Annotated in this window: 51 protein-coding genes and 5 pseudogenes (1 of these 56 running past the window's edge); 33 read left to right on the forward strand and 23 right to left on the reverse strand. The window is 65.7% G+C overall.

Annotation, left to right across the window (positions count from 1 at the left end; genetic code table 11):
• The 3 genes and pseudogenes from ACP7AB_RS15205 to ACP7AB_RS15215 form a co-directional block, all read left to right on the forward strand.
• Positions 1 to 757, forward strand: a pseudogene (locus ACP7AB_RS15205) (IS3 family transposase); the annotation flags it as partial.
• Between the two features lie 200 nt (positions 758 to 957).
• Entirely contained in the window at positions 958 to 1437 is a 480-nt protein-coding gene (locus tag ACP7AB_RS15210; protein ID WP_425992940.1) for a hypothetical protein, read from the forward strand.
• 185 nt (positions 1438 to 1622) lie between these two features.
• Positions 1623 to 2315, forward strand: a pseudogene (locus tag ACP7AB_RS15215) (IS6 family transposase).
• 63 nt (positions 2316 to 2378) lie between these two features.
• Here ACP7AB_RS15215 and upp read toward each other — a convergent pair.
• From upp to ACP7AB_RS15235, 4 genes are all read right to left on the reverse strand, one after another.
• Positions 2379 to 3008: a uracil phosphoribosyltransferase gene (upp, locus tag ACP7AB_RS15220; protein WP_425992968.1), complete on the reverse strand. Its 630-nt coding sequence runs from the start codon at positions 3006 to 3008 to the stop codon at positions 2379 to 2381.
• A 20-nt stretch (positions 3009 to 3028) separates the two neighbouring features.
• Positions 3029 to 4270 (reverse strand): URC4/urg3 family protein, encoded by a 1242-nt coding sequence (locus ACP7AB_RS15225; protein ID WP_425992942.1) that lies wholly within the window; start codon positions 4268 to 4270, stop codon positions 3029 to 3031.
• Positions 4257 to 5510: a GTP cyclohydrolase II gene (locus ACP7AB_RS15230; RefSeq protein WP_425992944.1), complete on the reverse strand. Its 1254-nt coding sequence runs from the start codon at positions 5508 to 5510 to the stop codon at positions 4257 to 4259. Before ACP7AB_RS15230 ends, ACP7AB_RS15225 begins: the two co-directional genes overlap by 14 nt.
• Before the next feature lie 275 nt (positions 5511 to 5785).
• Positions 5786 to 7438: a S9 family peptidase gene (locus ACP7AB_RS15235; RefSeq protein WP_425992945.1), complete on the reverse strand. Its 1653-nt coding sequence runs from the start codon at positions 7436 to 7438 to the stop codon at positions 5786 to 5788.
• A 489-nt stretch (positions 7439 to 7927) separates the two neighbouring features.
• On the opposite strand from ACP7AB_RS15235, the gene ACP7AB_RS15240 reads away from it, so the two are divergent.
• Positions 7928 to 8317, forward strand: a complete 390-nt coding sequence (locus ACP7AB_RS15240) for a hypothetical protein (RefSeq protein ID WP_425992947.1) — start codon at positions 7928 to 7930, stop codon at positions 8315 to 8317.
• 374 nt (positions 8318 to 8691) lie between these two features.
• Here the strand turns inward: ACP7AB_RS15240 and ACP7AB_RS15245 are convergent, their stop codons facing one another.
• Entirely contained in the window at positions 8692 to 9333 is a 642-nt protein-coding gene (locus tag ACP7AB_RS15245; protein ID WP_425992949.1) for a YkgJ family cysteine cluster protein, read from the reverse strand.
• Between ACP7AB_RS15245 and ACP7AB_RS15250 the strand changes: the two are divergent.
• Positions 9280 to 9654, forward strand: a pseudogene (locus tag ACP7AB_RS15250) (DDE-type integrase/transposase/recombinase); the annotation flags it as partial. The gene ACP7AB_RS15245 and the pseudogene ACP7AB_RS15250 sit on opposite strands and share 54 nt — an antisense overlap.
• Before the next feature lie 63 nt (positions 9655 to 9717).
• On the opposite strand, the gene ACP7AB_RS15255 reads toward ACP7AB_RS15250, so the two are convergent.
• The 3 genes from ACP7AB_RS15255 to ACP7AB_RS15265 are packed head-to-tail and all read right to left on the reverse strand — an operon-like array spanning position 9718 to position 15588.
• Positions 9718 to 10857 (reverse strand): alginate lyase family protein, encoded by a 1140-nt coding sequence (locus tag ACP7AB_RS15255; RefSeq protein WP_425992950.1) that lies wholly within the window; start codon positions 10855 to 10857, stop codon positions 9718 to 9720.
• A 44-nt stretch (positions 10858 to 10901) separates the two neighbouring features.
• Positions 10902 to 11801 carry a glycoside hydrolase family 88 protein gene (locus tag ACP7AB_RS15260; RefSeq protein ID WP_425992952.1) on the reverse strand — a complete coding sequence of 300 codons (900 nt, stop codon included), beginning with the start codon at positions 11799 to 11801 and terminating at the stop codon, positions 10902 to 10904.
• Entirely contained in the window at positions 11791 to 15588 is a 3798-nt protein-coding gene (locus tag ACP7AB_RS15265) for a LamG-like jellyroll fold domain-containing protein (protein WP_425992954.1), read from the reverse strand. The genes ACP7AB_RS15260 and ACP7AB_RS15265 overlap by 11 nt, the downstream gene beginning before the upstream one ends.
• A 416-nt stretch (positions 15589 to 16004) precedes the next feature.
• On the opposite strand from ACP7AB_RS15265, the gene ACP7AB_RS15270 reads away from it, so the two are divergent.
• Positions 16005 to 16697 carry an IS6 family transposase gene (locus tag ACP7AB_RS15270; protein WP_425992955.1) on the forward strand — a complete coding sequence of 231 codons (693 nt, stop codon included), beginning with the start codon at positions 16005 to 16007 and terminating at the stop codon, positions 16695 to 16697.
• Here ACP7AB_RS15270 and ACP7AB_RS15275 read toward each other — a convergent pair.
• From ACP7AB_RS15275 to ACP7AB_RS15290, 4 genes are all read right to left on the reverse strand, one after another.
• Entirely contained in the window at positions 16598 to 16954 is a 357-nt protein-coding gene (locus ACP7AB_RS15275; RefSeq protein WP_426046181.1) for a hypothetical protein, read from the reverse strand. The genes ACP7AB_RS15270 and ACP7AB_RS15275 overlap by 100 nt on opposite strands.
• 185 nt (positions 16955 to 17139) lie before the next feature.
• Positions 17140 to 18750 (reverse strand): sodium:solute symporter, encoded by a 1611-nt coding sequence (locus ACP7AB_RS15280; RefSeq protein WP_425992798.1) that lies wholly within the window; start codon positions 18748 to 18750, stop codon positions 17140 to 17142.
• Complete coding sequence (locus ACP7AB_RS15285) at positions 18747 to 19724, reverse strand: ester cyclase (RefSeq protein ID WP_425992800.1); 978 nt, start codon at positions 19722 to 19724, stop codon at positions 18747 to 18749. Before ACP7AB_RS15285 ends, ACP7AB_RS15280 begins: the two co-directional genes overlap by 4 nt.
• Positions 19725 to 19737: 13 nt before the next feature.
• Complete coding sequence (locus tag ACP7AB_RS15290; RefSeq protein WP_425992802.1) at positions 19738 to 20466, reverse strand: SDR family NAD(P)-dependent oxidoreductase; 729 nt, start codon at positions 20464 to 20466, stop codon at positions 19738 to 19740.
• Between the two features lie 214 nt (positions 20467 to 20680).
• Between ACP7AB_RS15290 and hisD the strand changes: the two genes are divergently transcribed.
• Genes hisD through ACP7AB_RS15315 form a run of 5 tightly spaced genes read left to right on the forward strand, consistent with a single transcriptional unit; the run spans position 20681 to position 25630 of the window.
• Positions 20681 to 21985 carry a histidinol dehydrogenase gene (hisD, locus tag ACP7AB_RS15295; protein WP_425992804.1) on the forward strand — a complete coding sequence of 435 codons (1305 nt, stop codon included), beginning with the start codon at positions 20681 to 20683 and terminating at the stop codon, positions 21983 to 21985.
• 3 nt (positions 21986 to 21988) lie between these two features.
• A complete protein-coding gene (locus ACP7AB_RS15300) occupies positions 21989 to 23026 on the forward strand; it encodes a LacI family DNA-binding transcriptional regulator (RefSeq protein WP_425992806.1) in 1038 nt (345 codons plus the stop codon).
• Positions 23023 to 23721, forward strand: a complete 699-nt coding sequence (locus ACP7AB_RS15305) for an alpha/beta fold hydrolase (RefSeq protein WP_425992808.1) — start codon at positions 23023 to 23025, stop codon at positions 23719 to 23721. The genes ACP7AB_RS15300 and ACP7AB_RS15305 overlap by 4 nt, the downstream gene beginning before the upstream one ends.
• Positions 23718 to 24872, forward strand: coding sequence for a cobalamin-independent methionine synthase II family protein (locus tag ACP7AB_RS15310; protein WP_425992810.1), 1155 nt, complete (start codon positions 23718 to 23720; stop codon positions 24870 to 24872). The genes ACP7AB_RS15305 and ACP7AB_RS15310 overlap by 4 nt, the downstream gene beginning before the upstream one ends.
• Positions 24869 to 25630, forward strand: a complete 762-nt coding sequence (locus tag ACP7AB_RS15315; RefSeq protein ID WP_425992812.1) for an HpcH/HpaI aldolase family protein — start codon at positions 24869 to 24871, stop codon at positions 25628 to 25630. Before ACP7AB_RS15310 ends, ACP7AB_RS15315 begins: the two co-directional genes overlap by 4 nt.
• A 60-nt stretch (positions 25631 to 25690) precedes the next feature.
• On the opposite strand, the gene ACP7AB_RS15320 is transcribed toward ACP7AB_RS15315, so the two are convergent.
• The 4 genes from ACP7AB_RS15320 to ACP7AB_RS15335 form a co-directional block, all read right to left on the reverse strand.
• On the reverse strand, positions 25691 to 27973 hold the full coding sequence (locus ACP7AB_RS15320; protein WP_425992814.1) for a TonB-dependent receptor: 2283 nt from the start codon (positions 27971 to 27973) through the stop codon (positions 25691 to 25693).
• Between the two features lie 140 nt (positions 27974 to 28113).
• Positions 28114 to 28740 carry a hypothetical protein gene (locus ACP7AB_RS15325; RefSeq protein ID WP_425992816.1) on the reverse strand — a complete coding sequence of 209 codons (627 nt, stop codon included), beginning with the start codon at positions 28738 to 28740 and terminating at the stop codon, positions 28114 to 28116.
• Positions 28737 to 29810 (reverse strand): ester cyclase, encoded by a 1074-nt coding sequence (locus ACP7AB_RS15330; RefSeq protein WP_425992818.1) that lies wholly within the window; start codon positions 29808 to 29810, stop codon positions 28737 to 28739. Before ACP7AB_RS15330 ends, ACP7AB_RS15325 begins: the two co-directional genes overlap by 4 nt.
• A gap of 12 nt (positions 29811 to 29822) precedes the next feature.
• A complete protein-coding gene (locus ACP7AB_RS15335) occupies positions 29823 to 30839 on the reverse strand; it encodes a cupin domain-containing protein (RefSeq protein ID WP_426046182.1) in 1017 nt (338 codons plus the stop codon).
• A gap of 292 nt (positions 30840 to 31131) precedes the next feature.
• Here ACP7AB_RS15335 and ACP7AB_RS15340 point away from each other — a divergent pair.
• Positions 31132 to 31404, forward strand: a pseudogene (locus tag ACP7AB_RS15340) (IS6 family transposase); the annotation flags it as partial.
• A 145-nt stretch (positions 31405 to 31549) separates the two neighbouring features.
• On the opposite strand, the pseudogene ACP7AB_RS15345 reads toward ACP7AB_RS15340, so the two are convergent.
• A pseudogene (locus tag ACP7AB_RS15345) lies at positions 31550 to 31706 on the reverse strand (integrase core domain-containing protein); the annotation flags it as partial.
• Positions 31707 to 31729: 23 nt separating this feature from the next.
• Between ACP7AB_RS15345 and ACP7AB_RS15350 the strand changes: the two are divergent.
• The 3 genes from ACP7AB_RS15350 (at position 31730) to ACP7AB_RS15360 (ending at position 33946) form a co-directional block, all read left to right on the forward strand.
• Positions 31730 to 32059 carry a DUF4344 domain-containing metallopeptidase gene (locus ACP7AB_RS15350; RefSeq protein ID WP_425992875.1) on the forward strand — a complete coding sequence of 110 codons (330 nt, stop codon included), beginning with the start codon at positions 31730 to 31732 and terminating at the stop codon, positions 32057 to 32059.
• A gap of 121 nt (positions 32060 to 32180) precedes the next feature.
• Complete coding sequence (locus tag ACP7AB_RS15355) at positions 32181 to 33197, forward strand: hypothetical protein (protein WP_425992821.1); 1017 nt, start codon at positions 32181 to 32183, stop codon at positions 33195 to 33197.
• A complete protein-coding gene (locus ACP7AB_RS15360; RefSeq protein ID WP_425992823.1) occupies positions 33191 to 33946 on the forward strand; it encodes a hypothetical protein in 756 nt (251 codons plus the stop codon). The genes ACP7AB_RS15355 and ACP7AB_RS15360 overlap by 7 nt, the downstream gene beginning before the upstream one ends.
• Positions 33947 to 33962: 16 nt before the next feature.
• Here the strand turns inward: ACP7AB_RS15360 and ACP7AB_RS15365 are convergent.
• The 5 genes from ACP7AB_RS15365 to ACP7AB_RS15385 all read right to left on the reverse strand — a co-directional run bounded on the left by ACP7AB_RS15365 (position 33963) and on the right by ACP7AB_RS15385 (position 37921).
• A protein-coding gene (locus ACP7AB_RS15365) for an IS5 family transposase (protein WP_425992824.1) occupies positions 33963 to 34717 on the reverse strand; the annotation gives its coding sequence in 2 pieces (ribosomal slippage) (positions 33963 to 34384 and positions 34384 to 34717; 756 coding nt in all).
• Positions 34718 to 34895: 178 nt separating this feature from the next.
• A complete protein-coding gene (locus ACP7AB_RS15370) occupies positions 34896 to 35705 on the reverse strand; it encodes a metallophosphoesterase family protein (protein WP_425992826.1) in 810 nt (269 codons plus the stop codon).
• A 165-nt stretch (positions 35706 to 35870) separates the two neighbouring features.
• Positions 35871 to 36290 (reverse strand): hypothetical protein, encoded by a 420-nt coding sequence (locus tag ACP7AB_RS15375; protein WP_425992828.1) that lies wholly within the window; start codon positions 36288 to 36290, stop codon positions 35871 to 35873.
• A 1-nt stretch (position 36291) separates the two neighbouring features.
• A complete protein-coding gene (locus tag ACP7AB_RS15380; protein WP_425992830.1) occupies positions 36292 to 36780 on the reverse strand; it encodes a hypothetical protein in 489 nt (162 codons plus the stop codon).
• A 457-nt stretch (positions 36781 to 37237) separates the two neighbouring features.
• On the reverse strand, positions 37238 to 37921 hold the full coding sequence (locus ACP7AB_RS15385) for a sugar transferase (RefSeq protein WP_425992832.1): 684 nt from the start codon (positions 37919 to 37921) through the stop codon (positions 37238 to 37240).
• Between the two features lie 220 nt (positions 37922 to 38141).
• Here ACP7AB_RS15385 and ACP7AB_RS15390 point away from each other — a divergent pair, with 220 nt between their 5' ends.
• A complete protein-coding gene (locus tag ACP7AB_RS15390; protein WP_425992834.1) occupies positions 38142 to 38312 on the forward strand; it encodes a hypothetical protein in 171 nt (56 codons plus the stop codon).
• An 18-nt stretch (positions 38313 to 38330) separates the two neighbouring features.
• On the opposite strand, the gene ACP7AB_RS15395 is transcribed toward ACP7AB_RS15390, so the two are convergent.
• Positions 38331 to 38927: a polysaccharide biosynthesis/export family protein gene (locus ACP7AB_RS15395; RefSeq protein WP_425992836.1), complete on the reverse strand. Its 597-nt coding sequence runs from the start codon at positions 38925 to 38927 to the stop codon at positions 38331 to 38333.
• Positions 38928 to 39147: 220 nt separating this feature from the next.
• Here ACP7AB_RS15395 and ACP7AB_RS15400 point away from each other — a divergent pair, with 220 nt between their 5' ends.
• From ACP7AB_RS15400 to ACP7AB_RS15480, 17 genes are all read left to right on the forward strand, one after another.
• The gene (locus tag ACP7AB_RS15400) at positions 39148 to 40407 is read left to right on the forward strand and encodes a transglutaminase-like cysteine peptidase (protein ID WP_425992838.1); all 1260 of its coding nucleotides are present in this window, start codon (positions 39148 to 39150) and stop codon (positions 40405 to 40407) included.
• A gap of 30 nt (positions 40408 to 40437) precedes the next feature.
• Entirely contained in the window at positions 40438 to 40998 is a 561-nt protein-coding gene (locus ACP7AB_RS15405; RefSeq protein WP_425992840.1) for a hypothetical protein, read from the forward strand.
• A gap of 150 nt (positions 40999 to 41148) precedes the next feature.
• Complete coding sequence (locus ACP7AB_RS15410) at positions 41149 to 41637, forward strand: hypothetical protein (RefSeq protein WP_425992842.1); 489 nt, start codon at positions 41149 to 41151, stop codon at positions 41635 to 41637.
• Between the two features lie 62 nt (positions 41638 to 41699).
• On the forward strand, positions 41700 to 43010 hold the full coding sequence (locus ACP7AB_RS15415; RefSeq protein ID WP_426046183.1) for an outer membrane beta-barrel protein: 1311 nt from the start codon (positions 41700 to 41702) through the stop codon (positions 43008 to 43010).
• Positions 43011 to 43054: 44 nt separating this feature from the next.
• Positions 43055 to 45295, forward strand: a complete 2241-nt coding sequence (locus ACP7AB_RS15420) for a GumC family protein (RefSeq protein WP_425992877.1) — start codon at positions 43055 to 43057, stop codon at positions 45293 to 45295.
• Positions 45296 to 45409: 114 nt separating this feature from the next.
• Complete coding sequence (locus ACP7AB_RS15425) at positions 45410 to 46669, forward strand: O-antigen ligase family protein (protein ID WP_425992845.1); 1260 nt, start codon at positions 45410 to 45412, stop codon at positions 46667 to 46669.
• Positions 46670 to 46922: 253 nt separating this feature from the next.
• Complete coding sequence (locus ACP7AB_RS15430) at positions 46923 to 48038, forward strand: cell wall hydrolase (protein WP_425992847.1); 1116 nt, start codon at positions 46923 to 46925, stop codon at positions 48036 to 48038.
• A 500-nt stretch (positions 48039 to 48538) separates the two neighbouring features.
• Positions 48539 to 49144, forward strand: coding sequence for a dTDP-4-dehydrorhamnose 3,5-epimerase (rfbC, locus tag ACP7AB_RS15435; RefSeq protein ID WP_425992849.1), 606 nt, complete (start codon positions 48539 to 48541; stop codon positions 49142 to 49144).
• A complete protein-coding gene (gene rfbB, locus ACP7AB_RS15440; RefSeq protein ID WP_425992851.1) occupies positions 49141 to 50199 on the forward strand; it encodes a dTDP-glucose 4,6-dehydratase in 1059 nt (352 codons plus the stop codon). Before rfbC ends, rfbB begins: the two co-directional genes overlap by 4 nt.
• A complete protein-coding gene (rfbD, locus tag ACP7AB_RS15445) occupies positions 50192 to 51106 on the forward strand; it encodes a dTDP-4-dehydrorhamnose reductase (RefSeq protein ID WP_425992853.1) in 915 nt (304 codons plus the stop codon). The genes rfbB and rfbD overlap by 8 nt, the downstream gene beginning before the upstream one ends.
• Complete coding sequence (rfbA, locus tag ACP7AB_RS15450; RefSeq protein WP_425992855.1) at positions 51103 to 51972, forward strand: glucose-1-phosphate thymidylyltransferase RfbA; 870 nt, start codon at positions 51103 to 51105, stop codon at positions 51970 to 51972. Before rfbD ends, rfbA begins: the two co-directional genes overlap by 4 nt.
• The gene (locus ACP7AB_RS15455) at positions 51965 to 53125 is read left to right on the forward strand and encodes a DUF1972 domain-containing protein (protein ID WP_425992857.1); all 1161 of its coding nucleotides are present in this window, start codon (positions 51965 to 51967) and stop codon (positions 53123 to 53125) included. The genes rfbA and ACP7AB_RS15455 overlap by 8 nt, the downstream gene beginning before the upstream one ends.
• Positions 53125 to 54207: a Gfo/Idh/MocA family protein gene (locus ACP7AB_RS15460; protein WP_425992859.1), complete on the forward strand. Its 1083-nt coding sequence runs from the start codon at positions 53125 to 53127 to the stop codon at positions 54205 to 54207. Before ACP7AB_RS15455 ends, ACP7AB_RS15460 begins: the two co-directional genes overlap by 1 nt.
• 9 nt (positions 54208 to 54216) lie before the next feature.
• Positions 54217 to 55089, forward strand: a complete 873-nt coding sequence (locus ACP7AB_RS15465) for a hypothetical protein (RefSeq protein ID WP_425992861.1) — start codon at positions 54217 to 54219, stop codon at positions 55087 to 55089.
• Complete coding sequence (locus ACP7AB_RS15470) at positions 55065 to 56216, forward strand: glycosyltransferase family 4 protein (RefSeq protein ID WP_425992862.1); 1152 nt, start codon at positions 55065 to 55067, stop codon at positions 56214 to 56216. Before ACP7AB_RS15465 ends, ACP7AB_RS15470 begins: the two co-directional genes overlap by 25 nt.
• Positions 56217 to 56260: 44 nt before the next feature.
• The gene (locus tag ACP7AB_RS15475) at positions 56261 to 57478 is read left to right on the forward strand and encodes a glycosyltransferase (RefSeq protein ID WP_425992864.1); all 1218 of its coding nucleotides are present in this window, start codon (positions 56261 to 56263) and stop codon (positions 57476 to 57478) included.
• On the forward strand, positions 57475 to 57503 hold the 5' portion of the coding sequence (locus ACP7AB_RS15480; protein ID WP_425992866.1) for a glycosyltransferase family 2 protein. It continues 1030 nt past the right edge of the window; the window shows 29 of its 1059 coding nt (coding positions 1–29); it begins with the start codon at positions 57475 to 57477; its stop codon lies off the right edge, out of view. Before ACP7AB_RS15475 ends, ACP7AB_RS15480 begins: the two co-directional genes overlap by 4 nt.

Consider the following 57503-nt stretch of genomic DNA (forward strand, 5'->3'; position numbering starts at 1 on the left):
CTGCACGTGATGCTTCGGCGCGAGGGCCATGCGGTCAACAGGAAGCGGGTCCAGCGGATTTACCGCGAGGAGAAGCTGATGGTGCGCCGGCGCGGTGGACGCAAACGCGCCATGGGCACGCGGCGTCCGCTGGAGGTTCCCCTGGTGGCCAACCAGCGCTGGTCGCTGGAATTGGCTGCTACGCGCCGCCCTTCGGGTCGTGTCCGACCAGATGACCGACGGGCGGCGGTTCCGGATCCTGACGGTGATCGACAACTGCACCCGCGAGTGCCTTGGGCTCGTCGCAGACACCTCGCTGTCGGGCCGGCGGGTGGCGCGAGAGCTGGACGCAATCATGCTCCGGCGCGGACGACCGGACACGATCATCAGTGACAACGGGACGGAATACACGTCCAACGCCATCCTGGCCTGGGCCGACGAGACCGGCGTGGGCTGGCATTACATCGCGCCGGGCAAGCCCCAGCAGAACGGCTTCAACGAGAGCTTCAACGGCCGTTTGCGCGACGAGCTGTTGAACGAGACGCTGTTCCGCTCCCTGCCGCACGCCCGCGTCGTGCTGGACGCCTGGCGGCGCGACTACAACGAAACCCGGCCGCACTCGAAGCTGGGATGGCTGACGCCCGAGGCCTATGCCAAGGCGCTCACCGGACACATCGGCCGGCCTGCTGCGCTGGTTGATGGCTGCTCAGACCGGCCTATTGCCAACCCCACCAACACCAGTTCAGATCACCCAAGGACTCTCGTTATGGCTGGATGAGAAACGGGGGTCACGTCAGACGATGGCCTGCCTGTTGCCTCTGAGGGAAGAGGCACACTTTGGGGTTTGACGCCGAACCGCGTTCAAGCGACCTTTGTTTTACGAGGGGCGACCTCATGGCGGCCTTCGTCAGACAAAATGCTTTGCGGCCCGGCGCCGCATGGCGTTCATGGACCTCCGATCCGCGAGGGAAGAAAGCCATGAACCGCGTCCTGACGACCATTACAGCCTCCGCGACCCTGTTCGCCGCCGCCCCCGCTTGGGCCTGCATGCCCATGCCGCCGCATGGTGCCTCCGAGATCGAGCGGGCCAGAGCGGTCTTTGTGGCGCGTGTCACCGAAACGGAGCGGCTGCCGTCAGCGCCCTGCGAGCGCGACTTGCGTCGCGCCGGTATCCAGGACGGCATGCCGGGCAGCCGGAGCTGCGAGGCGTTCGGCAAGGCGACCCTGGAATCCATCTTGGTCGCCAAGGGCGAGGCGTTCGTCGAGACGCCGGTCGTGGTCGACTGGAACACCCAGCAGTTTTGCGACGTAGGCTGGACCCCGATCGTCGGCGATGTCGTGGTCGTCCTGATCGGCGACGGCGTCACCCAGCGCCCCACCGCCGAGGTTCGCGCCAGCCTGCAGTCCACGCCCGAATTCCAGGCCCTGATCGCTCAAGCGACTACGGCCCAACACTGACCTCAAACGTCCAAGGCCGCATGACGCAGACCCTGAGAACCAAAGTCCTGATCATCGGTGCCGGCACCTGCGGCTATGTCGCCGGCATCCGCTGCGGCCCGCTGGGTCTGGAGACGGTGCTGTCAGTCCAACGCTAAAACGTCTCCACTTATGACGGTCGAAGCCGCTGTTGGAGATGATATTTCGTGAAGCCGATTTCGTTCAAGCGCCACCGTTTTCCGGCAGATGTGATCCGCCATGCCGTCTGGCTGTACTTCCGCTTCAGCCTCAGCTTTCGTGACGTCGAGGAGCTCCTGGCGCAACGCGGGATCGACGTCAGCTAAGAGACGATCCGCTGCTGGACGATCAAGTTTGGACCGCTGATCGCGAGGCGGCTCAAGCGCCGTCGGCCAGCTCCATCGCCTCGCTGGCATCTGGACGAGATGGTCTGTTCGATCGGCGGAAGGCGGATGTATCTGTGGCGCGCCGTCGACGACGAAGGCGAGGTCCTCGACCTCTTGGTCCAGCGCCGGCGGGACACGGACGCTGCGTTGAAGCTGCTCAGGCGGCTCCTTCACAACCAGCCGGTCGAGCCCCAGACGATCACGACCGACGGCCTGGCCTCATACGGCGCGGCTCTGGATCAAATAGATTTGAGGCATCTCCATCGACCGGGCCGGCTTCGCGAGAACAATCGGATCGAGAACTCCCACCTGCCGATCCGACGACGGGAGCGGCAGCATCAGCGGTTCAAATCCCAAGCCTCAGCCCAGAGATTCCTCACCACCCACGCGGCGATCTACAACGCCTTCAACATCCAACGCCATCTGATCAGCAGACCCACACTTCGCCGCTTCCGCGCCGAAGCGGCGACCGCTTGGGCGGCGGCGGCTGCCTGAATCGAGACGGGTAGGGCGCTTTTCGACTTCGCCCGGTTAACCTGTCAACGCCGTCAAAGCCGTTCACCTCGTCCCGAACAACCGATCGCCTGCGTCGCCGAGGCCCGGGACGATGTAGCCGTGGTCGTTCAGGCGCTCATCGACCGCCGCGGTCCAGACGGGGACGTCGGGGTGCCAGCCGCGCAGCCGCTCCAGTCCCTCGGGTGAGGCAACGAGGCAGACGAAGCGGATGTTGGTGACGCCGCGCTCCTTCAGCCGTTCGATGGCGGCGACGGCGGTGTTGCCGGTGGCCAGCATGGGATCGATGACCACGCAAAGCCGCTCGGCCACGTCCTCGGGCGCGCGGAAATAGTACTCGACTGCGTCCAGCGTCACGGGCTCGCGGTACAGGCCGATGTGGCCGACGCGGGCCGAGGGAACCAGTTCCAGCATGCCGTCCACGAGGCCGAGGCCGGCGCGGAGGATGGGGACGAAGACCATTTTCTTGCCCGCGATGCGCTGGCCGGTGGTCGGGCCGACCGGGGTCTCGACCGGATAGTCCTCCAGCGGAAGGTCGCGGGTGACCTCGTAGCAGAGCAGGGTCGAGATCTCGCGCAACAGCTGACGGAACCGGGCCGTCGAGGTGTCCTTCGACCGCATGATGCTGAGTTTGTGAGCCACCAGCGGGTGGCCGACGACGGTGACGCCGTTCATCTTGAAGGCGGTGTTCGACATCAGAATACGGTCCCGTCGGAGAGGATGGTCAGGGGCGGCCCACCGCCCTCACGTCGTTCGCCGGCCGCGCGACGGCCGGCGGCCCAGGTGCCGCCCTCCAGCACGCTTGCCAGGGGCATGGCTTCGGCGCTGACGCCCAGCTCGGCCCTGACCAGTGGCGCCAGCTGGTCCAGCAGGGCTACGGTCATGGCGCGCCAGCCGACCACCAGCGGATCGGACACCGGCCAGGGTTTGGCGGCGTCGCCCGGGTCTTTCAACGTCAGCACGCCGAGGTCCATGAACAGCCCGCCGTTGCGGTATTCGGCGAGGCCGGTCAGGCCGTCGAGATCGGTCACCTGCACGCCTGCGGTCTGCAGCGGCTCGACCAGAGAATAGCTGAGCCACTGCGACAGTTTGTGGATCGGCACGAGGCCGTCGGTGGCGTCGTCGCGCTTCATCGCCGGGTGTCGCCAGCAGTCGCCGAGATCGACGCCGCCGAGGTTCAGGCGGTCGCGCCAGACCGGACCTAGGGCCTCAAGCAGGACCTCGAGGATGACCGGAGCGGGCAGGCGGTCGTGTTCGTCGGCGCGGTCGACCATGGCGTCGAACAGGCCGCCGGGCCGGGGCTCTTCCTCGACGGCGAACAGGTCGGGCTCGGCGAGGCAGGCCTGACCCAGACGGCGCAGCAGGGCGGCGCGGCCCTCAAGCCCGACCAGCGGATTCTTGTCGGTGACCTGGAAACCCCGGGCCAGGTCGGCGGCGGTCAGGAAGGTGAGAGCCACGGCATCGACCCGCCAGGGGTCGTCCTCGGTGACGGAGAAGGCTCCGGCCTCGAACATGCGCAGGGAGGCGATGGCGAGACCCTCTGACCGGGTCAGGGTGCGGCCGGTGCGGGCGTCCTGATAGGACCAGTCCGGACCAGAGCCGGCGTCCAGCAGGACGGAGACGATGGCGAGGTCGAACTCGGTGCGGGCGCGAGAGGCCGGATCGAGCCAGTCGCGGACTTCGGCGACCGGGCCCCACAGATCGACGCCGTCGACCGCGAAATGCCGCCATCGCGCGTGGAAGGGCACGGCCAGGGTCGGATACTGGTCGCGGATCACCGCGGCGACATAGCGCGCGGTCTCCGGCAGACGGTCGAGGTCGACGGTCCAGTGATCGAGGCCGTCCGCGACGCCGATCGCGAGCATCTCATGCGCGCGATCGCGGATGGCGGCGGCGTTCAGCAGGCCGTGCGCCTGCTCCGTCTCAGAACTGCTCAAGGTCGCGGCCCACCACGCGGGTCAGATCCTCGGCCGACGGCGGCGCGTCGGGCGTGAAATAGCCGGCGGCCTTCTTGGCCTCCATCTCCACCGAGGCGTCGGGCGGTACCAGATAGTCGGGGATCGGCACCCGTTCGCCGATCTCGATGCCCGAGGCGGTCAGGGCGTCGTGTTTCATGTTCGACATGGAGACGAAGCGGTCGATTTTCGTGATCCCCAACCAATGCAGGATGTCCGGCATCAGTTGCTGGAAGCGGGCGTCCTGGACTCCGGCGACGCATTCCGTGCGCTCGAAATAGGTGGCCGCCTGGTCGCCGCCCGGCTGGCGCTTGCGGGCGTTGTAGACGAGGAACTTTGTCACTTCCCCGAGGGCCCGGCCCTCCTTGCGGTTATAGGCGATCAGGCCGGCCCCGCCGTTCTGGGCCTCGCGGATGCATTCCTCGATGCCGTGGGTCAGATAGGGGCGGCAGGTGCAGATGTCCGAGCCGAACACGTCCGAGCCGTTGCACTCGTCATGGACGCGGCAGGTCAAACGGCGCTTCGGGTCTGTGATCGCGGCCGGATCGCCGAAGATGTAGAGGGTGATCCCCCCGATCGGCGGCAGGAAAACCTTGATATCAGGGCGGGTCACCAGGTCCGCGTACATGCCGCCGGTCTGTTCAAACAGGGTGCGACGCAGGGCGGTCTCGGTGACGCCGAAGCGTTCGGCGATGCCGGGTAGATACCAGACCGGATCGATGGCGGCTTTGGTCACGGCGACGTCGCCGCTCTCATGCACGATCTGGCCGTCGACCTTGAGCCGCCCGGAGGTGATGGCCTCGCCGATCTCGGCCAGTTGCAGCCGGGCGCGGGTGACGGCGATGGTGGGGCGGATGTCGACGCCGTCGCGCAGCTCGTCAGCGAAATCCTCGGCCACGCGAGCGCCCCACGGATCGAGCGAGACGATCTTCGAGGCGTCGGTCCACTGCGGGAACGGCCCCATGGGCGTCGTCGGCGAGGTGTTGGTCAGGTCGGGCCGGTTGTTCGCACTCATGGCACCCGACGACACGGCCAGGGCGCGATAGACCGAATAGGCCCCGCCGTGCGCCCCGATGGCGTTGCGGTCGCTGCCCGAGTTGAAGGTGCCGATGACGGGCCCACGTTCCCTGGCGGTGGCTGCGCCCCAGTCGATGGGAAAGCGGCTGACGGTGCCCGCGCCGGGGTGGGAGTTTAGCCGGATATGGCTCGGTCGGTTGGACATGCTTCCTCACTCGAACCGGCTTGTTGTTTTTGTTGCGCCGGACTCTTCAGGACATACCCAGTCGCGCATTCTGTCCAGTGGTTATGGGGTTGTTGTCAGGATAAGATTCGCAGATCTCTAGCCACGGTCCGATCTACAACAATTTCAATCTGCAATCCCATCTGATCGCCCGAGCCGGCCTTCGCACCCTGCGGGGGCAGGCAAACGACGCCTGGGCAGCGGCGACCCGAGCCGACGGAAGCGGGAAGGGGACGAGCGTTTTCGGCTCGGCCAACTTAACGTGTCAGTGTCCGCTCGAAGAAGCTCACGATCGCGGTCGTGGAGCGGATGCGGTTTGGCAGTTTCCTCCAGCCGTGCCCCTCGTCCGGGAACAGGACATATTCTACCGGCACGTTACGCGCGCGCAGGCTGTTGACGATCTGCTCGGCCTCGACCACCGGCACGTTGGTGTCGTTGGCACCGTGCAGCACGATCAGCGGGGTTGTGACGATGTCGATCTTGTGGATCGGCGACAGGGTCCTGAGCATGTTGCCCTCGGTGACCGGATCGCCGTATTCGACGGTTGAGATGGCGGCCATCCAGGGCTCGGTCTGAGCGAAGAAAGTTTCGAAATTCACCACGCCGAACAGATTGGCACCGCCCGCGAACATGTCCGGATATTCCGTCACGCCGGCCATGACCATGTAGCCGCCGTACGACCCGCCCATGATGCCGAGCCGTGCCGGGTCGGCGATCCCGGCCTCGACCAGATGATCGGTGGTGGCCTTGATGTCGCGGACGCCATCGACGCGCAGCGGGCCGTTGTCGAGGTTCATGAACCGCTTGCCGAAGCCGGTCGAGCCCCGGACGTTGGGCGCGAACACGGTGATGCCCCGAGCGACCAGTGCCTGGGTCACATCGCTGACCGAGGGTCGCGACTGCCCCTCGGGTCCGCCGTGGTAGTTGAACACCACCGGGCCCGGGCCGGTGACGCCGCGCGGCCGGTATAGCCAGCCAGAAAGCTCCAGCCCGTCATGGGCGGGATAGGCCACCAGCGTCGGTCGCACGAAGCTGGCAAGATCGACGCCCTCGTGGGGGCTGAAAGTCAGCTGGGTGATGGCGCCGCTGGCGATGTCCAGGCGATGGATATCGCCCGGCCGGTTCGCACCCGAGCCCGACAGAGCCAGAACTGTACCGTCGCGTGACATGGCCGCGCCCGAGACGATATCGACGGGCAGCGTCGGGCCGGCCGTCGCCGCTCCCGTCGCGGTGTCCAGCCACGCCATCTCGCTGCGGCCCGCCGCATTCCAGATCAGAGCGGCGCGAGATCCGTCCTCGGACAGCACGGCGTTCTCGGCTTCGGCGTCGGCGCGCTCCGTCATGATGCGGATGGGTCCGGGCGCGCCGTTTTCGGCCAGGTCGATGACGCCGAAGGCCGAGCGGTCGCGGCCCCCGTTGGAGATCACGTGGATGCGGCGGCCATCCGGCGAGAACTCCCCCCAGCCGAACGAACCCGTCCCGGTGTGAGGAGTCAGCAGTGTCTCGGTCCCGCTGGCCAGTCCGACCAGATACAGGTTGTTGTCGCCTCGGCTGATCAGCCGCGACAAGACAGCGAACCGGCCGTCAGGGCTCAGGTCCGTCAGCTGGGCGCGTCCGGGTCCTGCACCGACGAATGTCGTCTCCCCCGTCTCCGGATCAATCAGCATAGGCTCGAACCGGGCCGCATCGCGCCGGTTCGAGGCGCCGATCACCCAGCGGCCGTCGTCGCTCCATCCGCCCAGCGCGTTGTTCTCGCGCCCCCCCGGCGTCAGCCGGCGCACCTCGGAGCCGTCCGGCCGGCTGACATAAAGCTGCACGTTCAAACCACCGCCCGGCGCGACGTCATAGGCCAGCCAGTCGCCGGTCGGGGACCAGTCGACCGACTGGACGGGGTCGCTCAGGTTGGTCACCCGGGTTTGGCGACTCCCGTCCGAATTCATGACCCACAGCTGGGGGATCCCGCTCGCGTTTGAGATGTAGGCTATGCGCGACCCATCAGGGGAAAACCGTGGGCCGCCGGCCGATCGTATGCTGGCGATGGCCTCGACTGCCCTCGCCACTGCCGGGTCCGGCGCGGCGGTCGTTTGCCCGCCGACTGGCGTCGCTGCGAGGGTGAGGGCGGCGAGCAGTAGTGGAGCGAGGCTGCGCATGAATCCGACCTTTGCAAATGCGGTCGGTTACCGTCGCATGGGCCAGGATCGCCGACAATCGGCCTTGGGCAGCGAGGCCCTGGACCGCTGCCGACCCCGAACAGTCCTTCGGCGGGTCCGGTTTGCGGCGCTAGCCCCAATGTCTGGTTTGGGGCCGACAGCCAACCGCTGAGTCCGACCCATTGCGGACATTTCTGCTGCCGGTGTTGGGCATTGGCCCGTCACTTCACGTCAAGACTGAGACTTTCCATGATTGCCACTGCGTCCCAATGGCTTGTCGTCGTAGCCGGCCTTTGGCTCATAGGTTTGGGCGTCTTTTTGCTGACCCAACCGCGTCAGGCGCTTGCGGCGCTTGGGCAGATGGGCGGCTCCCCCACCGTCCACAGTGGCGAGATGGCGGTGCGTATCCTCGCTGGTATTGCCATGGTTTTCGCTGCGGCTGCGTCCCTATTTCCGGTCGCCATCGTTGTTATCGGCAGCTTCCTGATTGTCTCGGCTCTGGTGCTACTATTGCTCCCCCGACGCTGGCATGCCGCCTATTCGACCTGGTGGTCACGCCGCATCCCAGTCGCCGCCGTCCGCCTGATCGCTCCGATGTCTTGTGCCATGGGTGGGGCGCTGATCTGGATCGTGGTCTAGGTCGCCAGGACCGCACCAATGTCTGCTCACCACCGATGCTGTTGAAAAAGTCCGACAGCCTGCCGTGATCGGCCTTTTTTTCCCGATCTGGCACCGCTGCGAAAAACTAAGCGATTGATTTCGTTGGGGCGAGATTTCGTGACCAGCACGCGGTTTGCGCGGCTTCAGCGGTCGCCGGACTTTTTCAACAGTATCCACCCCGAACCGACCTTGGCGAAGTCCGCTTCCGGCGTGCTGCTCTAATGTCCGGTATTCGGTGGGGTGCCAATGACGGGACCCGACCCCTCGCACACCTTGAGCAAGTCCGCTTTGCGGGTCTGCAATCGAGCGCCGTCTACACCCGACGATTTACCGATGGCATTCGTCCCGTGATCTCACAGGCTGCCGATCACCTGTTTCAGGATGTCGGCAGCCGATCGGTCACGCGGCGAAGGCGGGGCCTGAGCGTCTTGCACAAGCGACAGCACCAGCGGCAGCCAGCCGTCCCGCAGATCAGCCTTCAGGAGCGCCAGCGACGGGCGAGCCTCGAGAGTCACCTTCTCGATGCCCGGAGACAGGGCGGCGCACAGGTCCGGCGGCGCTATGACCAGATATTCGCGGCAAGACAGCGGGCGGTCGGCGTGGATCGAGCAGGCCTCGTCCTCCAGGAAGGGACAGGCGACGCCGGCGGCGAAATACTCCCGCGCGATCACCTGGCGATCGTCGCCGTCCGGGTCCAGCCGTTCCATCAGGCCCATCGGTTCCAGGACGTCGAGGGCCGCGTCGAAGCGGCGGCGCACCCGCTCGCGACGGGGCTCGGGCATCGCCTCGACCAGCGGGGCCAAGGCGCGGGCCTCGGCGGGGGCGACCGGCGCCATCTGGCGGCAGCAGGCGCCGCAGCCGGCGCGGCAGGAAATCTCCCGCCCCTCGGCCTCGACCCGGTGCGGGGGCGTCCCGCGTCGTGCGCCGGCGCGCCCGGGTTTCGCCGCCGGCGGGACACAGAGGCTGCACTGAAGCTGCTCAGGCGTCTCCTTCACAACCAGCCGGTCGAGCCTCAGACGATCGCGACCGACGGCCTGGCCTCATATGGCGCAGCGCTCGATCTGCTGGATTTGCGCCACGTGCATCGGCCCGGCCGGCTTCGCGAGAACAATCGGATCGAGAACTCTCACCTGCGGATCCGACGACGAGAGCGACAGCAGCAGCGGTTCAAATCCCAAGCTTCAGCCTAGAAATTCCTCGCCACCCACGCGGCGATCTACAACACCTTCGTCATCCAGCGTCATCTGATCAACAGACCCACCCTTCGCCGCTTCCGCGCCGATGCGGCGACCGCTTGGGCGGCCGCCGTTGACTGAACCGCGACGGGCAGGGGGCTTTTTCGACTTGGCGAAGTTGCCCTGACAAAACCTGGCGCGCCTTCACGCCGGGCAGGAGGCGACCTCAGCGGACGTTCGCCGTACCCACTCGATCCAGACCGCGACGGGTCGATCCGTCGCCTCGGCCAGCGTCGCTGACGGCCGACAGAAGCGGGGATCCATCAGGCTGGCGATCCCGAGCGTATTCACCGCGCCGACCCGGTCCCACATTCCCGCGTAGCCCGGCTGGCCGACCCGCGCTCGATCGGCATCGAACTTGATCCGGGAGTTGACGAACTCCTCGTGAGTCAATCGACCTTCGGCATAGGGCAGGAGCCAGGTGGTGGCGTCGCGGGGGCTTGCCCCGGCGGCGTTGCGCCATCCGAACCAGTCCTCGCCGTGGACCTCCGCGGCCAGGGCGGCCGTCAGCAGGGGATCCAGGTTGTAAGTGACATAGTGGATAGCGTCGCGCTCGTGGAAGTCGTGGACTGAACCGTCCGCCAGGATGTTGGAGCTGACGTGGCGACGGTAGGCCGCGCGCGCCCGCGCGATCAGGGTGGGTTCGCCGATGCGGTAGGCGGCCAGGGTCGCGAGTTTGATCCGGTGGCTCTGCCAGTTGGTTTCGGCGTTGATCGGGGCACCGTCCATGGCGTCGAGGTAGCCGACCGCCAGATCCCGCCAGAAGTCGTCGATACGGGCCCGTCCCCCCGGGCTCAGGGCGTCGTCGACGAGGTCGGTCGTCATGATCAGGGTGTCGAAACCGGTCTCGTCGATCGGGTTGAACGACCAGCGATAGGTCGTCGCCCACGCCGTCAGATAGGTCTCGGCTCGCTCGGCATAGCGGGCCTCTCCCGTCAGACGGTAGGCGAGGGCGAGGGACAGGGCGACGGGGAAATCCTCGCGCGCGCGGCCGCTGATTTCGCGGATTCCCCGTCCCGGCAGGGTGCCTTCGGTGTGAAGGACAGGGATCGCGCCGGGCGGGCGGGTCAGACCGATCGCGGCAAGCTGCAGTGCGGTTGCCGCCGCCGGAGTCTCGGCTTGGGCGCGCCAAGTCTCTGCCGGGCCGAGGTCGAACAGGGCAAAGGCTGCATCGGCGGGTGCGGTGAGGCTGGACGAGGCGGCGTCGGCCTGTGCCCAGGCCTCGACAGGCCCGGCGGCGACGAGCGCGATCGTGACGCCGGCAACGAGAAGCGCCTGACCCAACCCGGCCCGAAGCCACGAGCGCGTCCTGCGGGATGCGGCGGGCCCTACCACCGGCGTTCCGCCAACTGGGCCGAGGCCAGAAGCAGGGCTCCCATGCTTTCGTCGTCGGCCTGCAGGGCGGCGAGACCCTCTGTCGAACGAAGGGCGTCCCAGCCCCTTAGCGCGGCGGCCTCGCCTTCGTTGAAGCTGAGCATCCCCGTGTTCAATCCCCACGTCAGACCATACACGTAGAGAGCCGAGGCCGATCGGTCGACCGGCGCGGTCTCGTCGCCCAGGGTTTCGCGCCACCATCCTTCTGCGCCCTGCGAGCGGACGATCGGACGGGCCATCTCGCGGTACAAGGCCACGTATTCGAGCCGTGCCGGGTCTTCGGCCGGCAGGGTGTCGATCATCCGGGTCAGGGCGGCGAAGGCAGTAGCGTTCAGGTGGGCGTCGAGGGGGCTCCGGGTGACCGTGCCGGTGTCGGAGTGGAACATCAGGACTTCCCGGTCGAACAGGACCTGGGCCATGCGGCGGAACGGCGGATCCAGGGCGAGGATGCCCGTGCGCGCCGCCTCGCTGTCCCCCGGGCCGGCCCAGAGAGTGGGGGCGTCGAGCAGATCGTCGGCGCGGCAGGCGTCGCCCGCGCACAAGGCGTCCCAGTCGATTCGGGCGGGGGCCTGGACTGCGCGTCCGGCGACGGTGGCGGCGGTTTCGTATCGGGCGTCGCCGGTTGCCCGGGCCAGCGCGTCCAGCCCGAGTGCCAGGAAGGGGCTTGCCGGCGCGTCGTTCGCCGACAGCCGACGATCGGCGAGGGGACGAACGACGGCGAGGATCTGATCCCTCCAGGGGAGGTCGGCCGTGGCCTGCGCGACCGGTGCGCCGACCGCGCTTGTCGCGCCGCACGCTGCGAGGGCAGCGGCCAGTGCGCACCCGACAAGGCGGATCGAAATCCTAGCGCCCATAGGGGACCTCGTTGTTCTGTCGGCTGATCTCCGGAGGCTGGCCGTCGAGGATCAGCCGGACCCGGCTGCCGTCCGGCACGACGGCGGGCAGGGACAGGTTCACGGCCTGGACCTTGGGTCGAAGATCGTCGGGGGCGGGCAGGGCGGGCATCCCCGCCTCGGCCAGCACGGCGCCCCGCGCGCTTTCGAGGATCACGCGACCCGGCGGCGAGGCGACGGCACCCAGGCCGTGGACGGTGACGGTCAGGCTCTGGCCGTCTGTGGTCAGGTCGGACGGCCCGATCCCCACATCCGGCCGCGTGGACATGGCGGGACCGGCCTCTGTCAGTGCGAACTCCAGAACGGTCGCCCCGGGTGCGAGGACGACCGGCAGGGCGTCTCCCGGACCGAAGGACACGCTCTGGGCTTCGCCACCATCCGGGCGGTCGTCGCCATCGGCGTCGCGACCCTGACGGACGCTCCACTGGCCGGGTCGGATTTCTCCGCCGGAGATCGCGGCTTGGACGGGTCGGTTCGACAGGTTCCAGACGACCACGCGGAAGCCGTCCGACGCCGGCTCGCGCACCAGAATGGCGGTTCGAAGCGCGTCTTCGGGATCGTCAAAGCGCCAGATGATCCTGTGGCCGGGGACGATCCGGTTGCGGGCATGGGCGACGCCGCCCAAGCGGGCGCGCTGCAGCTGGACGCTGGGCACGTCCACGCGGTCTGTCCACCAGTGGTCCTCGGTCTGCATGCTCATCCGCACGGCGCTCGAATGGATCTCTCGGGCATAGAGCCGCTCCAACGGTTCGCGGTCTCCGGTCTCGGCGGCGGCGAATGTCAGGGCGTCGGCTGGCGCGTCCGGAGCCGCGGCGAGGCTGATATACCGCTGGTGCAGGTCGGGCCGGCCAATGTCGCGGCCGATGTCGCTGTTGACGTTGCCGTATTCGTTCACGCCCGCCGGATCGCCCAGGGGGTCGAGGTAGCGCGAGGCCCCCGTCCAGCGCCAGGCGGACCAGAGCAGCATGGCCGTCGGGCCCATACCCGATCCGCGCTGGCCGTCCGTGGTCCAGTTGATGTCGGCGGGCCAGGACACCGTGCCGTCGGCCGCTGTCTGGCCGTGCGCAACATAGCCGTCGGCCAGCTCCAGCAACAGCGATCTCAGCCGGGGCGAGCCGTTGTAGTCGACCAGCAGCATGCCGGAATGCAGCACCAGGTGGGACTGGCCCTTGGACCAGTCCCAAGGGGTCTCTCGCGCGAAGATTGAGCCGCCGAAATTGTTCGAGATGATGTGGCGATGGCCCGCCGCATTGATCGCCGTGATGTCCGCATAGCGCCGCGCGGTCGCCATCAGCCGCTCCACGGCGATGGGATCTCCGCGATTCAGCAGCGCCGCCTGGCTGATGGCATTGATGCCTTCCTCGTAGGTGTGGAGTTCGTCGGTCTGGATGCGGTTCAGGCCGTCGTCCCACATGTCGTTGCGATAGCTCGCCTCGATCAGGGCGTTCAGCGAGGCGGTGAACTTTTCCGGATCAACGCCCATCAGCGCCGGGCCGACCCACTGGTTGGTCATGTCGGTATCGTCCGAAATGCCGCCGCCGAACTCGCCGTCGACCTGACGGTTGTCGATCCACCAGTTCACGAAATGGCGAACGGCCTTCAAGGCCTCCACCTGGCGGAAGGCCCACAGCGGCACGCCGGCGGGCGGGGTGGGCTGGACGAATGCGGGCAGGGGCTGTGACGCGTTCCATTCGCTCCAGTAGGCACGGCCCTCCACATTGTCCGGATCGACCCGCAACAGGTCGGTCAGGTCCCGGTAGAACCGGTCGAACAGGGCCAGATCGCGCGTGATCTGGCGCTCCTCCACCAGGAAGCCATAGCTGTCCTGGATCTGGATCAGCCGGTCGGCGACGTGCTGGGGGCGGGCCGCGTCGCGGGTCTTGAAGATCAGTCGGACCCCCATGCCGTCCAGACTTTCGGCACCAAAGTCGGGGGCGGCGGATGTGATCGTGAAATACAGGCTGTGGTCGTCGTCGAGGACGCGGTCGCGCGTGTCCAGAAACACCGTGCGGGCCTCTCCGGGCCGGACGGCGACGTTCACGTCCAGCAGGTCGCGCAGGGGCCAGGTCGGATCCTTGACCCTCAGATTGAGCGAGATAAGGCCGCTGGCGTCCGGCGTCGCCGACAAGGCAGGAATGTCGAGTACGATGCCGTCCAGCCCGCCGGCCTGCTGGAAGCTGAGGGTCGGCACATTGCGGATCAGCGGGCCGCCGGGCCGTCCACGGCGAAAGTCTATCGGAACCACGACATGGGCGATCGGCCGCTGGCCGGTCAGAGGTGTCTGGCGCGGGGCGCTCGGCGCACTGGCGGGCAGGGCCATGACCGTGTCGCGCTCCTCCAGCGGATGGCGGCCCGCGATGAAGGCCGTTACGTCGTCGGTCGCCACATAGCTCGGCTCGACCCCGCTGCGGACGACGTAGCGATAGTCGCCGATGCTATCGGGCAGATCGCCGGGGGTGACATTGTAGACGCCGATCTCCTGGATTGGGGTTTCGGGCTCCGTATTGGTGAACCGCACCGCACCGCCCCGGTGCCGTGGCAGACGCGTCGAGGTGCGTTCGACCCCGGGTTCGCGCCGGAAGAGCGCGCGCGCTGGCCCGTCGTCGATCACCTCGCTGGCGTCGATGCGTGCGTCGACAGCGGCGACAGCGCCGTGCGCCGCGCCCTGGATCTCGATCTGGTTCCAGGGCTCGTCCGGCAGGAACCAGGTCGCGGAACGCCCGCCCATGGAATAGACGTTCCAGTCCGGCAGGATGAAATAGTCGCTCCGTCCCGGCAGCCGTGAGCGGTTGTAGACCCCCGGCCAGGTCGTCTCGCGGATGCCATCGTTGCCCTTCCAGTGCCGCTGGGCGATGTCGCGCTGGTCGGTGAACTCGACGCGTCGGATCCGGGTCAGGGCATCGGCCAGATAGGGGGCGGAACCTCGGTCGAAACCGAAGCGGCGGTTCCAGGCGTCTTGCCATGCGGGCGGCGTCGGAACGGCACGGCCGGTGCTGGGGGCCTGCAGCATCGCGCGGACCTCGTCCTGTGACAGGGCGTGGTCGTAGATCCGCAGGTCGTCGAAGTCGGAGCCGCGCGTGAAGCTGTAGCGGCTGTGGACCTGGATCGGCGAGACGATGCGCGAGGCCGTGCCGAACTGATCGAGGGCGGCGTCGAGGGGCGCGGGGGTCATCTGAGCCCCGACACGCTCGCCGTCCACGAACAGCACGACGCCCCACGTCTCGTCCCAGGTAAAGGTCAGGTGGCTCCATTGGTCGGGATCCGGCACGCTGGGCAGGGTGTAGCTGACCCGTATGCGCGCCAGATTGGTGTCGGTGACGAAGGCGTCGAAGCCCGACCCGTTCCAGTCGATCCGCAGGAACGTCATATCCCAGCTGGAATGGTTAGTGAAACCGACGCGGAACAGGACGAACGGCGTGGGGCCGGTCGCGTAGCGGGCCCGCCAGTCGAAGGCGAGGGTGCCGCGCTGGGCGAAGATGTTGCCGGGGGCCGACCATGCCAGCTGCTGGTCGTCCGTTCCTTCGAGGTATCCAGCGCGCGCCCCGCCCTCGGGTCTCAGCGCCACCCGGTCGGCGAAGGTCGGCTGGGCCTGACCTCCCGCCACATCAGCCGTCAGGCTCTGGTCGGCCGTCATGTGAAACAGCAGTCCGTTGACCTGCGGGACTGGCTGCCGGGCGATTGCAACGCCGTTCAGAGCCATGAAGGCCAGCGCCGCAATCCAGCCCGTGTGAGAGATCAAAGACCGCATGGTTGTTCTCGCTTGCGGCACGATCGGGGCCGCATGTGCAACCCGGTCCGTCCCTTGCCTGGTTTCCTCGCCGGCTCTTGCTGCCGATCCTGCTGACGAATATGACACCGGTTTCCAGGAAGGGAAGCGTGCCTTTCGGAACGGTGCCCCATACAGCAACCCGTCAGTCGGCGGCGACGGCCACACCAAGTGTGCAGCCTGCGACATTGAGGCAATACTAGGCTATCCGTTCCACCTGGCCCGGTGCCGTCAGTCAGCGCCCCAGCGGCACCGTTTCGCAGAATGGGGCCTAGGCGAAATTGCCTCCCATAAGAGTGTACTGTTGCCCATCCGTAAGGACGGGGCTGGTGCTGTCAGGCGAACGATAAAAGGTCTCCGGTATTTGTGGCGTAAACCACTGACGGGGATCATATTTCGTGAAGCCGATTTCGTTCAAGCGTCACCGGTTTCCGGCAGATGTTATCCGCCATGCCGTCTGGCTGTACTTTCGTTTCAGCCTCAGTTTTCGTGACGTCGAGGAACTGATGGCGGCCCGCGGTGTGGACGTCAGCTACGAGACGATCCGGTGCTGGACCATCAAGTTCGGCCCCTTGATCGCCCGGCGGCTGAAGAAGCGGCGAGGGGCCCCGTCGCCGCGCTGGCACCTGGACGAGATGGTCTGCTGGATCGGCGGCAAGCGGATGTATCTGTGGCGCGCAGTGGACGATGAAGGCGAGGTCCTGGACCTCGTGGTCCAGCGCCGGCGAGACACAGAGGCGGCGTTGAGGCTTCTCCGACGCCTGCTACACAACCAGCCGATCGAGCCTCAGACGATCACGACGGACGGCCTGGCCTCATACGGCGCGGCTCTGGATCAGCTGGATCTGCGCCACCTGCACCGACCCGGCCGGCTTCGGGAGAACAATCGGGCCGAGAACTCCCACCTGCCGATCCGGCGACGAGAACGGCAGCAGCAGCGGTTCAAATCCCAAGGCTCAGCCCAGAGATTTCTCACCACCCACGCAGCGATCTACAACACCTTCAACGTCCAACGCCATTTGATCAGCAGACCAACCCTTCGCCGCTTCCGCGCCGACGCTGATGCCGCATGGGCGGCCGCCGTTGCCTGATCGGGCCACGGGGTAGGGGGCTTTCGACTTGGCAAAGTTAACCTGTCAGGCCCGCCCATCATCTGGACCGACAGGAAGCCGACCACGTCCTCCAGCACCTTGAACTGGGTCAGGCCATGCACGGCCTCGCGGGGCACGACGAAGCCGCCCATGCCTTCGACGTTCATCCACAGCACGCCGAACAGGGCAAAGCCGCGGATAATGTCCAGCTCGCCGATGCGATCGGACACACCGGTCGGTGCGGTCAGGTCTGTCATTTGGCGGGGTATTGTCAGGGTAAGATCCGAAGCTTCTACTTAGGCACAATTCAGGGGCACCGAGCAGACAAAAAAGCGAAGAAATTCAGCGGAGGTTGGCCGTTCAACAGACCCAAACAACTCGCCTGTTGGGCATATCATTCAACTGGGGGCGCCGATTGTGGCTTTACCCTGACAACACCCTACTAAGAGCCAATAAGACGCTCGAACAAGGCGAGCCCGCCAAGAGTCGCGCCAAGATAAACGATCAGCCAGAGACTTTGTCGATCGACTTTTCCTGGAACAGTGCTCCATCCGTTATCCGAGGTCGGCGCGCCGCTAGCCTCGAATCGAGCTCTCTGTCCTGGGATCGAATAGGGAGACCATTCGGCTTGGCGGCCCGACAAAATGCGGCTGGCGACCCAGCCAACCGCCATAGTGGTGCCGCCGCCGATCAGACAGTACCAGGGCCAAGCGATGTCGGTACGGGTGGCGACTATCCAGATCACGACGAAGCCGATGAACACCCCAACCAGCAGACCACGCTCGGTCGTATGTTTGGAAAAGAAGCCCAAGCCATACATCCCAAGCTTGGCCCCGACGAAATAGCTGCCGATCTTGGACAGGACTTCCAGGATCGAGCCGCTGGAATGGGCATAGAGAATGGCCGGGATTATGATGACCGCGCCCCAGACCAGGGTCATCCAGCGAGTGGCCGCCAGATAGTGGGCGTCGCTGGCGCCCTTTTTGAAGTACCGCTCGTAGAAGTCGACGACGCTGGCGGTCGCCATGCTGTTAAAGGCTGAGCTGAGGGTGGACATCGACGCAGCCAGTACCGCCGCCGCCAGAATGCCCAGCAGGCCTGGAATCTTCGAATCCAGCGCGAACTGCAGGATGATCTCGTTCGTGTTCTCGAACGGACGCCCCTGATAATAGCCCCAGGCCAGAACCCCGATGAAGAAGAAAAGGAAATAGATCGGGAAGGCGGCATAGCCCATCAGCAGATAGGACTTCTTGGCGTCGCCGATGGATTTCGCGCCGAGGGTTCGCTGCACCATCATCTGGTTGGCCCCATAGACGGTGACATGGAACAGGGTCATGCCGATCAGGCCGGACCAGATAGTCGTCGGAATGGTGGCATCCAGCGTCGGGTCGATGGCGCTGAGGCGACCGGCGGCCTTCAGGTTCGCCAGCACGTCGCCGATCGGCTCAGGCATCAGGACGATCAGGGCGATCATGATGACGATAGCCCCGCCGAACAGGACCCCGGCCTGAAAGACGTCGGTCCAAATCACCGCCAGCATCCCGCCCATGGTGGTGTAGATCAGGGCTAGAATGGTGATCGAGACGATCGCCCAGGGAATCGGGATGCCGGTGATGAACTGCAGCACCAGGGCGGTGGCATACAGAATCGCACCGGTCGACAGGCCCTGCGTCACCAGGAAGATGGTCGACATGACGGCGCGGGATGTCGGTCCGAAGCGCCGCTCCTGGTACTCATAGATTGAAGCGACGCCGCTGTTGTAGAAGAAGGGCAGGAAGAACGCCGTCACCCCCAGGATGACGATCGGATAGTTCAGGTGGATGGCCAGGGCCGCGAGACCATCCGAATAGGCCCAGGCGGGGGCCCCCAAGAACGACAGGGCGCTGATGTAGGTAGCGATGACCGAGACGCCGATGGCCCACCACGGGGTCTTGCCGCTGCCTACGTTGAATTCCTTGGCCGTCTTCACGTTTCGGCCGAGCACGAAACCCATCACTAGGTTGGTTGCGAGGAAGGTAAGGACTATGCCCCAGTCGAGCGGTGAAAAGATCATGCCAGGTCTCCGAAGATGTCGTAGCCGGACTGCAGCATGACGTGGGGCACGTCGATGAAGACCCAGTTTTCCTTCAGCACGTCACCCTCGCGGCGCCACCAGTCCATGACCCGCATGGTGATCTGACGCCCTGTGCCCGGTACGCCCAGCCAGGGCCCGGCGTGGGTGGCGGTGATGCTGGGCCAGCCGGTCGAGGCGACATAGGTCCCGTCGGCGAAGCGCGCCTTGTGATTGCCGCCTACCCGGTCGGGGAACGCGGTCAGAAAGGGCTGCTGGTGATAGCGCTGAAAACCGGTGACGCCCCGGTTCGAGCCGATGCCGCCGGGGCCGTACCACAGCATGTTGGGGCTCCAGTATTGTTCCATCCCCATCCGCTTCAGGTCTCCCTCGACGTATTTGTGCAGGCCGAAGATCATGGCTTCGACGACGGCAAGGGACGCTTCGGTTTCTGAATGCGGGGCCGGGTCGAAGCGGACGCCGTCCTGGGTGATGGGGGCGGGGAAGATGTCGGGGACGCCTGCGGGCAGGGCGGGCAGGGGGCTGATCCCGGCCTGGCGCATCAGGTCAATCAGGTCGTGGATTGCGAAGACCTCGGCGATCTGGTCGCCCTCGATCCGATAAAATTCGCCAAAGCGCAGATTGATCAGACCGTCCGTGGCAGGGATGCCCAGCCAGGGGCCTGTCATAGTCCCTTCGATCACGCCGAGCGCGCAGACCCAGTCGGCATCCTTGAAACGGCCCGCCATCAGGGCATAGGTCCGGCGCTGAAGGTCGGGGATAGCGGCACGGAGCGGACCGACCAGACCGGCGATCAGGCCCTCGGCGCCCTGAAGCTCGTTCATCGGGTGGACGGCGTGAAAGACGGCATCGGGCGTCATCGCCGCGCGCCACAGGGCCGCCGTCTGGATCGGATCGGCGGCATCGAGGCGCTGGAACAGCGTCCAGATCAGGCGCTTGCGGTCGGCATCGGTCATGCGAGGTCTCGGGTCATTGAGCGGTCCACCCACCATCCGCCAGCAGGCTGGAACCGGTGATCAGCGAGGCGGCAGGCGACAGCAGGAAAATGCAGGCTGCCGCCACCTCTGCCGCCGTGCCGACGCGACCCAGCGGGATGCGGTCCAGCACGAACTTGCCGAAGGCCGCGTCGGCCAGCATGGGGGCGGTCATGGGCGTCTCGATGAACGTCGGGGCCAGACTGACGACGCGGATGCCGTGCGGGGAGAGTTCGACGGCGGCGGCCTTGGTCAGGCCCTCCAGTGCGTGTTTGGTCAGGCAGTAGACCGTCCGACCCGGGGAGCCGACGTGGCCCATCTGGGACGTCATGTTGACGATCACGCCGGACCCTTGCGCCAGCATCACCTTCGCCGCCGCCTGGGCTGTCAAAAAGGCAGCGCGGACGTTGAGGGCCAGCATGGCGTCGAGGGTCTCGATATCGACCTCGGTGAAGGGTTGCGGCCGGTTGAAACCCGCGTTGTTTACCAGGCCGTCCAGCCTGTGCAGGGCCGCGAGGCGGGCGTGGAAGGCGGGGTCGGCCACGTCCATGACCCAGGGCTCGATCCGGCCGGGGCGGCTGTCCGCGAGGTCGGTCAGGTCGCTTTCAGAGCGAGCGACCGCGATGACGTCGCCGCCCGAGTCCACGACCGCTTCGGCGCAGGCGCGACCCAGGCCCCGGCCGGCACCGGTGATCAAGACGCGAAGGCCTGTCAGGTCGCTCACGCGGTGGGGGCGAGCGCGCGAGCGCTGCTGCTTGCCATCGCGCTACCCGTCCGGCCGGTGGCCATGTCCGGTCGTCGGGACACTGTTGGCAGAAGCCGGCTCATCGCACCCTCCGTGTATTCCAACGCCTATTGCATTCGAATGCAACAAATCTAGACTGACCTTAATTCGAAGCGGTGCGCAAGCGCCCAGAGCGATCCGGGAGGAAGTCTAGATGGTCCGTTGGCTGAAGGAAGGTCGCTCGGTCGAAGCCGTGAAGGCCGATGGCGCGCGTGTGCGCGAAACCGTCGAGCGGATGCTGGGCGATATCGAGGCCGAGGGGCTGGAGGCCGTCCGTCGCTATTCCCGCGACCTCGACAGATGGGACCGCGAGGATTTTCGGCTCAGTGAGGACGAGATCCGCGCCGCCTATGCCGCCCTGTCCGAGCGCACGGTCGACGACATCCGCTTCGCCCAGGCCCAGGTCCGCAACTTCGCCCAGATCCAGAAGGATGCGTTGCGCGACGTCGAGGTCGAGACCCTGCCGGGCGTGATCCTGGGTCACAGGAATATCCCGGTGAACGCGGTCGGGGCCTATGTGCCCGGCGGCAAATATCCGTTGGTCGCCTCGGCTCATATGGGCGTCGTCACGGCCAAGGTGGCAGGGGTGAAGCGTATCCTGTCGGCCGCGCCGCCTTACGACGGCCAGGCCAATCCGGCGATCGTCGTGGCCCAGCACATGGCCGGTGCCGACGCCATCCTGGCGCTCGGCGGTGTCCAGGCCATCGGCCTGATGGCGCTGGGGGCCAAGGGTGGCGCGGGGGGCGATATCGAGCCGGTCGACATGCTGGTCGGGCCGGGCAATGCCTATGTCGCCGAGGCCAAGCGCCAGTTGTTCGGCCGGGTCGGCATCGACCTGCTGGCCGGACCGACAGAGACCCTGGTCATCGCCGACGACAGCGTGGACGGAGAGTTGTGCGCCGCTGACCTGCTGGGCCAGGCGGAGCATGGACCCAACAGTCCGGCCATCCTGCTGACCACCTCCGAGAAACTGGCGCACGACACGGTCGCCGCGATCGAGCGCCAGCTGGAGTGGCTTCCCACCGCCCCGATCGCCTCGGTCGCCTGGCGCGACTATGGCCAGATCATCCTGGCCGACAGCGATGCGGAGATGGTCGAGATCGCCGATCGGATCGCGTCCGAACACGTCCAGGTCATGACCCGCGACCCGGACTATTTCCTCGCCAACATGACCAACTACGGGGCTCTGTTCCTCGGGCACCTGACCAACGTCAGCTATGGCGACAAGGTGATCGGCACCAATCACACGCTGCCGACCATGCGTTCGGCGCGCTATACGGGTGGACTGTGGGTGGGCAAGTTCATGAAAACGTGCACCTATCAGAAGATCCTCACACCGGCCGCCAGTGTCATGGTGGGTGAATACTGTTCGCGCCTGTGCGCCATCGAAGGGTTTGCAGGACACAAGGAACAGGCCGATATCCGTGTCCGCCGTTATGGCCAGAAGGACGCCGCCTGATCCATGGCCCCACGCGACCCCGATCGCCGCGCAGCACGCGCCACCAGCTATGACGTGGCCAGGGTCGCCGGCGTGTCCCAGTCCGCCGTCAGCCGCGCCTTCTCGCCCGGCGGAAGCGTGTCGGACGAGACGCGCGAGCGCATTGTGGAAGCCGCCCGCAGCCTGGGGTACCGGCCCAATGCCATCGCGCGCGGACTGATCACGCGGCGGTCGAACCTGGTGGGCCTGATCCTGCCGTCGATGGCCAGCCTGTATTATCCCGAGATCATGGTGGAGATCACCGCCGAGGTGGCCCGGCGCGGGGCTCGCGTCCTGCTGATCACCGTCGATACGGCCGCCGAAGTCGGGGCGGCGCTTGAGGGGCTCTGGAGCTTTCAGGTCGACGGGGTGATCGCCGCTACGGCCATGACGGCCGCCCAGCTCGAGGACTTCGAACTGCACCGGACGCCGGTGATCTTCTACAACCGCGCCCCGCCGCACCACGCGGGCAACTCCGTCGCCGTCGATCACGCGGACGGGGAGGGGCGGCTGGTCGAGCGGCTGTGGCAGGCTGGGCATCGGCGGTTCGCCATGATCACCGGCCCGGACGAGTCCGAAGTGGCCCAGCAGCGTGCCGCAGGCGCCCGCGCCACCCTGGAACGGCTCGGGGGATGCATCACGGCCGTGACGCCCGGCGACTATCGCTACGAGAGCGGGATCGAGGCCTTCAGTCGTCTGTGGGCCGAAGGCGAACCGTTCGACGTCGTCCTGTGCGCCAACGACGCCATGGCGCTCGGAGCCATGGACGCCGCAAGGCTGAAGCACGGGCTGCGCATTCCCGAAGACGTGTCGGTGGCCGGCTTCGACGGCTTCAACGCCGGTCGCTGGCTGGCCTATCAGCTGACAACCGTTCGCCAGCCGATCGGCGCCCTGGCGGCGGCGGCGGTCGAGATGCTGTTCGCGCGCATCGAGGATCCCGAGACTGCCCCGGAACGTCGACTGTTCAGCGGCGAGATCGTGCCGGGGCGGTCGGCCCGGCTGGCGCCGAACAGCGGCGGATGATCCCGGTCGTCCTGGCCCCGGGGCTGCTGTGCGATGGGCGGCTGTGGTCAGCGATGCGGCCGGATCTGCTCGGCGACATCATCAGCGTCGATTTCGCCGACGACGACTCGATCCAAGCCATGGCCGTGCGGATTCTGTCGGAAGCTCCCCTCCGGTTCGTGCTGGCCGGCTTTTCGATGGGCGGCATGGCCGCGATGACGGCGGCGGCCTCGTCGCCGGAACGGATCGCGGGACTGGTCTTGATTGACACCCACGCCGAACCCGAGACACCGGATCGCTCCGAACGCCGTGCCCGCCAGATCGCCACCGCCGACGCCGGCGGTTTCTCCAGGCTGGTGCGCGAGGAGCTCAAGCCCCAATATTTCGCCGCCCCAGACGATCATCAGGGCGCGCGCAAGCTGGTGTCCGACATGGCGCTGGAGGCCGGCGTCCTGCAGTTCCGGCGTCACGTCCAGGCGCTGATGACGCGACCCGATCCGGCGACCCTGCTGGAGGCCCTGATCATGCCGGTCACTGTCCTGACCGGCGAGGCCGATCGACTGGCGCCGCCGTCTGCCGCGCGACACCTGGTGGACCGTCTGCCGGACGCGCGTCTCGTTCTGATCCCCGAATGCGGCCACATGGCCCCGCTGGAAGCCCCGGCGGTCGTCGCGGCAGAGATCAATCGCCTGTGTCGCCAGCCGGAGTTCGCATGAAGACCTCGATCGACCGTATCCTGACAACCCATGTCGGCAGTCTGCCGCGCCCCGCCGCCGTCGCCGACGGCCTCTTTGCGCGCGAGGACGAGAATCCGGCTTTCAACGCCGCCGCCTTCGCGCCGGTCGTCTCGGCCGCCGTTGCCGCGGCCGTCGCGCGTCAGGTCGAGATCGGGCTGGACGTCGTTTCGGACGGGGAGATGAGCAAGATCTCCTACGCCACCTATGTGAAGGACCGGCTCAGCGGCTTCGGCGGCGACAGCCCCCGCCGGGCCCCGCAGGATCTCGAACAGTTTCCGGGATTTCTGGCACGTCAGGCGTCGGGTGGTGGCACCCCGACCTATCGCCGACCCATGTGCGTCGGCCCCATCGCGGTCGTCGACGACGGGCCGCTGGATGCTGACATCGCCAACATGACCAACGCCGTCACGGCAGCCCAGCCGACTGAGGCCTTCCTGAACGCGGCATCGCCCGGGGTGATCGCCCTGTTTCAGCCCAACGGTTACTATCTGACGCAGGACGCCTATCTGGAGGCCCTTTCGGCGGCGATGCGATCGGAATACGAGGCGATCGTGGGGGCGGGTTTTGTGTTGCAGATAGACAGCCCCGACCTGGGCGTCGGCCGACACATGATGTTCAAGGACCTGCCCGAGGCCGACTATGTGAAGGCCTGCGAGGGCCATCTGGAGGCCCTGAACGCGGCGCTCGCGAATGTGCCAAGGGAGCGGGTCCGAATGCACGTCTGCTGGGGCAATTATGAAGGCCCGCACCACTGCGACGCGCCGTTCGACACGGTGTTCGGGCTGGCGCGCAAGGCCAAGGTCGGAGCCATCCTGTTCGAGGCGGCGAACCCGCGTCACGGCCACGAATGGACCTGGTTCCGGGACAACAACCTGCCCGACGACCTGGTCATCATCCCCGGCGTGATCGATTCTACGACGAACTTCATCGAGCATCCCGAACTGGTGGCGCAGCGGATTGAGCAGTATGCGCACCTGGTCGGCCGGGAGCGTGTGATCGCGGGCGCAGACTGCGGCTTCGGTACTTTCGCCGGGTTCGGACCGGTCGATCCGGACATCGCCTGGGCCAAGCTGGGAGCCTTGGTCGAGGGGGCCGCTATCGCCTCGGACCGTCTGTGGAGGGCGCGGTGAACGTCGCCGCCGACTTCAAGCGTCGGCTGCTGGCGGGAGAGCCTCTGCTGGGCACCTTTGTCAAGACGCCGCATCCCTCTGTCGTCGAGGTGCTGGCCCAGACTGGGCTGGATTGCCTGTGCCTGGACGCCGAGCATGCGCCCTTCGACCGGGTCGATCTGGATCGGGGTCTGCTGGCGGCGCGCGCCGGGGGCATCGCCGCCCTGGTCCGCGTGGCATCGGGCCAGCCGCACGAGATCCTGAACGCCCTGGATCTGGGCGCGGCGGGGGTCGTGGTGCCACATGTCCGCTCAGCGGCGGAGGCTGAGGGCGTCGTGCGGGCCTGTCACTACGGTGCCGGCGGGCGGGGCTATGCAGGCGGTACGCGGGCGTCCGGCTATGGGAGTCCGCCGATTGGTGAGCGGCTTGCGCGGACCCGGACCGAGACCAGCGTCATCCTGCAGATCGAGGACATCGAGGCGCTGGATCACCTTGACGCCATCGCGGCGGTTCCTGGCGTGGACGCGGTCTTCATCGGCCGCATCGACCTGACGGTGGCCTTGGGCGAGACCGATCCAAAGGCGGCCAGGGTCATGACGGCCGTATCGGACATCGTGGCGGCCTGTTGTGCAGCGCGTCGCAATGTCGGCATGTTCACCCCCGATCTGGGCGAGGTGCCGAATTGGCGAGAGCGGGGCGCCAGCCTGTTCCTGCTGGGGGCTGACCACGGCTTCATCCGCGCCGGTGCTGCCCAGCTTCGGTCCGACATCGGCTTCTGAACCGGGCAAAAAGGGGGCGGCCGAAGCCGCCCCCTAGAGGCTTGGGGAGGGTTTGGTCGATCAGTAGGCCGCGCTCAGGCGAACCCCGTACATGCGGGGCGCATCGTAGCTCTGGTTCAGGCCCCGCGATCCGAAGGTGGCCCGGTTCAACGTGACCTCGTCGCCCACGTTGTTGGCGAAGACATCGACGCGATACTTCTCGCTGGCATCGACCCAACTGACGCGGAGATCGACTTTGGCGAAGGCGTCCTGAAGGTCCAGCGAGGTGTTGGTGTCGGTTAGGTAGTAGGCGTCCGAATACAGCAACGTCGCCGAGGGTGTGATGACCGACCCATCCCCCAGCACAAAGTCGTATCCCACCTGTCCCGTTAGCTTGATGCTGGGGCTATAGGGCACGTCGTTGCCGGAGTAGTTCAGGAAGCCCGTGTAGTTCGAGGGGGCTGGGACGTTGCGATAGTCGTCGTACTGGGCCTCCATCAGGGTTGCCGAGAAGGCGATGTTCAGATTGTCGATCGGCACGGCCTGAACCTCGATTTCCAGCCCCTGGCTATGCGCCTTTGCGGCATTCAGGATCACCGAGGTGGTCGTGGTGCCGGTCCCGGTGACGATCAGGAACTGGTTCTGGACCTGCAGGTCTTCGAATTCGTTGCGATAGGCCGACAGGTTGATCTGGAGCCGGTCGTCCCAGAACCGGTTCTTGGACCCGACCTCATAGGCCGTGACCGTTTCCGGTCCGAAGGCCCCCGGCAGGGCTGGATTGGTGAAGAAGCCGGAGTTGAAGCCGCCCGAGCGGAAGCCGGTCGAAACGGTGGCGTACAGCATGTTGCCGGTAGCCAGATGGTATTCGGCGTTGGCGCGCCAGGTCGTCTCGCTGAAGGTAAAGTCGAATTCCTGACCCGTCGGGGTGACGGAGGTCAGGCGCTGGGTGCCATTGGTGGTGGCGTTGGCGCGGCGGATGACCTTCTGGTCTTCAGTGTAGCGCACGCCACCCGTGATCCGCAGGCGGTCCGGGATGAGCCAGTAGGACGCCTGACCAAATACGGCATTGGAGGTCGTCTCGGGTAGGCCTGCCGCGAAGGCGCAGCCGGCTGTGTTGCGCGCCAGCGTCGGACAGCTGGAGAAGAACGAGGCCGTCACGTCTTCGTTGAAGTAGAAATAGCCCGCAATCCAGTCCAGCCGGCCCTCGCCGTTGGAGGCGATCTGCAGCTCCTGGCTGAAGCTTTCGAGCACATCCTCCTGCGCGTCCACGGCGCCCAGCCGCAGCGAGAAGTCGTTGTCGGCGTTACGGAACACCGAGAAATCCGTATGGCCGGTGATCGAGCGGACGATCACCGGGCCGAAATCGTAAGAGACGTTGGCGCTCCAGGCATCCTGCTCGAGATCCTGCACCAGCCTGGTGTCGCCGCCGTAAAACAGCGGATCGGGGTTGATCGGAATACCCTCGACCAGAGGCTGGCCGGTGCGGGGAATATCGTAGCGCAGCAGATACGGCCGGCCGTTCAGGTCGAACGCGCCCGTTGTCGGGTTCACGAAGATGCCGCCGACCCGATAGCCGAAGGCCGCACCGCCGGTGCCTTGTTCGGTCCAGTGACTGTAGCGAAGGACGGCCTCGAACTGCGGTGTCGGCGCGAAGCGGACGCCGACACGGGCATAGCTGGTGTCCCGGGTGAAGATATCGAGATCGGAGGTGACGCCCTTCACATAGCCGTCCATCGTCTCGCGCAGGGCCGCGATCCGGAACGACAGCATGTCGTTGACCGGGACGTTCACGAATCCTTCGACCGACTGGCGGTCGAAGCTGCCGAGCGTCAAGCTGGCCCCGGCGTCGAAGTCCGGACCCGGCTCATTGGTGGCGATGGCAATGTTGCCGCCGAAGGTGTTGCGTCCATACAGGGTGCCCTGGGGCCCGCGCTGGATCTCGACCCGCGCCACGTCGACGAACGGCTCGTTCGCCTGGGAGGCGCGGCTGCGGTAAACGTTGTCGGTGAAGTAGCCGATCGACGGATCACCCGAGACGCCGACGTTTTCGGTCCGGACGCCGCGGATGGCCGGGCGGGCGTCCGATCCGGACTTGCCGAAGGTGAAGCCGGGCGTCAGGATCTCGACGCGCGACAGATCGCGGATGTCGTTGTCCCGCAAGGTTTCGGACGTCAGTGCGGTCACCGCGACCGGCACGTCCTGCAGGTTCTCGGCCCGCCGCTGCGCCGTCACGACGATGTCGTCGACGGCCGAGGCTTGGTCGCCCGTTTGAGAGGGGCGCGCGGTCTGGGCCAGGGCGGGATGACCCGCCGCCAAGGTCAGAACCGCGATCGAAACGCCCGCCAAACCGTACTTGTTCGCCATTGTTCTAACCCCCATTGCCGTCCGTCTCCGGATCACAGAATTAAAGACTGCATTCGAATGCTTGTCTTGTCCACGGGTTTTGCATTCGAATGCAGAGAGCGTGTCGCAAAAGAAGCACAGTGTAGGGTGCAAGCCCGGAATTAGAGGCGCGGCGTCCAGCCGCGACGCTGCCCAGCCGCGCGACCCGCACCATCTGTGCGGTACAGGGTGGCGGCCTCATCGACGACGACCAGCCCGTTGAATGCAATCGGGACAGGTCGACCCTTGGTCGCTTCGCCTTCCAGCCGCGTCAAGCCGACGACCCGCCCGCCCATCGACGCGGCGCGCAACACCACGGGTCTGAACCGGGCAAGATCCAGCCCCGGCCAGTCGCCCACGGCAGTCGCCAGGTCGTTGCGGTGCTCGGGGCGAAGGTCGGGGTGATCAGCGGGTTCGAACCGCGCCGATCCGCCTGCCTGATTCAGGTCCGGGTCGATCGGAATGTTCAGTACCGAGGGCGGATCGAGCGTTTCCTGTTCGCCCAGGATCCACAACCTCTGCACCAGGCCCCGGCCAATATCCGCAACGACCGCGTGGTCCGCATCCATCCAGAGGCCCAGGCGATCGGTTTCGATATCCAGATCGGCGACCGCCAGAGAGGGTCTCAGCGCCGCCAGAAGCCCGCCGATCGCCTCACGTCCATAGACCTGTCCGCCCCGGCCCTCGAACCGACAGGTCTGGAGGACGGGGGGGCCTTCGCCGTGCAGCAATGTGCCCAGGACCGTCATGCGCCGAGGCCTCCGGCCAGCTGACGCAGCAGGGCCAGTTCGTCGAATACGGTGACGTCCTCGACCACCCTGCCGTCCCTCACTCGATAGTGGCTGACGCCCAGGATCAGCAGGTCGCGTCCGGTCGCCCGGCCATGGACGCCACCCCGAACATGGCGGCCCGCCAACGACCAGCGCAGGGCGACGGCGATGTCATCGTCGGGCAGGCCGGTCGCGGCCCAGTGGTCGATGACCAGACGGGGGGCTTCGAGTTGGGCGGTCACCTGGTTCATCGCTCCGATCCAGCCGCCGCGCCCGAACCACCGCCGCCCCGAGGGCCAGACGCCCTCGACCGCCACGGACAGACCCTCGGCCGCGCGACCCAGGTCGCCCTCATTTACGGCGGTGGTCAGCATGGCTGTCAGCGGCATCGCCGGGTGGTCATCCGGCACGGCATCGACAAGCCCACGGCCCGAGCGGACCCGTTCGATTTCGAGACCGCGCCAGGCGTGAACCTCCGGGTCCAGGGCCTGATCCGCCTCGGCCTGGGCACGCGCCACAGTCCACGGGTCGAGGCCGAGCTGGCGCGCGAGCTGAGCATTGTCGCGGACCAGCCACTCCTCGACGATCCGGTTCTCGCGCACCATACAGTCGGCGATGGTCGTGACCTGAGCGCGCAGCCCGGTCGCGGGCCCGAAGGCGTCGTCGCCCAGATGGGTCATCAGGCTGACGATGCGGTGCGAGGTGTGAAACAGTCCGGGTGCGTCCTCGCTCCAGATCACATCCTCGCCGATCAGGCAGCGGTCGGGAAAGGCCGCCAGTGTCGCCAAGGTATTGGCGACGACGGCCTCCACCCCCCGCACCGGCCCGGCCAGGGTATGGATGCGGCAGTCCGCACCATAGTGCGAGCGGCATAGCCCGACGTTCTTCTCTTCCCAGATCCGGTGGGTGCAGCGGATGATGTAATCGACGATGTCGCTGTAGTCCGGGTCGAATCCGGTCAGCGCCTGGCGGAGCGGGTGTGGGCTCAGCAGATCCTCGATCGACCGTCCGGCCGGGGAGGGGGCATGGGGATCAGCGTTCCAGGTCACGAGGAGGTCCGGTCAAGAGGTGGCCTCGTCGAGGAGTTCCGCCGGCTGAGGCGCATTGCCCGCCCGCGTCACGAACAGGTCGGCCCCGGTCCGCGAGCTCATGCGGCGGACCGCCCCGACGGGGATGGTCACTGTGTCGCCCGGCGCCAGATGCGCATGCTCGCCCTCGACCTCAAGCTCCAGCCCGCCAGCATGCACGAAGATGACCTCGGCGTCCTGGCGCCTGAGCGCCGGCGTTCGCGAATCGGGCGCCAGGCGCACGCGCCGGCAGACGAAGCCATGTGACCAGGCCAGCGGCGACGCGGGCGCGGGCTCCGACAGGTTCGCCTCGCCCAGAACCGTCTGCTCGACCACGCCGGCGGGCGCGCCCGGCACCGTACCTAGCCGGAATCCGCCCCGCACCACGACGGTCCCGAGCGTCGTGGTGTCGATCTGTCGGACGATGCGCTCCAGCGCCGCGCGAGTCTCGGGCTGAACCACGGGATCGTCTTTGGGCACGGAGTGACGGGAAAGGGTATCGATCAGTCGGCCGCTTTCCAGAAGCACCAGACCATGACCGCGCGCATTTTCAAGCACATCAGGGGCCCAGACGACCCGGCCCGGATCGTCGCCGCCCAGGACGGCGTAAAGAAAGCCGGGCTCGGCGCCGACGTTTTCGAACCCGCGAAATACATGCACGGGGATGGAAATGGTGTCACCTGGCTCCATCACCACCTCGCCCTCATCGGCATGCTCGCCGGTCCGAAACGCCCAGCGCCCCGAGTGCACGAAGAAGACCTCGGCCGTCTCATGGAAATGCTGGGAGTTCAGGCAACCCGGCGGCTGACGCGCGCCGCCGATGTTGAACCCATGGGGTTCGGTGATGTGGACGTGCTGGTCCGGATTTTCCGCCACCCCGGGACCGATGATTGTGAAGTTTTCCTTCGCGTCCGAGCCCGGGGTCCGGGCATCGATGAAGGCGGTGGTACAGGGAATGAGATCGCCGTACCGTACGATACGGCTCTCGAGCCGCTGATTATCTGCACGCATGGACATCTGCGTATTGAACGACTTTTGCATTCGAATGCAAGCGTTGGTGACGGTCGGGCCCGACGGCCCGCCATTTATCGGGTGCGGGTCGATGGTGTTGTCAGTCAGCGAACTGGCGGAGCCGTTTCGCGGAATGGGGCTTAGGCGCAAAGCGGGCAGGGCGAACGGCCGGCGCGGGAGGGGGTAGGGGGCGTCTACTCAGGCACAGGGCAGCATTGACAAGGTGCTGTCAGTCCAACGCTAAAACGTCTCCTTTTATGACGGCCTAAGCCGCTGTTGGAGATGATATTTCGTGAAGCCGATTTCGTTCAAGCGCCACCGGTTTCCGGCAGATGTTATCCGCCATGCCGTCTGGCTGTACTTTCGTTTCAGCCTCAGTTTTCGTGACGTCAAGGAACTGATGGCAGCCCGCGGTGTGGACGTCAGCTACGAGACGATCCGGTGCTGGACCATCAAGTTCGGCCCCTTGATCGCCCGGCGGCTGAAGAAGCGGCGAGGAGCCCCGTCGCCGCGCTGGCACCTGGACGAGATGGTCTGCTGGATCGGCGGCAAGCGGATGTATCTTGACGTGACCCCCGTTTCTCATCCAGCCATAACGAGAGTCCTTGGGTGATCTGAACTGGTGTTGGTGGGGTTGGCAATAGGCCGGTCTGAGCAGCCATCAACCAGCGCAGCAGGCCGGCCGATGTGTCCGGTGAGCGCCTTGGCATAGGCCTCGGGCGTCAGCCATCCCAGCTTCGAGTGCGGCCGGGTTTCGTTGTAGTCGCGCCGCCAGGCGTCCAGCACGACGCGGGCGTGCGGCAGGGAGCGGAACAGCGTCTCGTTCAACAGCTCGTCGCGCAGGCGACCGTTGAAGCTCTCGTTGAAGCCGTCCGGCACAGGCTGGAGAGATCGACGACAGCCAGTATGCGACCGAACACTCGCTCGTCCAGCAACGCTATTATATTCTGGCGTGTCTCGTCTACGGGTCCAACCCCGAGGGCTGTGAATCGGCGTCGAAATCGGACCCCATCGAAAGGCAGCCTAGGCGGTTGAATTCGCGATATAAAAACACGTTGGCTCGCATACTGACTGACGTCTGTCGGGACCCCGTCTCGCCCCCAGATATCAAGCTCATTCAATATGTTATTTCATACCGGGTGGGGTCCCGCCTTGTACGCCGATCAACACTGCGGGGCCAGGCAAACGACGCCTGGGCGGCAGCGACCCGGGCTGCCTGAAGCGGGAAGTGGAGGGGCGTTTTCGGCTCGGTCAACTTAACGTGTCAGTTCCGCCGCGCCTCATACCCTATTTAACAGCGAAGTTGATATTTAACATTGCTGATGTTAAATACGCCGTGTGATGTTAAACGCTGTGCCCCCTTCAAAGCGCGAAGCCCTCCCGCAGGCTGCGGAGGCCTACGCACGGGATGCGTTCGGCCTGCGCTTGGGTCTGCACGATCTTGCGCCCTCCGCCTTGCCCCATTTCCTTGGCGACCGTTACCGCTTCTGGGAGGGAGATTTGTTCGGTCGCCGGGCCGTCTTCATGGCAACCGAGGACAGGACCTTCGGACGGATCGCCGATTTCATCAAACATCGCGAGATCGTGCAGCAAAGGTTGAACGCAACGCTCGTCGTCCTGCTGCTCGAAGCGCTGCCTCAGGCTCTGCGTCGTCGACTGATGTCCGAACACATCGCCTTCTTGTCTCCCGGTGCGCAGCTCTACGTCCCGGAGGCCTTGGTCGATCTGCGCGAGTCGCCGGTCGGTAAGATCATCGCGCCGCCGGATCATCTGTCGCCTACAGCCCAGGTTATAGTCTTGGGCGCCCTGCTCGGCGAACCGGTAGACGACACCAGCCTCACCTCGCTCGCGGACCGTTTTGAGGTCGCTATCATGAGCATGAGCCGCGCCTTGGATGAGCTAGAGGCGCTCGGCCTGGCTGAACCACGACGCATCGGGCGGCAACGTCGGCTGCAATTCGCCTTGAAGCGCCACGACCTGTGGCGGGCCGCAGAAGCCCGACTTCAGTCTCCAGTCCGCAAGCTGCGGCTCGTAAAGGGCCCGCTGCCTCCCGCTGACTTTCCGCTCGCCGGCGAAAGCGCACTAGCCCGCGAAACCATGCTGGCCGCACCAAAGGTTGAACGCCGAGCCGCTCCCGCTTCGGCATGGAAGCGCATCGTTCGTTATCTCGATCTGCAGCTGGCCTGGACGTACGACGACGACCGGACAGAGGTGGAAACATGGAGCTACGATCCGCGAGTACTGGCGGGCCCCGAGCCGGTTGTCGACGCCTTGTCCCTCTATCTCAGCCTCCGGCACGAGCCGAACGAACGCGTTAGCCAAGCTGCAGAACAGTTGCTGGAGCGGTTTCCATGGTGATCGGCGTCGATCGCTTCCGCGAGCATTTCGCAGGGCACGATCATCAGTACGTACTGATCGGCGGTGCAGCCTGCGAACTCATCATGGACGAAGCCGGTTTGGACTTTCGCGTGACCAAGGACCTCGACATTGTCCTGATCATTGAGGCGCTCGATCCGGCCTTTTCCGAGCGATTCATGGCCTTTATTGACGCTGGCGGATATGAGGTGCGCGAGCGCAGCGAGGGCGATCGCATTCTGTACCGGTTCCAGAAGCCGGCAACGGACGACTTCCCCGCCATGCTTGAACTGTTTTCCAACCGGCCCGACGGCCTGCCGGCTGTCGAGGGCAGCACGTTGACCCGCCTCCCGATCGGTGAAGCTGCCGCCAGCCTGTCAGCCATTTTGCTGGACGAGGACTATTACGCCTTCCTCAAGACTATGGTCCGCACCCTGGACGGGATCCCGGTGCTGGACGAAGCTGGCATCATTCCCTTCAAGGCCCGCGCCTGGCTAGACCTCAGCCAGCGCCGGAAGGCCGGTGAAAAGATCGACGGCAAAGACATCGCCAAACATCGCCGCGACGTCGTCCGCCTATTGCAGGTTATCGCCATGGACGCCGTGTATGATCTGCCACCCACCGTCCGCGCAGACATGGTCGTCTTCCTGGACGCTCTCGAGGCTGACGAAGCGTTTGATCCGAAGCAATTCGAGGTCCCCATGACGCGCGCCGTCGCAGTGGACCGTCTACGCGCGGCTTACGCTCTCTAGGCTCAGGACTCATTGGTCATAGCCAGAAGATGACGGTTGCGGCGATGGCGATGGCGGACATGAAGGTGTGGGCGCATCGGTCGTAGCGGGTGTGGACACGTCGCCAGTCTTTGAGCCTGCCGAACATATTCTCGATCCTGTGGCGTTGGCGATAGAGGGTTCGGTCGTGGTCGATCTGGACCTTTCTGTTGGCCTTTGAAGGGATGCACGGGGTGATGCCCCGCTGGATCAGGGCGGCCCGGAACCAGTCGGCGTCGTAGCCCCGGTCGCCCAGCAAGGCCTTGGCTTTGGGCAGGGCGTCGATCATCAGGGCGGCTCCCTTGTAGTCGCTCATCTGGCCTTCGGAGCGCAACAGGACCAACGGACGCCCCTGGCCGTCGCACACGGCGTGGAGCTTGGAGTTCAGCCCCCCTTTGGTTCGCCCGATACGTCGGGGAACAGCCCCTTTTTGAGCAGGCTCGCTGCGGTCCGATGGGCCTTCAGATGGGTGGCGTCGATCATCAATCGCTCGGGCCGGGGCCCCTTGGCGGACAGTTCAGCGAAGATCCGGTTGAACACGCCCAACCGGCTCCAGCGGATGAACCGGTTGTAGATCGTCTTGTGCGGCCCGTAGTCCCTGGGCGCATCACGCCAGCGCAGGCCGTTGCGGATCACGAAGATGATGCCACTCAGCACCCGTTTGTCGTCCACCCGCGCAATACCGTGCGAGAGCGGGAAATACGGCTCGATCCGCCGCATCTGCTTGTCCGTCAGCCAGAAAAGATCACTCATGACAGGCTCCTCCTGCCTCCAGTGAATCAGATCAAAGCCCCGCCGGGAATCCCTTTAATGGGTCCTGAACCTGAATCTAGACGGGCAGGGGGCTTTTCAGCCGATGGAAGTTTCCCTGACAGTGCCAAGACCCGCAAGGGGTTCAGCTGTTCGCGGTCGGCGACGCTCAAACGGTCTTTCAGCCATGGGCCAGGGCCGAGGTGGTGATCGCGATCCGGCCGGCGCGTCCCGTGGCCTGCAGCAGGATCCGCGTCTCGCGTTCGAGCCGGACAGCCGACAGCACATTGGTCGCATAGGCCCCCGTGTCGACGCCTATGCGTCGGGCGTCGGAATGCACGGCCTCGCTGGGGGTGTGGCCGTGTACGATCACCTGTTCGAACAGACCGGCGTGGTCCAGGAACGGCTGACGGATCCACATCAGGTCCTCGGGCGACTGGGCCTGGAGCGCTACGCCCGGGCGGGCGCCGGCGTGGGCGAAGAAATAGTCGCCGATCAAGACCGAGGTCTCCAGCCGGGCGAGAACGGCGCGATGCGAGGCCGGCAGGGCCTGGCCGAGCGCCAGCGACGCCTCGGTCCAGGCCTCGATGTCGCCGCGCATCGGTGGCGGGTTGACGCCGTAGGAGACAAGCGCTTCGCGACCGCCGTAGTCGCACCAGGACGGGCCGATTTGCGGATCGTCGAGGAAGGCCTGCATCCGGTCTTCGTGATTGCCGCGCAGGAGACGGACCTCCAGCGCCGGATCAGCGGCTAGGTTGACCAGTTGATCCAGCACCCCTTTTGAATCCGGCCCGCGATCGACGTAGTCGCCGAGGAAGACCACCACCTTGCGCGAAGCCTGGGCGGCGTGGAGGTCGGCGAGAATGGCCTGGATCAGGCGGTCGGCCAGATCCGAACGCCCATGGATGTCGCCCACGGCCCAGACGACGCAGTCGGGCGGGGTGCGCGACACCGGCCGGGCGGATCGTTTGGGAAAGAGGCGCGACAGCATGGGAGGGTCGGGATCCTGTCTGGCGTGGTCGAACGGGTGGAAATGGGCACGCAACCTGGGACACCGTAATGGAGTCTGGCGCAAGACGGGGTGTTTTTCGATTTCCGATAAGACCTGATGTGCGCGCCAGGTTCGTTTCCCGGTGCGATCCGGCCCCCGGACCCTTCAGCCGCTCCCGGGCCTGCGAGGTCGGCCGGCGAACACCGGGCCTCGGACAGACGCCAGGACCGGCCGGTCCGGGATCCGGTCGACCGGGCTCGCGACCGGGCTTGCAAGGTCGAGGCCGTCCGGGGCCGGCTGCACGTTCGCAGAGGGCAGGGGAGACACCCGGACGCGCGACCTCGCCGGCGCGATCACCACCCAGGTCCGTCGATCGGGCCGCGCCGCGAGCGGCGGACGGGCCGGGAGGGGCTTGCCGTGATGGAGCCGGGTCCAGAAGCCGCGCGGCGGCGTCGGAATCCCAGCTGAGCGGCAGGCCTTGCCCAGGCCGACGTCGGAGACGCCGAGGTCTTGCGCCACCGTCCTCACCGGACGAGACCAGACCTGCTCGTACAAGGCCTCGCGGGTCAGGACGTGGTAAACCACCTCAGAGCGTCCGCAGGGTCGAGGCCCCGAGTTCTTTCGCATCAGAACAAACCATTGCGTCGCCCAGAGGCGCCGCCCGGGATGTTCTGCGGTCCAGCGACCGGATGACGGCGAAGTCGACGTCCGGGGAGGTTCGCACATGGTGCCTGAGGCTCTCCACCAGGCCTGGCGCCAGCGCCGCGAGAATGCCGACACCGTCGGCCATGAGGTCCAGCAGGGAGGCACTGCGCCCGGTGAGGCCCTGGGCCAGTTCGATCAGGACACCGAAGGCCAGGGCGGCCAGGGCCAGGTCGGTCCTCCGCCATTGGGGGGCAATGGCGAACAGGCCCAGGGTCACGCCGAAGAAGGCGATGGCATGCGCCGCCTCGTCGCTCAGATGAAAGACGCGCTCCAGACCCTGGAAGGGACCAAGCAGAAGCCCGGTCAACCCGATCAGCGCGAAGACGGACGCGATGCGGAGAGCCTTGACGGTCTGGCGGGGCGTGGACACGGTTGACGGCTCCGGAATGGCGATCCCGAACCTTGGGCCGAGGACCGCCAAGAGGCCGTGAACAGACAGGGTTCCTGATGGATTAAGCCCGGTCCCGGTGCCGACCCGGTCGGCCTCAGGCGAGGGTGAAACGGTCCGATCCAGACACGCCGCAGCGGCGCACAGTGTCAGGGCCCCAGACCCAGACCCAGACCCGGACCCAGACCCAAACCCAGGCCCGGACCTAGACTCAGGCCCAGACACGACGTGAGGGTGGAGCGTGCTAACCGGTGCCGGCGCGTCCCGCAGGCTCTTGTCCGCCTTGGCGGCGGCCGCGTCGCCACATTGGCGCACATCATTACGGGCAGAAGGCATCGGTGCGCCCCGGATCCTTGCAGGGAGGTCCTGAATGAGGCGCTTGGCGGCTCGCGCGCCAGTCGGACCTAGGGTCGCCGATTGTCCGACCAGTGACGGTGGCTCAGTAGGCGTTGACCTTGGCCAGGAGCAGCGGAATCGTCCGGACGATGATGCCCAGGTCACCGGGGAAGCTCCAGTGGAGGGCATAGAGGACATCGGCATCGACCCGCCGCGCCATGCAGGCCAGTTCGCGGATCTCGCCGCGGAGGCCCTGGACCTGGGCCAGTCCCGTCAGGCCCGGACGCACGGCAAAACGCTCGGCGTAGTGCGGGATGAGGCTGCCATAGAGGATGTCGTGCTCGACTGCGTGGGGTCTGGGACCCACCAGGGCCATGTCGCCCTTGATCACATTGAGCAGCTGGGGGATCTCATCCAGACTGGTTTCGCGAAGCGTGCGCCCAAGCCGGGTGACCCGGTCGTCGTTGCGCGAGGCGTGGCGGACGGAGGTGTCTTCACTTGCCATGCGCATGGTGCGGAATTTGTAGATGTTGAAAACTCGGCCATCCTTGCCTGTTCGGCGCTGGCGGAAAAGGATCGGGCCAGGGCTGTCCACAGCGACCAGCCCGGCGATGACGCCATAGGCCGGTAGCAGGATCAGAAGTGCGAGCGAGGCGACGACCAGGTCGAAGGCGCGCTTCAACCATGGGCACAGGCCGTTGCGCGCGACGCGCGGCCGCCATGAGGCGACGCCGTCGTCGTAGATGACTGCCGAGCTGGACGCCCGGGAGACAACCCCGTCAAACATGAAACACGCCCATCCAGCCCAGGAGCCCCCTGTTAAGAAACAGCTAACCTCATCAGGATTGCGCGCTGCAAGACCAATCCAGCGATCGAGTCAGGCGAACGCCGCTATGTCTCCCTAGCGCCACACTCCTGACGGGAACGGACGGTCGCCATTAACTGTGGGGTTTAGGTCGGTCTTAACGCGGCCGGGGCCATTCTTTCCAGGCTCAGGAGGACCGACCATGACCGCTTCCCTCGTCCCCGAACCCCATTTCCAGCCCCAGGACCTTGGATATGCAAGCAGGCCTGTCAGAACCGACGGGTCACGCCGCTTAGCCGGCCATGGTCTGGCGCTGCTGTTCTCATCCATCGCTTGGTCGACGCTCGCGGCGATCGCGGTGTTCGTCCTGTAGCGTCACGCGAGCAGCGGCCTAGAAGAAGCGCTCGCCGATGCGGATCGTGTCGCCGGGGGCGACCTGGGTGGCGGTCGACAGCGGATAGGCGACCTCGCCGACGCCGTCGGCGCGTTTGATATAGACCCGTCGTGTGTCGGCCCGATAGGTGAAGCCGCCGGCGGTCGCCACCGCATTCAGGACGGTCAGGTTGTTGGTGTAGGGATATTCGCCAGGGGTATTGACCTCGCCCAGGATATAGAAGGGCCGGTAGTTCAGAACCTCGGCGTTCACCCGGGGCTCGTTGATATAGCCCTCGCGCAGGGCGGCAGCGATATTCTCTTGCAGCTGCGAGATGGTCAGGCCCGCGGCCTGGATCTCGCCGATCAGGGGCAGGGAGATGCGACCCGAACCGCCGACCAGAAACTCCCCGGTCAGGGCTTCCTCGCCGAAGACGTTGACCCGTACCTTGTCCGCCGGTCCCAGCCGGTACTCGGGCACGACCCGCACCACTCCGTCGGATACGCCATTGGCGCCTGCCAGCCCCGGATCGACGGCAAGAGGGGCTTGGGCGCAACCTGCGAGGGCGAAGGTGAGGGCGAGGCCCACGAGCACGCCGCGGATCCAACTGGTCATGATAACTCTCCCCAAGAACGCTCCCTCTATCTAACCGACATCGGGCTTCACAATCCAGAGGCGTTGTCGACCGCCGCTCGGCTGGGCGCGGCGTCTGGAGCCACAAGACTGATTAACCTTAACAGTCCGAAAACCAGAACTGTCAATAACGTAGCAACGATGTCTCTAAAACTGATCTTACGACCTGTCGATCAAGATGTTCCAAGAACAAGGAACTATCATGTTCAACAGAAATATCAGAAATGCAGCGGCGCCTCTGGTCGGATTGGCCGCTTTGGCGCTCGGGGGCTATGCCCAGGCTGAGACGGCTTCGGCGCGATCCCACGGCCCCGCGATGGCGCTCGGCGATGCAGCGCTCCCGCCGATCGGCTTTCTGGACCTTTGCCAGCGTTTGCCCGCCGAATGCGCCGACGATCCGGCGGCGATTCCGGACCTGACTACGCTGAGGGCAGAGGCTAACAGGCGTTTCTGGCAGGACGCTTTCGCGCGTCGGCCAAACGCTCCGGCCGCCCTCGGCGATGCCCCACCGGCCTTCGACTGGTCCAGAGCCTTTGAGGTTTCGGCGCGCGCCCGGCGCTCGGCGGTTCCGGTTTCGGTGTCCCTGACGAACCGTGGGCCGGCCAGGTTGGCCCAAGCCGTCCAGGCGGCGGCTCCGTCTGCCGACGTCGCGGCCACCATGCTCGGTCCGGTGGCCCTGTCCCGGATCGACGCGTCGTCGGCTCCGAACAGATCCAGCACCCATTTGAGCCTGGGCCCACCCAGGCCCTTTCTGAACCTCGCACGCGGCCGAGGCGCGTCAGGCTTCGCGGCGGCCTCCCGCCGCCACGCCATCGTGACCTCTCCCGTAGACGGGCAGGGAACCCTGGCCGCCGGGGACGTCGCGGTCGCCGCGCTCGACACGGGAGCAGCCCCTATGGTCGAGACCCTGGCCTCGGCCGCCGGCGATGATGTCATGGCCGCCGACGACGGCGTCATGGCGGCCGCCATCCCGGCCATCGAGACCCCGGCCGCGCCCGGCGTCGCGACCGAGCCCTTAACCTCGATGTCGACGTCGACCTCGGTCCCGGATCTGGGCCAGGCGACATTCGCGCTGGATCGGTCGGGATGGACCCTGGTCAACGGCGTCAACCGCCGCGTCAACCGCCAGATCCGGCGGATGGCCGACGACCGACAGTATGGCCAGGCCGACTACTGGGCTCGACCCGAGGGGCCGCGCGCCCGCGGCGACTGTGAGGACTATGTACTGGCCAAGCGGCGCGCACTGATCGCGGCGGGTGTCCCGGCGGCCGCGCTTTCCATCGCCATCGTAGAGACCGGCTGGGGTGAAACCCATGCCGTTCTTCTGCTCGCCTCGGATGAAGGCGAGTTTGTGCTCGACAATCTCACCCCCTGGGTCTCGCGCTGGGATCGGGTCAACTACACCTGGCGCGAACGCCAGCGCCCTGGCCACCCGTTTGACTGGGTCCGCGCCGCGATCTAGGCCGGGCGCCTCTATCTTTGGAGATCGCTCATGTCTGCGGCCCTGACCTACCGGATCCGTCTTTTGGCCGCGATCGCCCTGGCCCTGGCGACGCTCGCCGGTGGCGTCTCTCTGGCCGTGCCGCTGTCGATGCCGCTGGGGGGCTATCTGGGACCCGTGCCGCTGGCCGCGGTCAGCGAGGCGGAGGCCGAGCGCGCTGCCACCGCCCGACCGCCGCGCCTGGCGGAAGCGGAAGCGGCGACCCGGCGGACGCTGGAGGTTCGCCCGATGGATGCCGCCGCCTGGTCCCGGCTGGCCTGGATCGCGCGCGAGGAGGGGCGCACCCCAGCCATGCTGGACGCGCTCGACCGCAGCTATGCCGTGGCCCCCTACGGCCCCGAGGTCACGGCTTGGCGTCTTCGCTTCGCCTTCCAGAACTGGCCGAGCCTTACGCCCGAACTGCGCGGCCAGGCCCTGGGTGAACTGGCCGTGACCGCGCGGGACCGCCCGGGAGTGGCCGAAGCGGCTTCGCCCGACATCACGGATCCGGCTGGGCGGCTCGCCTTCACCCTCGGACGACGGTCGCCGGCTCCCGCATCGGACGAATCCTAGGCGCGAGAAACGGTGTGACGCACGTCAGAGTCACATCAAGAGCACATAAGCCGGAAGAAAACGCTGTTCGAGCTAAATCGCGGACCGCTGTCGTGTTTTGTTTCGCACCTGCACAGTGTAGAGCTTTTGAACAATTTCGAGGGATGCGCAATGCTGAAAGCTAGTTTCTTCGCCGCCGCCTGCCGCGCAGCCTTTGCGCTGGCCGCCCTGACGGCGGTGTCGGTCCCGCCCGCCCTTGCGATCGCCGCGGTCCAGGACGACGCGGTCAGTGCGCTCGCCGCCGACATTCAGGCCGCGATTCTCGCGAGCCAGGCGGACGCCGCCGCGGCCGGCCTGACCGGCGACGCGGCCGCCGAAGCCATCGAGACGGCCGTTCAGGCGGTCATAGCCGCCAGCGGCCAGAGCCCGGCCGTAGTCAACCAGGCGCTGTCCAGTGCCCGGGCCAACCTCGCCGCTTCCGGTCAGCTGTCGGCCGCCGCGTCCTCGGCTGTCGGCAGCGTCCAGTCGATCGTCACCGCCTCCAACACGCCGGGTGGGGCACCCGCTTCGGGGGGGCAGACGGGGGGCGCGCCGATCGGTGCGCCGTCGTCTTCGGGCGGCGGTGGCGGAGGCGGCTCGGACTATCGTCCGGTCACCTGATCGCTTCGCGACCGAACTGAGACCGAATTCAAGCTGCCGGGGGATCGGCGGACAGGGGACCTATGTCGAAAATGAACGCCCGCCTGACCTGTGTGCTGGTTATGGGAGCAGCTATCCCCGCAGGCGCGGCGATGGCGCAGTCAACCACGGGTTCCCTGGCCCAGGCCCAGAGCCAGTCGGGCGATCTGTTCGCGCGCGACCGTGTGGTGGCCGTGCGCGACCGGCCTCGGCCAGATTATGAGGCCTTGGGCGTCCCGGTCGGGACATTCATGGCCTACCCCCGCCTGCAGGCCGATGCGGAATACAATGACAATATCTTCGCCGTCTCCAATGGGGCCGACGGCGACTGGATCGTCCGGCTGAAGCCGGAGATCAGCCTGGAATCCGGCTGGTCGCGCCATGCGCTTGCCGCCTACGCACGCGCCACGATTAGCCGTTATCAGGACTTTGACGGCGAGAACTCGGAAGATTACGGGTTCGGGGCCACGGGGCGTTTGGATGCCACGCGGGGCTCCAATGTCGCGGCAGGCGTTGACTACGCCAGGCTGACCGAGCCACGGACCTCTTCCAATGCGCCGGCCTCGACGCGCGAGCCTATCTCTTATGACATGTCCTCGGCCTATCTGGCGGGGACTAGGTCGAGTGGCCGGGTCAAGCTGTCAGCCCGCGCCGACAGCCGGGTCTATGACTACAAGGACGGGGTTACGCTCGGCGGTACCATCGTCGACCAGGACAATCGCGATCGCACGGTCTCCAGCCTGACAGGGCGCGGCGACTACGCCGTCAGCCCCGACACAGCGGTTTTCGTCCAGCTGACCGGCAACAGCCGCGACTATGACACGGCGACCTCCGCCCTGCTGCCGGCCCGCGATTCCGAAGGTTACGAGGCCTTGGTCGGCGCCAATTTCGAGGTCGGGGCCCTGTCGCGAGGCGAGATCGCCGTCGGCTACATCAGCCAGTCCTTCGACGAGGCGGCCTATGACGAGATCAGCGGTTTCGGAGCGCGGGCCCAGCTCGAGTGGTTCCCGACCCAGCTGACCACGGTCACCACCACGGCGTCGCGAACCATCGAGGATGCGGGGATCGCCGGAACCGGGGGTTATCTGTCCTCCGCCGTGGGGGTCCAGGTCGACCACGAGCTGATGCGCAACGTCCTGCTGAACGCCAACCTCACCCTGGCCAAGGATCAGTACGAGGGCATCGACCGCGACGACGACCGCCTGACTGCATCGGTCGGCGCGACCTACCTCCTGAACCGCGTGGTTGGCATCAGTGTTGCTGCGAGCCATTTCGAACAGTCCTCGACCGGGCGAGGCGGCGGCTCTGACTTCGACGTCAATCGCCTGAGCGTCTCGCTGGTCGCTCAGTACTAGCCTCTCCTGCCTCTCCAAGTGCGCGTAAGAACCTCATGAACCAGATGCCCGATTTCCGTCCCGACCAGGGCGAACGCCCCGCGACGCGCGACGGGGACGGGACCGAAGGCGTCGACCTCAATCGCCTGATCGCCCTGTTTCGGCGCAGGCTGCCGCTGTTCCTCGGCGTGGCCCTGACGGTCCTGGTGATCGCCGTGATCGTCACCGTGCGCGCCACTCCGCTCTATGCAGCGACCTCCAGCCTGACGATCAACACGCGTACGGAGACCGTCATTGACGCCACCGCGGTTTTGTCAGGCCTGTCGGCCGAGACCTCCGTGGTGGACACCGAGATTGAAATCCTGAAGTCCCGCCAGCTGGCCCAGCGAGTGGTCGAGACGCTGGACCTTCAGGAGGACCCGGAGTTCAACTTTGCGCTCGCCGCCCCTGGACCCCTCGAAGCCGTGGTTGGGGGTATCGGCCAGTTGTTCGGAGCTGCCGCACCCGATGCGGCGCGTGATCGTCTCACGGCGGTCCAGGCGCAGCGTGAGAAGGAAAAGGTGGTCAGCGCCGTGCTGAAGCGCCTCTCGGTGCGTCGCGCCGGCCTCACCTATGTGATGAACGTCGGCTTCACGTCGAAGGACCCGGTCAAGGCCTCGCGCATCGCCAACACCTTCGCCGAACGCTATCTGCTCGAGCAGCTGGAGGCCAAGTTTGACGCCACCCGTCAGGCCAACACCTGGCTCAACACGCGGCTGGGCGAGCTCCGGACCGAGGTCCAGGGAGCCGAGGCGGCGGTCGAACAATACCGCACCGCCAACAACCTGCTGAGCGCCTCGGGCGCGACCCTGACCGAGCAGGAGATCTCGGCCTACAACCAGCAACTCGCCACGGTGCGGGCCACACAGGCCGAGGCCGAGGCACGCCTGCGCACCGCACGGTCCCAGCTGGCGGCGGGCTCCAATGGCGAGGACGTGGGTGAAGCCCTGGGGTCTCAGGTGGTCCAGACCCTGCGGGCCCAACGCGCCGAGGTCTCGGGCCGGGTCGCAGATCTGAACAGCCGCTACGGCCCGCGCCACCCCGATATGCTACGCGCAGAGCGCGAGCTGGCCGACATCGACACTCAGATCCAGGCCGAGATCCGTCGAATCATCTCCAACCTGGAAGCTCAGGTCCAGGTCGCGCGCGAGCGGACCGGTTCAATGGCTGGAAGCCTCGGCAGCGCGCGGGGCACCCTGGCCGCCAACAACGCGGCCGGGGTTCGTCTGAACGAGCTCTCGCGCAATGCGGAATCCGTCCGCACCCTCTACCAGAGCTTCCTCGATCGCTTCAAAGAGACGACGGCGTCGGAAGGCATCGAGGAATCCGATGCGCGGATCGTGTCGCCGGCCGCCATCCCGACCGCGGCGAGCTCACCCAATGTTCCGCTCAACCTGGCCCTCGGTCTCGTCCTGGCCATCGGCGCAGGGTTCGCGGCCATGGTCCTGGCCATAATGCTCGACACCGGCGTGATCACCGGCGAGGATATCGAGCACAAGTTCAACCTGCCGCACCTCGGTTCCGTGCCGCTGCTGTCCTCGGTCGCCGATCCGCATGACCGGGATGACCTCCCGGCCGACTATATTGTCAAGAAACCGCTCTCCAGTTTTGCCGAGGCGGTGCGGGCCATGCGGGCCTCGATCCTGTTCTCGCGCATCGGCCATACGGTTCAGGTCATCACCCTGACGTCCGCCCTGCCGGGCGAGGGCAAGACGACCACGGCGCTTTGCCTGGCCCGCGCTGCGGCCCAGTCGGGCATGCGGGTGATCCTGGTCGACTGCGACCTGCGCCGGCGCAACGTCAATCGTCTGCTGGGTGTGGAGCCTGAGGTGGGCATGGTCGAGGTTCTGAACCGGACGGCCAGTCTTGAACAGGCGACCCTGACCGACGAGGTCTCCGGCGCGAGGATCCTGCCCCTGGCCAAGAACAGCTTCACCCCCAAGGATGTGTTCGGCACTGCCTCGATGGACGCGCTGCTGGCCCATCTGCGCGGCCAGTTCGACCTGGTCATCCTAGACACAGCTCCCGTACTGGCCGTGTCCGACACACGTCTGGTCGCCGCCAAGTCCGACGCGGTTGTCTTCCTAGCTCGCTGGCGCAAGACCCCCGAGAAGGCGATCGGCGCCGCGCTACGGGTGCTCGAGCAGTCCGGCGCCCATGTGGCGGGCATCGCCTTGACCCAGGTCGATATGAAGGCCCAGGCTCGCTATGGATACGGCGACGCCGGCTACTATTATGGCGAATACAAGAAATACTACGCGGCCTGATCGATGACAGCTTCGGCGACCTCAGGCCGCCGTCGGCGGGCCTCGTCCGGCTTCGGACCGGAAAGCAAGCCACGGCGTTCGCTCGCTCCCTTGACACGGCTAGGCCTGGTCGCTGTGCCGGTTATTCTGTTCCTGGCCCACCTGACCTTCGGAGCCAACCAGCCCGCCGCCGCCCTGTGGCTGACGGCGGTCCTCGCCCTCGGCCTGTGCGGCGTCCTGGCCTCTCCGCTCCGGACCGGCCTGCATGATCTGGGCCCAGTCCTGCCGCTCGTCAGCCTCTTCGCGATTGTGATCAGCGTTGGCCTCTGGACCCTGACGCCCTGGACTTCGGACGGCCCCCACCCGATTTGGGCCTGGGCCGGGATCGGTCCCGGTGCCCTCACTGTCGACAGAAGCGCGACCCTGCTCGAGATCGCTAAGCTACTCGGCCTGGCCGCCGCTTTTCTGGCCGGGGCACTGCAGGGGATCCGCCGCGACCGGGCCGCCGCGACGTTCGAGGGTCTGGTCTGGGCCGGCGGTGTCTACTCGGCCATCTCCCTTGTCACCTTCCTGAGCGGGGCCCAGATCGCCCAAGGGGGAGGGCGGCTGTCGGGCGGCTTCCTCAGCTTCAACAGCGGAGCGACCGTGTTCGGTGTCCTGACGGTCCTTGGCCTCGCCCTCTTCCTCCGTGCGTGGCGCCGTCAGCCCGGACCCAGCGTCTCCGAAAGGATTCCCGGCCTCTCCGCGCCATTCGCCTGTCTGGCCCTCTCCGCCGTCTGCCTGATCCTCACCGCCTCCCGCATGGGGGTGGTCGCCACCCTGGTTTCCGTCGGGGCCCTGTTGTTGTGGGAGTTGGCCTCGGAGAAGAAGGGCCGTCTGTCGATCGCCGTCGCGGGTGTCGTGCTGGTGGCGCTGGCTGCGGTCCTGCTCGCTGGCGGCAACACCCTACTTTGGACCCGCGTCGGCGGACTCGACGTCGATGTCGATATCCGTGGGCAGATCTTCGCCGCCCATTGGGAGGCCTTTCTGGCTTCGCCGCTGTTCGGTTACGGCCTTGGGTCCTTTGATCCGATCAATCTTCAGATCATGACCTCGGAGACCGCCACCGCCCTCTGGGCGATCCGAGCGACACATAATCTTTATCTGCAGTGGTTGCAGGAGGCGGGCCTGGTCGGGGCCATCCCGATGTTCGCCCTGGTCGCCTTCGTCGTTCTGACGGCCATCTTCCGCTCCGCCTCGGGCCGCGGTCGGACGCTGCAGCACGGATTAATCTGCGCCAACGGGGTCATCCTCATCCATGGCCTAACCGACTACGCCGTCCAGGTGCCGTCGATCGCGGCCTTCTGGGCCTTTCTCCTGGGGATTCAGTTCGCCTTCGGGCAGGGGAGGGGGTAAGGATGCTGCTTCCCTTCACCCCTTGCCAGAAGGCGCTTTGCGATGCCCATGCGGAACGATCGTTCGAATGCGCGCTGGCCTCCCGGTCCGCCGCCGACGCCGCGTCGGCCGCCGCTCTTGCTCATCAGTCTTGGCGCGGTCGCGGCCATCCTGGCTGTCGCCTTCAGTCTTCTGACGTGACACAGGAACGATCCCTCGCCCAGCGCGATCGGACGTTCCTGAACCGTGCGCTCCGCTTGAGGGGAGACGTCTCGTGAGCGCCAACCCTGACACCCTCATCGCGGTGTACCGGCCGACGAGTCAGCGCCGTCTCGCCCTGTTACTGGAAGCGATCACTCACACCCACTGGACGCCTGTCGTCGTCTGCATACTGTCCATCGTGTTCCTTCTCGGCGCGTGCAGCGCGGTCCTGGTCCAGGCGCGGCTGGCCGAAATCGCCCTGGCCCAGGCGACAGGCGGGGAGCCCGACGCCGTCCCGCTGATGCAGGGACCGGCCCTCACCGACTTCAGCCTCGCGCCTGAAGCGATCCGGCCGATCACCATGGACGAGGCGCGCGCCTTCAACGCCGCGCTTCCCTTCTCGAACCTGCCGGTCCAAGCCGCCCGGCCCTTCATCATGCCGGCCGACGACTTGGTGGACTACAGCCGCGCTCTCGATTGCCTGACGGCCGCCGTCTACTATGAGGCGGCGTCGGAGACCGGGCCCGGCCAGGCGGCCGTGGCCCAGGTGGTGATCAACAGGATGCGCCATCCGGCTTTCCCCAAGACCGTCTGCGGCGTCGTCTTCCAGGGACAGGAACGGACAACGGGCTGCCAGTTCAGCTTCACCTGCGACGGGGCCCTGACCCGAACGCCTTCGGTCGCCGGATGGCAGCGCGCGCGCGCCGCCGCCGGTGCGGCGCTGAATGGTCTGGTCGCGGCGGAGGTCGGAATGGCCACCCACTACCACACGGACTGGGTCGCGCCCTATTGGGCCGAGCGATTGGTCAAGCTCCGCCAGATCGGCACCCACATCTTTTATCGCTGGACAGGCGGCTGGGGACTTCCGCCCGCCTTCACCGGCGTCCATTCCGGGGAAGAGCCCGTGATCGGCAACCTCGCCGCACTCGCTACGCCTCTGGACGAGCCGCCACCACCGCTGGTCGAAATCGGGGTGGAGACTTTTGACCTGCGTCCACCGCTCCCGGTCGAGATCCCGGCGCCGCCGGCCGCTCTCGTGACAGCGGTGCCGGATCCCGACCTTGAGCCCGCTCCGCCCGTCGTGGCTTCCGCCCCGCCGCCTCCGCCCGCGATCCTCGCCAACCCTCTGGCTCCCCCAACCGCCTCTGCCGCACCCCGCCGGTCGCGGATCGCAGTCCCGCGCGACTAGGGCGGCCGCTTGCGCTTCGAGCCGCCGTTCCACCAAAGGGAGGGCTCATGGTTGGTCTCCGCTGGCGTCTGAGCGCCCGCTTGGGCCATGCGAGTCGATCAACCTTCAGACCGGTAGGTTGCTACATACGAATAGCCTTGCTGTATTGAATGCCGTGGCGACTGCGGAAGGCTTCACCTACCGCGCACACAACCGCCGGGTTCATCATCAAGCGAGCCGACGGGGATCGGGGGTAGGAGTTTCCGCTGATAACGTCCACGCGTGTGGTGCCGGGTGACCCGATAAGAACCCGGGAGCGCTTGTTCTGCGCGAGCTGTGTCCGAGAATGAGAGCGTGTCGACCATGTTCTAAACGCCTTTCCGCCTCAGTATTACTATCCGTCGCGATGGTTTGCGTCACGCGAAAGCCACAACCTGAGGAGACTTCTTAGCACGCCGCAGCAATTCGCTCGTCTAGCAAAGCTCGACTGCCTATAGTTGAGGATCGAGGGGGATTCTGTAGTGGGCGCGCCATATAATGATCTGGCAGGGGATCATGCCGGGGTAATTCTACTCGCCCCGCGCCGGTTCGGGGACGCGCGGGGCTGGTTCATGGAGACCTGGTCGGCGGCGCGCGCTGCCACCCAAGGGATCGACGTCGATTTCGTTCAGGACAATCACTCCTATTCTGCAGCCTTGGGCACCGTGCGCGGACTGCATTTTCAGACGCCGCCCAATGGCCAGGCCAAACTGGTGAGGTGCCTGCGCGGCGCGATCATGGACTTTGTCGTCGATGTGCGGGCCGGATCGCCGACCTATGGCCGATGGGTCTCAGCCGAACTCAGCGCTGACAACGGATATCAACTCTTTATTCCGGTCGGGTTCGCCCACGGCTTCGTAACGCTGCAGCGCGATACCGAGATCGCCTACAAATGCTCCGATGTTTACGCACCCGCATCTGACGGCGGCGTGATCTGGAATGACCCGGACATTGGCATACACTGGCCCCTGCCTGCGGACGGGGCGGTGCTGTCCGACAAGGATCGCCAGCTTCCCCGGCTCGTCGCGTTCGACAGCCCGTTTGCCTACGATGGCCGCCCGCTGGCAAAGCTGGGAGACCCGGTATGAGAATCCTCGTCACCGGCGGTGCCGGCTTCATCGGTTCGGCCCTGGTTCGTCGCCTCATCCGCGAGACGGAGCACGAGGTGCTGGTGTTCGACAAGCTGACCTATGCGGGTCTGCTGAGCTCGCTGGAGCCGGCCTCGACCAGCAACCGCTACCGCTTCGTCCAATCCGACATCTGCGATCCGGCGGCGGTCGCGGCTGCGCTCGCCGACTTCAGGCCCGACGCGATCGCTCACCTTGCGGCAGAGAGCCACGTCGACCGCTCGATCGACGGACCGGGAGAGTTCGTCCAGACCAACGTCGTCGGCACCTTCAACATGTTACAACAGGCGCTGGGCTACTGGCGCGGGCTGGACGAGGCAGGGAAGGGTGCCTTCCGCTTCCACCACATCTCGACGGACGAGGTCTTCGGCTCGCTGGGCGAGACAGGGCTGTTCAGCGAGACCACGCCCTACGATCCCCGCTCGCCCTATTCGGCGTCCAAGGCGGCGTCGGATCATCTGGTCAGCGCTTGGGGCCACACCTATGGGCTGCCGGTGGTGATGACCAACTGCTCGAACAACTATGGGCCCTATCATTTCCCCGAGAAGCTGATCCCGTTGATCATCATCCGGGCCCTGAACGGCGAGCCTCTGCCGATCTATGGCGATGGGTCGAACGTGCGTGACTGGCTGTTCGTCGACGACCACGCCCGCGCGTTGCAGGCCGTGTTCGAGCGCGGTCGGCCGGGCCAGACCTACAATGTCGGCGGCAACGCCGAGAAAAAGAACATCGACGTGGTCAAGGCGATCTGCGCGACGCTGGACAGCCTCCAGCCGCGTTCCGACGGCAAGCCCTACGCCGACCAGATCACCTTCGTCACCGACCGCCCGGGCCACGACGCCCGCTACGCCATCGACGCGACCAAGATCCGCGACGAGCTCGGCTGGACCCCCTCGGTGACCTTCGACGAGGGCATCCATCAGACGGTGCGCTGGTATCTGGAGAACCGCGCCTGGTGGCAGGCCATTCTCGACGGCCGCTACAAGACCGAGCGGCTCGGCGTCGCCAATGGCTGATTCCGCGGCTGAAGGCGTCATCGACATCCTGGTCACCGGCGGAGCCGGGCAGGTCGGTCTCGAACTGGCTCGCCTCGGCTGGCCGCATGACGTGCGTCTGCACATGCCGACCCGGGCGGAGCTGGACCTGGGCGACGCAGACGCGGTGCGGTCCCTGTTCGCCGCGACACCGTTCAAGGCCGTGATCAACTCCGGCGCCTATACCGCCGTGGACAAGGCCGAGACCGAGGTCGCGGCCGCCTTCGCCGCTAACGCCATGGGCCCGGCGGTCCTGGCCGAGGTCACGCGGGCGGCCGGCATTCCTCTAGTCCAAGTTTCTACCGACTACGTCTTCGACGGGTCCGGCGAGCAAGACTACGCCGAGAGTGATCCGGTCGCGCCGCTCAGCGTCTATGGCGCCTCCAAGCTGGCGGGCGAGGTCGCGGTGAGAACCGGCAATCCGCGCTCGGTGGTGCTGCGGACCGCGTGGGTGCTGAGCCCGCACCGCGCCAACTTCCTCAGGACCATGCTGCGGTTCGCCGCCGACCGGCCCGCCGTGCGCGTCGTCAACGATCAGACGGGCTGTCCGACCTCCGCCAAGGACATCGCCCAGGCGCTGTCGGCCATCGCGCTGAGGATGATCGCCGACCCGGATGCGCCGACTGGTGTCTATCATTTCGTCAACGCGGGCTCGACTAGTTGGGCCGGGCTGGCCCGCGAAGTCTTCGCTCTCAGCAAGGCACGGGGCGGCCCGGAAGCCCAGGTCGAGGGCATCACGACGGCCGAGTATCCGACCCCGGCCCGGCGCCCGGCGAACTCGCGACTGTCGACGTTCAAGATCACCCGCGACTACGGAATCATCCCTCGGCCCTGGCAGGATGCCGTGGCCGGAATTGTCGCCGAACTGCATCAGGAGACACGCGCGTGAAGGGTATCATTCTCGCCGGCGGATCGGGCACGCGCCTGCATCCGATGACGCTAGTCACTTCCAAACAACTGATGCCGATCTACGACAAGCCGATGATCTACTATCCGCTATCGACCCTGATGCTGGCCGGCATCCGCGAGGTGCTGATCATCTCCACCCCGCGCGACACACCCTCGTTCCAGGCGCTTCTGGGCGACGGCTCCAAGTGGGGCATGGACATCCAGTATGCTGTCCAGCCGAGCCCCGAGGGTCTGGCCCAGGCCTATATCATCGGCGCCGATTTCGTGGCCGGTGGACCGTCGTCGTTGATCCTGGGCGACAACATCTTCTACGGCCATGGCATCAATGATCTATTCAAGAGCGCGATGGCGCGGCCCGACGGGGCGACGGTCTTCGCCTATCATGTCAACGACCCGGAGCGTTACGGCGTGGTCGAGTTCGACTCCGAAATGCGCGCCCTGTCGATCGAGGAGAAGCCGCCCGTTCCCAAGTCGCCATGGGCGTTGACGGGGCTGTATTTCTACGACGAGCAGGTCGTGGACATTGCCGCCAACCTCAAGCCCTCGCTGCGCGGCGAGCTTGAGATCACCGACGTCAATCGCGAATACCTGAACCGCGGCCAGTTGTCGGTCGAGATCATGGGCCGGGGCTTCGCCTGGCTGGACACCGGAACGCCCGACAGCCTGCTGGAGGCCGCCGAGTTCGTGCGGACCCTGGAACGACGCCAGGGCTTCAAGATCGCCTGCCCTGAAGAGATCGCCTTCGATCAGGGCTTCATCGACACGGCCCAGATGGAGACGATCGTCACCGCGCTCGGCAAGAGCGACTACGGCCGGTATCTGCGCAAGATGGTGCTGAATGATTGACGTTGTACAGGACTGCAACACGAGACCTGTTGTTCGTATCCTTGGCACGCACGGCGTGCCCGGAAACTACGGGGGCTTTGAGACAGCCGCCGAACATATCGCGAAATACCTCGTCCGCCAGAACTGGCGAGTTATAGTCTATTGTCAGACCGGTCCGAACGGGACGGTATACTACGACACTTGGGAAGGCATTGAGCGCGTCAATATCGGGGTCGAGGACAAGGGCTGGCTCGGCACGGCGAAATTCGACTGGATCTCGATCGTCCATGCTTCTCGTCATCGAGATGTCTGCCTGACGTTCGGCTACAACACCGGCGTTTTCAACTTCCTGCAGCGTCTCAAGGGCATACCCAATGTCATCAACATGGACGGGATCGAATGGTCCAGGAAACGTTGGGGGTTTCTGCGTCAGGCCATCCTGTATGTTAACGAGCGGTTCGCCGCCGCCTTCGGAAATCACCTGATCGCCGACCATCCAGTGATCCACGAGTACCTGCTAACGCGTGCGTCGGCCCGCAAAATCACCACAGCAACCTACGGAGCGGAGCCGATCCTTTCGCCTCTCTCTACTGACCCTGTCACGGCCCTGGGGCTCCAACCCGGCACCTACTTCACGCTGATCGCCCGTCCCATTCCGGAGAACTCCATCATCGAGATCGTTCAGGCCTTCTCGTCGAAGCCGCGGGGACGGCAACTAGTTATCCTGGGCCACTATGACGGTGCGGCTGACGCGTATCACGCGGCCATCCTCGCGGCGGCGAGCGAGGAAGTGCGCTTCGTCGGGCCCATCTACGGCGATCGTGTCGCCGTCCTTCGCTACCATGCGCTGGGGTATTTCCACGGCCACACGGTTGGAGGAACCAATCCTTCGCTCGTAGAGGCCCTGGCGGCCGGCAACCCGGTCTTCGCCCACGACAATCCCTACAATCGCTGGGTCGCCCAAGACGCCGCTGTCTACTTCGCGGATCAATCCGAACTGTCCCGGAGCATCGAAGAGGTACTCGCCTCGCCCGACCGGCTTGAGGCCATGAGCGCGGCCGCCCGCCGCCGGTTCGCCGAGGAGTTCACTTGGGATCACGTCGCCCAGATCTACGAAACCATTCTGAGGCGGTTCGTGCCGCGCAACCCCAAGCAAGACAACGGAGAAATTTGATGGTGCGTATCGCTGTCGTGGGGCTGGGCAAGATGGGAATCTCCCACCTGTCCATCATTCGGGCGCACCCCGAAGTCGACTTGGTCGCTGTCTGCGACACGGTCGGCTACCTGCTGGACGGTCTGTCGAAATACACTGGCCTAAAGACCTACACGGACTTCAAGAAGCTGCTGGCCGAAGTGGAGATTGACGGAATCATACTGGCGACGCCGTCCGCCTCTCACGTAGACATGGTCCGGGCCTGCCTCGAGAAGGGTATAGCGGTCTTCTGCGAGAAGCCGTTCACGCTCAGCCCGCAGGAGTCATACGAGCTAGCTGCCTTGGCCGCGTCGAAGAATCTGACCAATCAGGTTGGCTATCACTACCGGTTCGTCGGAACCTTCCTAGAGGCGCGGCGCCTTCTGCGCCACTTTGTGATCGGCAAGATTAGCCATGTGCTGGCAGAAGCCTATGGCCCCGTGGTGCTGAAGCCTAAGGGATCCACGTGGCGCACTCAGCGCAAATCCGGCGGCGGCTGCCTCTATGACTATGCAGCTCATCCGATCAACCTGCTCAACTGGTACTTCGGCGAGCCTGAGGCGGTCGGTGGCACCCGCCTTAACAAGATCTTCTCTGCAGACACCGATGACGAGGTATATTCGACCCTCTATTTCCCACAAGGCATGAGCGCCCAACTGTCGGTTAACTGGTCCGACGACTCGCACCGCAAGATGACCACCCGCCTCACGTTCTGGGGTGCGAAAGGCCGGATCTTCGTCGATCGCCAGGAGATCCAAGTCTATCTGCGCGCCGCCGATCCGAAGCTAACGGAGTACGGCCAAGGCTGGACCGTCCGCTACATCACCGAACTGACGGAGAACGTCTGGTTCTACCTGCGCGGCGAGGAATACTCGGCGCAGCTAGACCACTTCGTCGGAGCCGTCCGTGACCGCATCGTTGGTGAAAACTCCTTCGCCAGCGCCGCCCAGACGGACCGGGTGATCGGCATGCTAATCGCAGACGATCTGGCTGGCCCGCGCACGGGAACCGCAACTCCGGTCGCGACCGAAAAGCTCGCCCGCCGCAACTTCTTCAAGCTCTAGGAACGACCAATGGACAAGCTGCTGTTCGGCGACAATCAGTTCTTCGGCGTAAACCACATGTCCGAGGAGAAGGCGCGCACCCAAGCGATGCGCTTCCAAAACGTCGACGCGATCATGTCGGTGTTGGACGCGGCTTATGACGAAGGCGTGCGAACCTTCATGTGCACGACGCACGATCGCATCGCCGAGGTGTGCGACCGCATCCGGGCGGATCCGAAGCGCTACGAGGATTTTGCCTTATACCCGTGCATGCCCTATGCGCACAAATATGCAAACGCGGTCACCGAGGAGGGCATGCTTGGCGCGGTACAGAAGTTCCTGCCTGACGACGGGTTGTTCAACGCCGTCCTGCGTGGCGGGATGTCCTTGGCCAATAAGGATGTTGAGGGCGTCGCCACTCTTCTGATCGACGCAGAAATGAAGATGTTCAAGGGGCTGAAGACGCCCGTCATCTTCCTACAGAACATCGTGGTGGATCTGATCCTCGGCCTTGGCGTGAACGACGCCTTCCGCATCTTTGCCGACCACGTGAAGAAGCGGTACGACGCCGAGCCTGGCTTCATCACCATGAACATGCCCCGTCTGCTGGATGCGCTGGACTCCGTCGGCGTCGAAAACCCAATAGTCTGCTCCAACATCAACAAGATCGGCTTCCGCGTCAGCGGCGGTCAGCAGAGCTATCTCGATGCGCTTCAAAACCGGAAGTTCCGCGCGATCGCGATGTCGGTGTTCGCCTCAGGCGCGCTGCCAGCAGATGAGGCGATCGAGTGGGTATGCGCGCAGCCCAACATCGAGTCGATCGTGTTTGGGGCATCCAGTCGAGCCAACATTCGCGGCACCAAGGCGCTGGTCGACAAATGCTGGGCCGAGACCGCGAATTGACCGCTCAGTCCCGCCAGGCCTCGGTTGGCCGCAATAGAACGTCTGCGTCGAACCCCAAGGTCGGCTTCGACGCGCATGTGCTCGACGGTCGGTTCCAAGGCTCCCGAACCGTAATCATCCGCCTAGCTCAAGCTTTGGCGCGGGACCATGCCGACATCGACGTCACCTTGTACTGCGAGTCCAGGCCTGATCCGTGCCCTCGCATCCGGCACGGTTCCCTGCCGGTCGCCGGGGCGATGCGCCGACTGGCATTAGACCTGCCTCGGATCGCTTGTCGCGATGACCTAGACGCCCTGATCTACCAATACATCTGTGCGCCTTGGTCACGGAACAGCTGGGTCGTAATACACGACGTCCTTCCGATCACGCATGCACGCTTGTTTAGAGCAGTATTCGTCGTTCGAAGCGCCATACTGTTCATGCTTTCGATGATTTGGGCTCGCCGGGTCGTAGTCGTCAGTCAATACACCGCTGACAGTGTGTTGCGAATCGCGCCTTTTGTGCGTAAAAAATTGACCGTGGTGCTCAATGGGCCATCGTTTGACGAGGACCTATACTTTCAGGAATATCCCGCACCGGCCCGGCCTCCCTATATACTAGCAGTTGGGCGGCTGGAGAGGCGCAAGAATATCGACCTTCTGGTTCGCGCTTTCTCGCGGGCTGGGCCTCAGGGCGTGGAACTGATTGTCGTCGGTAAGGCTGAGCCTGGCTACAGTCCTCCGCTCGGCGCGCCCGGGGTAATCTATATCGAGAGCGTCCAAGAAGCGGCGCTAGCGGCGCTATATGCGAACGCGGCGCTGTTTGTTTATCCCAGCGCGGCGGAAGGCTTCGGACTGCCGCTTCTAGACGCGGTTCTGTTCGGGGTGCCGACCCTTTCTTCGAACCGTACCGCCATGCCCGAGGTTGGCGGAGACCTTCCGGAGTATTTCGACCCGGAGACGCCCGATGCGGAGGCCGTTTTGGCTCGCAGAATATCTGAACATTTCGGTGGGAGGCCGGTGAAGGCTCCATCGCAGGCGGCGCGTTTGGGCCATGCGAAAGCTTTCTCATGGACGAAGAGTGCGGAAAGTCTGGCCAACGCCATTCGTGCCCAACCCTTGCGTGTTCGGGCAGGTCCCCTGTCGTGATAAAATCGGCGGGCGCCTTTTCCTCGAGAGCCGGACGCATTCTGGTGGTGGCTCCCGAGCCGCCGTGGCCAAGCACGCATGGAGGTCGAGTTGATACCTGGAACCGTTGCGATGGCCTTTCGAGAGAGGGCTGGTCGGTCGGATTGATTTGCTGGAGCGACGAGCCGCGGGATGCGGCCGCGAAAGCAGCGAAAAATTTCAGTCGCGTATTTGACTGGGTTCGTGTGCTCGAAGAGCCGCGTGGTCCTGCGGGGCTGGCGGGAAGGCTCTTACGGCTGACGCACCAACCATCGATTACCACAGCACTACATCTCGCGAAGCGGAAACTGGACGGGATCATCTCCGAAGCGCGTGAGTTCGGGCCCCAGTTAATCGTCGCTGACACAGTATACACGGCAACCTTTGCGCGCAAAATCGCAGACGCCCTGGCAGTTCCGCTACTGATACGTTCACACAATGTCGAGCACGAGTATATGGCGATCCAGTATCGCCTAGCGTCGTCGTGGCGCCAGCGTCTCTCGGTCGGTGCGGCGCGGCTTCATCTCAAGACCTACGAAATTAAAGCCCTGAGAGGGGCGGATGGTGTTCTGGAGATATCCAGAGACGCGCTCCCGTTTTGGCGCGGCCACGGCGTCGAGAGGGTCGAATGGGTCCCGACTTTCTTGCCAGGGTTGCAGCATGCTCGGCGGGGGACGATCCCCTGGACGGCGAGGCGATACGACGCAGTATACGTCGGCAATCTATGGTCTCCAAACAATGTCACGGCGGTTCGCTGGCTGGTGGATGATGTCATGCCGCATGTCCGGCTCCAGGCTCCGGACTTCGTCCTGATGATTGCCGGGTCGAACCCGGCCGCAGACTTGCAGGCGGTCCTATCCCTGGCCGAAAATGTCGTCTGGCAGGCCAATCCAGTGGACGCGGCGGCCGTTCGCGCCGAGGGCAGGGTTCTGGTCAACCCAATCCTGGAAGGTAGCGGTCTAAACACCAAAAGCATCGAGATGTTGTTTTCCGACTCACCGCTGGTAATGACCCCGTTCGCGGCGAAGGGTATGGACGCCGATACCCAGGATTGCTTTGACCTGCAGCCTGACCCGGAAGGCTTCGCCGCGGCGATGGTCCGGCAGGCTGCATTTCCGTTCACGCTCGACAGCGCGCGCCGCGAAGCGCGTGAGCGGTTCGGCGCAGTGGGGGCCAGAAAGCTATCCACGATCCTTGCCGATGTCGCCAATCGGGGCACCCGATCATCAGGTGGACCTCGATGACGGTTCGAACCCACATCGTAATGGT

This window comes from Brevundimonas sp. TWP3-1-2b1, assembly GCF_049896165.1.
Lineage (GTDB): Bacteria > Pseudomonadota > Alphaproteobacteria > Caulobacterales > Caulobacteraceae > Brevundimonas > Brevundimonas subvibrioides_B.

Coding starts and splice junctions, on each gene's coding strand:
- ACP7AB_RS15210 (WP_425992940.1), top strand. CDS start 958: ATGAACCGCGTCCTGACGACCATTACAGCCTCCGCGACCCTGTTCGCC.
- upp (WP_425992968.1), bottom strand. CDS start 3,008: ATGAACGGCGTCACCGTCGTCGGCCACCCGCTGGTGGCTCACAAACTC.
- ACP7AB_RS15230 (WP_425992944.1), bottom strand. CDS start 5,510: ATGTCCAACCGACCGAGCCATATCCGGCTAAACTCCCACCCCGGCGCG.
- ACP7AB_RS15240 (WP_425992947.1), top strand. CDS start 7,928: ATGATTGCCACTGCGTCCCAATGGCTTGTCGTCGTAGCCGGCCTTTGG.
- ACP7AB_RS15260 (WP_425992952.1), bottom strand. CDS start 11,801: ATGGGCGCTAGGATTTCGATCCGCCTTGTCGGGTGCGCACTGGCCGCT.
- ACP7AB_RS15265 (WP_425992954.1), bottom strand. CDS start 15,588: ATGCGGTCTTTGATCTCTCACACGGGCTGGATTGCGGCGCTGGCCTTC.
- ACP7AB_RS15275 (WP_426046181.1), bottom strand. CDS start 16,954: ATGACAGACCTGACCGCACCGACCGGTGTGTCCGATCGCATCGGCGAG.
- ACP7AB_RS15280 (WP_425992798.1), bottom strand. CDS start 18,750: ATGATCTTTTCACCGCTCGACTGGGGCATAGTCCTTACCTTCCTCGCA.
- ACP7AB_RS15285 (WP_425992800.1), bottom strand. CDS start 19,724: ATGACCGATGCCGACCGCAAGCGCCTGATCTGGACGCTGTTCCAGCGC.
- hisD (WP_425992804.1), top strand. CDS start 20,681: ATGGTCCGTTGGCTGAAGGAAGGTCGCTCGGTCGAAGCCGTGAAGGCC.
- ACP7AB_RS15300 (WP_425992806.1), top strand. CDS start 21,989: ATGGCCCCACGCGACCCCGATCGCCGCGCAGCACGCGCCACCAGCTAT.
- ACP7AB_RS15305 (WP_425992808.1), top strand. CDS start 23,023: ATGATCCCGGTCGTCCTGGCCCCGGGGCTGCTGTGCGATGGGCGGCTG.
- ACP7AB_RS15310 (WP_425992810.1), top strand. CDS start 23,718: ATGAAGACCTCGATCGACCGTATCCTGACAACCCATGTCGGCAGTCTG.
- ACP7AB_RS15320 (WP_425992814.1), bottom strand. CDS start 27,973: ATGGCGAACAAGTACGGTTTGGCGGGCGTTTCGATCGCGGTTCTGACC.
- ACP7AB_RS15325 (WP_425992816.1), bottom strand. CDS start 28,740: ATGACGGTCCTGGGCACATTGCTGCACGGCGAAGGCCCCCCCGTCCTC.
- ACP7AB_RS15335 (WP_426046182.1), bottom strand. CDS start 30,839: ATGCGTGCAGATAATCAGCGGCTCGAGAGCCGTATCGTACGGTACGGC.
- ACP7AB_RS15355 (WP_425992821.1), top strand. CDS start 32,181: ATGTTAAACGCTGTGCCCCCTTCAAAGCGCGAAGCCCTCCCGCAGGCT.
- ACP7AB_RS15360 (WP_425992823.1), top strand. CDS start 33,191: ATGGTGATCGGCGTCGATCGCTTCCGCGAGCATTTCGCAGGGCACGAT.
- ACP7AB_RS15370 (WP_425992826.1), bottom strand. CDS start 35,705: ATGCTGTCGCGCCTCTTTCCCAAACGATCCGCCCGGCCGGTGTCGCGC.
- ACP7AB_RS15385 (WP_425992832.1), bottom strand. CDS start 37,921: ATGTTTGACGGGGTTGTCTCCCGGGCGTCCAGCTCGGCAGTCATCTAC.
- ACP7AB_RS15390 (WP_425992834.1), top strand. CDS start 38,142: ATGACCGCTTCCCTCGTCCCCGAACCCCATTTCCAGCCCCAGGACCTT.
- ACP7AB_RS15395 (WP_425992836.1), bottom strand. CDS start 38,927: ATGACCAGTTGGATCCGCGGCGTGCTCGTGGGCCTCGCCCTCACCTTC.
- ACP7AB_RS15400 (WP_425992838.1), top strand. CDS start 39,148: ATGTTCAACAGAAATATCAGAAATGCAGCGGCGCCTCTGGTCGGATTG.
- ACP7AB_RS15405 (WP_425992840.1), top strand. CDS start 40,438: ATGTCTGCGGCCCTGACCTACCGGATCCGTCTTTTGGCCGCGATCGCC.
- ACP7AB_RS15410 (WP_425992842.1), top strand. CDS start 41,149: ATGCTGAAAGCTAGTTTCTTCGCCGCCGCCTGCCGCGCAGCCTTTGCG.
- ACP7AB_RS15415 (WP_426046183.1), top strand. CDS start 41,700: ATGTCGAAAATGAACGCCCGCCTGACCTGTGTGCTGGTTATGGGAGCA.
- ACP7AB_RS15420 (WP_425992877.1), top strand. CDS start 43,055: ATGCCCGATTTCCGTCCCGACCAGGGCGAACGCCCCGCGACGCGCGAC.
- rfbB (WP_425992851.1), top strand. CDS start 49,141: ATGAGAATCCTCGTCACCGGCGGTGCCGGCTTCATCGGTTCGGCCCTG.
- rfbD (WP_425992853.1), top strand. CDS start 50,192: ATGGCTGATTCCGCGGCTGAAGGCGTCATCGACATCCTGGTCACCGGC.
- ACP7AB_RS15455 (WP_425992857.1), top strand. CDS start 51,965: ATGATTGACGTTGTACAGGACTGCAACACGAGACCTGTTGTTCGTATC.
- ACP7AB_RS15460 (WP_425992859.1), top strand. CDS start 53,125: ATGGTGCGTATCGCTGTCGTGGGGCTGGGCAAGATGGGAATCTCCCAC.
- ACP7AB_RS15465 (WP_425992861.1), top strand. CDS start 54,217: ATGGACAAGCTGCTGTTCGGCGACAATCAGTTCTTCGGCGTAAACCAC.
- ACP7AB_RS15470 (WP_425992862.1), top strand. CDS start 55,065: ATGCTGGGCCGAGACCGCGAATTGACCGCTCAGTCCCGCCAGGCCTCG.